The organism is Pantoea sp. UBA6567, assembly GCF_002434165.1.
GTDB classification, from domain to species: Bacteria; Pseudomonadota; Gammaproteobacteria; order Enterobacterales; family Enterobacteriaceae; genus Pantoea; species Pantoea eucrina.
In genome coordinates, this window is record NZ_DJJN01000003.1 from 57,672 (window position 1) to 115,342 (window position 57,671).

Sequence of the window (57,671 nt, forward strand, 5' to 3'; positions counted from 1 at the left end):
TGGCACGGAAAAAAGCCGAATTGATTTCCTTCTGCAGGCAGAGGGCAGATCAAACTGCTATATTGAAGTCAAATCCGTCACCCTTTTACAGAATGGTAAAGGCTACTTTCCGGATGCGGTGACGGTCCGCGGACAGAAGCATCTGCGCGAACTCAGTGCAATCGCGGCAGAAGGTCATCGGGCCGTTTTGTTGTTTGCTGTTCTGCACACGGGGATTGAGGACGTTTCCCCGGCGCGCCATATCGACGCGCACTACGCAGAACTACTGGTACAGGCACAGCGCCGTGGCGTAGAAGTGTTTGCGTATCAGGCCACGCTTTCTCCTGAGCAGATGCAGCTCTCCCGACCGCTGCCGGTGGCAGCCTGCGCTGAGCTGTCATAATAGTGGCGATAAACTGTGTCAGGATGGAGCCGGAGGCGCGCTAAATACGCTTTTACTCACAGGCTTGTCAAGGTGTGTTCAGGAATAATTGCCAACCTTGATTGCTTCTGCTATTTATAGCGGCCTGTTTTTTTCCCTGATGGGAATCGATAAACCCAGAGCAGACAGGCCAGCCGTGCAGCAATCCTGCCGGGCAGTCTGAATCGCAACGGGTAGTGCGTGTTATCCAGGAGAAACAACATGCAAGAAGGGCAAAACCGTAAAACATCGTCCCTGAGTATCCTCGCCATCGCAGGTGTGGAGCCGTATCAGGAGAAACCGGGCGAAGAGTATATGAACGACGCCCAGTTAGGCCACTTCCGTAAGATTCTGGAAGCCTGGCGCAACCAACTCAGGGATGAAGTAGACCGTACTGTGTCACACATGCAGGACGAAGCTGCTAACTTCCCCGATCCGGTTGACCGTGCAGCGCAGGAAGAGGAGTTCAGCCTGGAACTGCGTAACCGCGATCGCGAGCGTAAGCTGATTAAGAAGATCGAGAAGACGCTGAAAAAAGTGGAAGATGACGACTTCGGCTACTGTGAATCCTGCGGTGTTGAAATCGGTATCCGCCGTCTGGAAGCGCGTCCGACTGCCGATCTTTGCATTGACTGCAAAACGCTGGCTGAGATCCGCGAGAAGCAGATGGCTGGCTGATGTCCATCCGCCTGTTCTCACCGCACAGCAGGGAAAATCAATCTTTCCCCGCCGTGCGGTGTATCTTCCAGTGACACCCTCTGCTATGTCCTCCTGTATTGGTCGCTTCGCCCCTTCGCCCTCCGGCGATCTTCATTTTGGTTCCCTGATTGCTGCACTCGGCAGTTATCTCAGCGCGCGTGCGCAGCAGGGCCGCTGGCTGGTGCGTATTGAAGATATCGATCCGCCACGTGAAGTACCGGGTGCTGCCACGCGCATTCTGCAGCAGCTGGAGCATTACGGGCTGGAGTGGGATGGTGAAGTGATGTGGCAGTCACAGCGGCATGATGCGTATCGGGCGGCGCTGGCCTGGTTGCGCACGCATCGCCAGAGCTATTTCTGCACCTGCAGTCGCCGGCGTATTCAGCAGCTGGGTGGGTATTACGATGGTTACTGTCGCGATCGCCGGCTCCCGCCGGATAACGCGGCGCTGCGCCTGCGCCAGCACGCGCCGGTCCGGCATTTTACCGATCGGCTGCGCGGGGAGCTGCTGGCGGATCCTCAGCTGGCGGAAGAGGATTTTATTATCCATCGCCGGGACGGGCTGTTCGCCTATAACCTGGCGGTGGTGGTCGACGATCATGACCAGGGCGTTACCGAAATTGTGCGCGGCGCGGATTTAATCGCCCCGACGGTGCGTCAGATCGCGCTCTATCAGCAGTTTGGCTGGACGCCGCCGGCATACCTGCATCTGCCGCTGGCGATCGCCGCTGACGGCAATAAACTCTCCAAGCAGAATCACGCCCCTGCCCTGCCCGCTGGCGATCCGCGTCCGCTGCTGGTGCAGGCGCTGCGCTTTCTCGGACAGCCGGCAGAAGAAGGCTGGCAGGATAGCCCGCTGGCGTTGCTGCTGAGTCAGGCCATTACGCGCTGGGCGCCGGCGCAGATCCCGTTACATGACGCGCTAAAGCCGGATGAAATGACAACGCCATTCCTAAATGGTTCGCAACAGGCTATGATTAGCCGCTGATTTTATTACCACCCATTTTTTGTCACTGTCGAGGTGTCCCATTTTTACCCGAGTCGCTAATTTTTGCCGGAGAGTCCTCAAGCGTGACGAGGAGGTGCCTGAAGAGGTGGAAGCTGAAAACCAGATGACCATCATTCCCCGGGAAAACCATAACATCTCACGCAAAGATATCAGCGAAAACGCCCTTAAGGTGCTCTATCGCCTGAATAAAGCAGGCTTTGAAGCTTACCTGGTCGGCGGCGGCGTACGCGACCTGCTACTGGGCAAAAAGCCGAAAGATTTCGACGTGACGACCAATGCCACGCCTGAGCAGATGCGCAAACTGTTCCGCAACTGCCGTCTGGTTGGCCGCCGTTTCCGTCTGGCGCACGTGATGTTTGGGCCGGAAGTGATCGAGGTGGCGACTTTCCGCGGCCACCATCAGGAAGAGAGCGAAGACGATCGCAACAGCTCGCAGCGCGGCCAGAACGGCATGCTGCTGCGCGACAATATTTTTGGCAGCATCGAAGATGATGCGCAGCGCCGCGATCTCACCATCAACAGCCTCTACTACAGCGTGGCAGACTTCACGGTCCGCGACTATGTGGGTGGCCTGCAGGATCTGCAGGAGGGCGTGGTACGCCTGATTGGCGATCCGGAGACGCGCTACCGTGAAGATCCGGTACGCATGCTGCGCGTGGTGCGCTTTGCCGCCAAACTCAATATGCAGATTGCGCCGGAAACCGCCGAGCCGATCCCGCGCCTGGCGACGCTGCTGAATGACGTTCCGCCCGCCCGCCTGTTTGAAGAGGCGCTGAAGCTGCTGCAGGCTGGCTATGGCTACCGCACCTGGCAGATGCTGTGTGAATATCAGCTCTTCCAGCCGCTGTTCCCGACCCTGGCGCGCCACTTTACCGAGCAAGGCGACAGCATGATGGAACGCATGCTGGCGCAGGTGCTGAAAAACACCGATACCCGGCTGCACAACGATTTGCGTGTCAATCCGGCGTTTCTGTTTGCCGCAATGTTCTGGTATCCGCAGCTGGAATCCGCTGAGCGTATCGCTCAGGAGAGCGGCCTGACCTACTATGACGCGTTTGCACTCTCCATGAATGATACGCTGGACGAGGCGTGCCGCGCGCTGGCGATCCCGAAACGCATTACCACCCTGGTCCGCGATATCTGGCAGCTGCAGCTGCGTATGTCGCGTCGCCACGGCAAACGCGCATGGAAGCTGATGGAGCATCCGAAATTCCGCGCCGCTTACGACCTGCTGGCGCTGCGTGCTGAAGTAGAAAAGAATCCGGAACTGCAGCGTCTCAGCCAGTGGTGGGGTGAATTCCAGGCCGCCGTTCCGGTCCAGCAGAAAACCATGCTGAACACGCTGGGGGACGATCCGCAGCCGCGCCGTAAACCGCGCCGTCCGCGCCGCCGCTCCACCGGTCCGCGTCGCGAACAGGGCAGCAGCAGCAACGCATCATGAATCGCGTCTATCTCGCCCTGGGCAGTAATCTTGCCGATCCGCTGCATCAGATTGATGCAGCGCTTGCGGCGCTCGATACGCTGCCGGAGACCTCCCGCGTGGCGACCTCATCGTTCTATCGCACGCCGCCCTATGGTCCGGCGGATCAGCCCGACTACCTGAACGCGGTAGTGGCGCTTGATACAGCGCTGCTGCCCGAGACGCTGCTGGATCACACCCAGCATATTGAGCTGGAACATGGCCGCGTGCGCAAAGCTGAGCGCTGGGGGCCGCGTACGCTCGATATCGATATCATGCTGTTTGGCAATCAGGTGATCCATACGCCGCGTTTAACCGTACCGCACTATGATATGCACAACCGGGCATTTATGCTGCTGCCGCTGCTGGAGATTGCGCCGGGTCTGCGCCTGCCCGATGGCCGTCCGCTGAGCGGCGTGCTCGCCACGCTGGACTGCAGCGAAATCACCCTCTGGTCCGTCTGACACGCGATAATTTCCTGCCGGTCATATCCCCCCTGCAAGCAATCCAGTACACTGCGCGCATCAGAAACGCCGGAGATTGCGATGAAACCAACCACTATCTCTCATCTGCGCCAGCTGAAAGCCAGCGGGCGCCGCTTTGCCACTCTTACCGCTTATGATTTCAGCTTTGCCCGCCTGTTTGCCGATGAAGGCATTCAGGTGATGCTGATTGGCGATTCGCTGGGTATGACGGTGCAGGGGCATGATTCCACGCTGCCGGTGACGGTGGCTGATATCGCCTATCATACCGCCGCCGTGCGCCGTGGCGCGCCGCAGGCACTGATCATGGCTGACCTGCCCTTTATGAGCTATGCCACTCCGGAGCAGACTTTCGCCTCTGCCGCGCAGCTGATGCGCGCCGGTGCCAACATGGTCAAACTGGAAGGGGGTGCGTGGCTGGCGGAGAGCGTACGCATGCTGACCGAGCGCGCCGTACCGGTCTGTGGCCATCTGGGCCTGACGCCGCAGTCGGTAAATATTTTTGGCGGCTACAAAGTGCAGGGCCGTGATGAGGCGGACGCTGAACGCCTGCTGGCCGATGCCCTGGCGCTGGAAGCCGCTGGCGCACAGCTGATGGTACTGGAGTGCGTGCCGGTCGCGCTGGCGGCGCGCATCACCCAGGCGCTGACCATTCCGGTGATCGGCATCGGCGCAGGTAACGTCACCGATGGCCAGATTCTGGTGATGCATGACGCCTTTGGCATCACCGGTGGCCACATTCCAAAATTTGCCAAAAATTTCCTCGCCGAAACCGGCGACATTCGCGCGGCAATTCGCCAGTATATTGCCGACGTTGAGGCTGGCACCTATCCTGCCGCCGAACACAGCTTCTTCTGAATCCGGAGATTTATCGTGTTGATCATTGAAACGCTGCCGATGCTACGCCGCGAGATCCGTCGCTGGCGCCAGGCGGGCAAACGTATCGCCCTGGTGCCCACAATGGGCAATCTGCATGATGGCCACCTGACGCTGGTTGATGAAGCGCGCCAGCGGGCTGATGTGGTTGTGGTCTCGGTGTTTGTTAATCCGATGCAGTTTGACCGCGCGGATGACCTTGCACGCTATCCGCGCACGCTGCAGGACGATTGCGAAAAGCTTAACCGTCACGGTGTGGATCTGGTATTTGCACCAGCACCGCAGGCGATCTATCCGCAGGGTACAGAGAACCAGACGTTTGTTGAGGTGCCGGTGCTCTCCGCACTGCTGGAGGGTGCCAGCCGGCCGGGCCACTTCCGTGGGGTCGCTACGATCGTCAGCAAACTGTTCAACCTGGTGCAGCCTGACGTCGCCTGTTTTGGCGAAAAGGACTTTCAGCAGCTGGCGATCATACGCAAACTGGTTGCGGATATGGGCTTTGATATCGACATCGTTGGCGTGCCCACCGTGCGGGCGAAAGATGGGCTGGCGCTGAGTTCGCGCAATGGCTATCTTACTGCCGATGAACGCAGGCTGGCACCGGGTCTGAGCCAGGTCATGCAGAGTATGGCGGAGCGCCTCAGCAACGGCGAACGCCACATTGATGAGATTATTGAACAGGCGAATGCCGCGCTGCAGGAAAAGGGGTTTCGTCCTGACGGGCTGGCGATCTGCGATGCCAGCACGCTGCAGCCGCTGACGGTGGAGAGCCAGCGCGCGGTGATCCTGATGGCCGCCTGGCTGGGCAACGCGCGTCTGATTGATAATCAGCAAGTGGATCTGATGGCGTAAGCCGTCGTTTAAACAGCACCTTAAGGGTATACCGCGATGATTCGTACTGTTCTGCAGGGCAAACTGCACCGCGTCAAAGTCACGCAGGCCGATCTGCACTATGAAGGCTCCTGCGCGATCGATCAGGATTTCCTGGATGCTGCCGGCATTCTGCAATATGAAGCGATCGATATTTACAACGTGACCAACGGCCAGCGTTTTTCCACCTACGCCATCGCCGCCGAGCGGGGATCAAAAATTATCTCCGTAAACGGTGCTGCCGCGCGCTGCGCCTGTGCCGGAGACATCATGATTATCTGCTCTTACGTGCAGGTAGAGGATGAAGTGGCGCGCAGCTGGCAGCCAAAGGTGGCCTATTTTGAGGGCGATAATGAGATGAAACGTCTTGCCCGGGCGCTGCCGGTTCAGGTTGCGTAGCGTTCAGCCATATTACGCTGAGCTGCCGGAAACATCAGGGGCGCCTTTCCGGCGCCCCTGTTTATTATCCCGCTCAATAACATTCAGGTGCGTAAGCCGCGACCGCGCTGGATCAGCGTATACACCAGCACATAAAACACCACGATAAACGCTAACAGCACCGACAGCGTAAACACCAGCGGCACATCGTTAATGCCGAGGAAGCCGTACCGGAAGCCGCTGATCATATACACCACCGGATTCAGCTTCGAGACTGCCTGCCAGAACGGCGGCAGCAGCGCCAGCGAATAGAAGACGCCGCCCAGATAAGTCAGCGGCGTCAGCACAAAGGTCGGGATCAGGCTGATATCATCAAACGTGCGGGCGAACACCGCGTTGAGCAGACCCGCCAGCGAAAAGAGCACCGCGGTCAGCAGCAGAGTGATGGCAACCATTGGCCAGGAGAAAACGTGGAACGGCACAAAGAAGAGCGAGACCGCCGTCACCAGGATCCCCACGCAGACGCCACGCGCCACGCCGCCGCCGACATAGCCGGCAATGATGATGTGGGTCGGCACCGGTGCCACCAGCAGCTCTTCAATATTGCGCTGGAATTTTGCGCTGAAAAAAGAGGAGGCGACGTTAGCATAGGCGTTGGTGATCACCGACATCATAATCAGGCCCGGCACGATAAACTGCATATAGCTGAAGCCGTGCATGTCGCCAATGCGTGAACCAATCAGGTTACCGAAAATAATAAAGTAGAGCGTCATGGTGATCACCGGCGGGACCAGCGTCTGGATCCAGATGCGGGCAAACCGGTTAATCTCTTTGCTCCAGATACTCTTTAACGCGACCCAATAAAGATGCGTCATGATCTGCCTCCTGCTTTACCCTGTGTCAGTCCCACAAACAGCTCTTCCAGCCGGTTTGCCTTGTTACGCATGCTCAGCACCTGTACGCCCTGCGCGCTCAGCTGACTGAATACGCTGTTAAGCCCCTGCTCACGCATCACTTCCACTTCCAGCGTCGAGGTATCCACCAGGCGATACTGAAAGCCCTCCAGCTGCGGCAGCGCGCTGCGCGGGGCGAGATCGAGAATAAAGGTTTCCGATTTCAGTTTAGAGAGCAGGCCCTTCATGGAGGTATTCTCCACCAGTTCGCCGCTCTGAATAATGCCGATATTGCGACACAGCATCTCTGCCTCTTCCAGATAGTGAGTGGTGAGGATAATCGTGGTGCCTTTCGCATTCAGCTCTTTCAGAAACACCCACATTGAGCGGCGCAGCTCAATATCCACGCCGGCCGTCGGCTCATCCAGAATCAGCAGCTTGGGCTCATGCATCAGCGCACGCGCAATCATGAGGCGGCGCTTCATACCGCCTGAAAGCATGCGGGCGCGCTCATTGCGTTTGCCCCACAGATCGAGCTGGTTAAGATACTTCTCCGCACGTTTGTTCGCCTCTGCCCGCTCCACGCCGTAATAGCCTGCCTGGTTTACGACGATCTGCATCACGGTTTCAAACGGGTTAAAGTTGAACTCCTGTGGCACCAGCCCGAGCTGGCGCTTGGCATTGACCACATCTTTTTGCAGGTCGTAACCAAATACCCGAACGCTGCCGCCAGATTTATTAACCAGCGAGCTGATAATCCCAATGGTGGTCGATTTACCGGCCCCGTTTGGTCCCAGCAGAGCGTAAAAGTCGCCCGCCTCTACGTTCAGATCGAGACCTTTCAGCGCCTGTACGCCGCCGGGATAGGTCTTGGTCAGCCCGGAAAGTTCCAGTGCATAAGTCATTGCGAGTCCATATCCTGTTGTTGTGACATCAAAGCCTGATGAAAATGATAGTGCGCCCGCGCCAGACGTGCGGCGAATTCAGCAGAATTTGTGTTGAAATCAGACGTGGTGCGCCTGCGGGGAGCGCATGACGCGCTGTATCGTGCAGAAAAGTGCATCAGGCCCGCAAGTCAGTCACTTACGGGCGGCTGATTCTATCCCGGAACGGCCAAAATGACCCAGGTAGATTGTGCGGTTATGCGTCCAGCATGGTGACTTTGCCGATATAGGGCAGATGACGATAGCGCTGCGCGTAGTCAATGCCAAAGCCCACGACAAACTCATCGGGAATGGTAAAGCCCACATATTCGACCGGCACCTCAACTTCACGACGCTCGGGTTTATCCAGCAGCGTGCAGATGGCCAGCGATTTTGGCTCACGCAGGCGCAGGATCTCACGCACTTTGCTCAGCGTGTTGCCGGAGTCGATGATATCTTCCACGATCAGCACATCTTTACCGCGAATATCTTCATCGAGATCTTTCAGGATTTTGACGTCGCGTGACGACGACATGCCGCTGCCGTAGCTGGAGGCGGTCATAAAGTCGACCTCATGCGGGACGTCAATTTCCCGGCACAGATCGGCCATAAACATAAAGGAGCCGCGCAGCAGACCAACCAGCACCATCTCGCTGCCGCTGTCGCGGTAGGCTTCACTGATCTGTTTGCCCAGCTCGGCAATACGGGTTGCAATCTCCTCCCGGGAGATCATCACATCAACGGTGTGTTTCATTGCGTTCGCCTGGTTAAGGTTTTCAGAAAGCTCCGCAGTCTATCACAATGCGCCTGATGGCTAACCGCGCACACAAAACGCAAACGATTACGTAGCAAAATTTTCCGCGATGGCATTAACTCTATAGCAGGGTTTACGCGCTTTATCCTGATTCAGCCGGAGCTGCTATGGCAAACTCATCCAGCAATAAAGAACCTTCCGATCGGCGCACGCTGCATCCGGAAACGCAGATGCTTAATTACGGTTACGATCCGCGGCTGTCAGAAGGCGCGGTAAAACCGCCGGTGTTTCTTACCTCAACCTTTGTTTTCAACAGTGCCGAAGAGGGCAAAGATTTTTTTGATTATGTATCGGGTCGCCGTCAGCCGCCTGCTGGCCAGAGTGGCGGACTGGTCTATTCACGCTTTAACCATCCCAACAGCGAAATCGTTGAAGATCGCCTGGCTATCTATGAGGGCGCTGAGAGCGCGGTGCTCTTCTCTTCCGGTATGTCAGCCATTGCCACTACGCTGCTTGCGTTTGCGCGGCCGGGCGAGGTGATCCTGCATTCACAGCCGCTGTATGGCGGCACAGAAACTCTGCTGAGCAAGACGCTGCACGATCTGGAAATTAAAGCCGTAGGGTTCAGCGAGGGTACGGATGAAGATAAGGTTTATGAGGCGGCGAAGCTGGCGTGGCAGCGTGGCCGGGTCGCCCTGATCCTGATCGAGACGCCGGCCAACCCCACCAACAGCCTGGTGGATATCCGGCTTATTGCGCAGGTGGCGGATGTCATTGCACAGCAGCAGGGTTCGCGTCCGGTTATCGCCTGCGATAATACGCTGCTGGGGCCGCTGTTTCAGCATCCGCTGCAGCATGGCGCAGATATCTCGCTCTATTCGCTGACCAAATATGTGGGCGGCCACTCCGACCTTATCGCCGGCGCCGCGCTGGGCAGCCGGACGCTGATGAAATCTGTGCGCGCGCTGCGCAGCGCGATCGGCACGCAGCTCGACCCGCACTCAAGCTGGATGATTGGCCGTTCGCTGGAGACGCTGGCGCTGCGCATGGAGAAAGCCGCCGCAAATGCGGAACGGGTCGCCGCCTTCCTGCGCGACCGGCCTCAGGTCGCGGCGCTGTTCTGGCTGCCCTATCTTGACGCACAGAGTGCGGCCGGAGAAACGTACCGGCGTCAGTGCAGCGGCGCCGGCTCGACCTTCTCCTTTGATATTCAGGGCGGTGAACCTGCGGCTTTCCGCTTTCTCAACGCGCTGACGCTGTTTAAGCTGGCGGTAAGCCTGGGCGGCACCGAGTCGCTCGCCAGCCATCCGGCCAGCACCACCCACTCTGGCGTGCCGCTGGCGGTACGTCAGCGCATTGGCATCAGCGACGCGACGGTGCGCCTGTCGATCGGGATTGAGCATCCGGACGACCTGATTGCGGATATCAGCCAGGCGCTGGAGGCGGCAGACGGCGGCTGACGCCGAGCGGCTCAGATGCCGCCCTTGCGGTCGTCTGGCCCCGCTACGCGACCGTGAAGCCGAGCATCATGCCGGTATCTTCGTGCTCCAGCAGATGGCAGTGTGCCATATAGGCATGCTCCGCGCTGGCAGCATAGTCGAACCTTACTAAGACTTCACTGCGCCAGCCGTTGACGTTAACCATATCTTTCCAGCCGGCACGATGCGCGGTGGGCGGCTTGCCGTTTTCTGACAGGATACGGAACTGTGCACCGTGAATATGGAACGGATGCAGCATCGCATCGCCCTCGCCTGAAATCGTCCACTTCTCGGTTTTACCCAGCGGCACGGCAAACATCGGCTTCTGCATGTTAAACGCTTCACCGTTGATCTTATTGCCGTGGTGAAAATCGTATGCGGCAGCGTCGTGCGCACCGTGATCCATCGGCATCGCGCCATGTTCGCTCTGTTCCATTGGCATGGCATCGTGTCCGCTGTGCGTCTCTGCCGCGCCGTGGTCTGCCGCGCCCCCCATCGCCTGATGGCCATAACGATCCATCAGCGCCTGCATCCCCTGCTTATCCAGCTGCGGATCCATCATCAGCTGCAGCCAGCGGTTCTGTACGCCGTCACTGGCAGGCAGCGGCGGCAGATCCACCAGGGTGTCCGGCAGCGTCCCGCTCGCCATAATGCGCAGCGGCAGGATCTGCACCAGCGGCAGTGGCCGATCAAACGGCGGCAGCGTCATCCCCATCTGCGTCACCGGCAGCGTGACGATATCAAAAGGCTGCCCGTCAGAGGTATCGATCAGCACCTCAAAGCGCTCGCCCGGCAGCAGTGACAGCGACGTCACCTGTACCGGTTCAGCGAGCAGTCCGCCATCGCTGCCCACCACATAGACTGGTCGTTTATCGCTGGTGGCGATCTCCAGCGAGCGGGCGTTACAGCCGTTAAGCAGCCGCAGCCGCAGCCAGCCGCGCGGCACGGCGTGCTGCGGATACTGCACGCCGTTGGTCAGCATCATATCGCCAAACCAGCCTACCGCCGCGCGCATCACATCCAGCTGATAATCGATATGCGTGCCGGCGCTGTTAAGCTGTTTATCCTGGAAAATCAGCGGTACGTCATCGGCTCCCCACTGCATCGGCAGACGCAGCTTGCCGGACGCTTCATCCTCCAGCAGCACCAGCCCGGCTAATCCCTGCGCCACCTGATGACCGGTTTTGCCGTGCAGATGCGGATGAAACCAGCAGGTCGCCGCCGGCTGATCGGGGGTAAAGCTCACCTGCCGCGTGGCACCGGGCGCGATAATCGCCTGCGGGCCTCCATCCACGTCACCCGGAATCGCCAGGCCGTGCCAGTGTACGGTGGTCGCTTCCGGCAGCCGGTTATGAATATTGACCGTGACGCGCTTCTCGCGCTGCAGGCGCAGAACCGGCCCGAGCAGGCTGCCGTTATAGCCCCATGTCGGCACCGCTTTACCCTGCCACTGCGTGCTGCCCGTCATGGCGGTAAGGCTGTAGTGACCGCGCGCATCTGGCTCAAGCAGCGCAGGGATCGGCAGCAGCGGCCGCGTAGCCGCCATCAGTGAGCGGCTCCATAGCGGCAGTGCGCCTGCCGCGCTGAGCGCCGCGGTCAGTTTGAGAAAAGTGCGACGTTGCATACGCATATCCTTGTGATAATGAGGCACCCAGCCTAAACCCTGCCCCTGCGGGAGGGTCAAGTGCCGGGCAGCAAAATAGTAGCCTGCCCGTCGCCGGGGTAAAAGAAGCGGAATCCGGACGGTAACTGTGCTAACGTCAATGGATTGTCCTTTGCTGAGAACCATTATGACAAAAAGCATTAAGATCCTGCTGCTGGCGGGACTCTTTGGCTTCTCCACCAGCAGTTTTGCGCTGAGCGAGTCTGAAGCGGAAGATCTGGCTGACCTGACGGCGGTCTTTGTCTATCTGAAAAACGACTGCGGCTACCAGGCGCTGCCGGATGCACAAATCCGCAAAGCGCTGGTGTTTTTTGCCCAGCAGAACCGCTGGGATTTGAGCAACTACAGCAGCTACAACATGAAAGCGCTGGGCGAAGAGAGCTATAAAGATCTGAGTGGCATTGCAATCAATAACGATAAGAAGTGCAAATCGCTGGCGCGTGATTCACTGAGCCTGCTGGCCTACGTTAAGTAACGGTGCGGCATAGGGCTGTGCGGGTTATCTGCCCGCTATAAACTGCCGGTAAGCCGCGATCACCGCCAGAAAGTCATCCACGCCGCAGAATGAGAGACTCTCTTCATCGTAGTAGGCCATGCCCTCTTCCAGCCCCTCATCCTCAAGTGCCAGCTGGTTAGCGCGGATCATCACCTCTTCTTCATCCAGCCACAGCGTGTACTCATGTCCGATACGCTGCCACTGCTGATGGGTGCCTTTTACCGCACGCGCCGCCGCTTCCACTTCATCCAGCAGCCCGGCGTTGTCGCGGACCTCTTCGTTAAACCAGTGGCCTACCGCTTCGTGATCCATCGACATGCGCACCCTGACCTGGCCGGTGATATCGCGTAAAAATTCATACTCCATTGGGTTACCTCATACCAGTAGCGCGCCGGACTGCACGTTTATGTGCATTCTGAGCGCAGCGCGCGTAATAAAGTGGGATCGCGCTCGCATTATGCCGGGAGTGCCGCCGGTAAAAAAGGCATAAAAAAGGGGGATGATTTGCATCATCCCCCCCGATTTACCCGTCGCGTTATACGGCGGTCTGGAAAATCACGCTGTCCGCTTTCTCGGTATATTGACCCAGCTGGTCAAAGTTGAGATAGCGATAGGTGTCGTCGGCCGTTTTATCCACCTGCACCATAAACTGCTGATACTCGTCCGGCGTTGGCAGTTTGCCAAGCAGCGAAGCGACGGCAGCCAGCTCGGCTGATGCCAGGAAGACGTTGGCGCCGTTACCCAGACGGTTCGGGAAGTTACGGGTCGACGTGGAGACCACCGTCGCACCGTCCTGCACGCGTGCCTGGTTACCCATGCAGAGCGAACAGCCCGGGATCTCAATACGCGCACCGCTTTTACCAAAGACGCTGTAGTAGCCCTCTTCGGTAAGCTGCGCCGCATCCATCTTGGTTGGCGGAGCCACCCAGAGACGCGTCGGCAGCTGGCCCTTATGCGCGTCCAGCAGCTTACCGGCCGCGCGGAAGTGACCGATATTGGTCATGCAGGAGCCGATAAACACTTCGTCAATCTTCTCGCCCTGCACGTCAGAGAGCCAGCGCGCATCATCCGGATCGTTTGGTGCACACAGAATCGGCTCTTTGATATCCGCCAGATCGATCTCGATCACCGCAGCGTATTCTGCATCTGCATCGCCTTCCAGCAGCTGCGGATCGGCCAGCCATTTCTCCATGCCCTCAACGCGGCGCTCCAGCGTACGGCGATCGCCGTAGCCTTCCGAGATCATCCACTTCAGCAGGACGATGTTGGAGTTCAGGTACTCGATGATCGGCGCTTTATCCAGCTTGATGGTACAACCGGCAGCAGAACGCTCAGCGGAGGCATCAGACAGCTCAAAAGCCTGCTCAACTTTCAGATCCGGCAGACCTTCGATCTCCAGAATACGGCCGGAGAAGATGTTTTTCTTGCCCTTCTTCTCTACCGTCAGCAGGCCCTGCTTAATCGCGTACAGCGGGATAGCGTGTACCAGATCGCGCAGCGTAATGCCCGGCTGCATGGTGCCCTTAAAGCGCACCAGCACCGATTCCGGCATATCGAGCGGCATCACGCCAGTCGCAGCGGCAAACGCCACCAGGCCGGAACCCGCCGGGAAAGAGATGCCAATCGGGAAGCGGGTGTGTGAGTCACCGCCGGTGCCAACGGTATCCGGCAGCAGCATACGGTTCAGCCAGCTGTGAATAATACCATCGCCCGGACGCAGCGAGACGCCACCGCGGTTCATGATGAAATCCGGCAGCGTATGGTGCGTGGTCACATCAACCGGCTTCGGATAGGCCGCGGTGTGGCAGAAGGATTGCATCACCAGATCGGCGGAGAAGCCGAGGCACGCCAGGTCTTTCAGCTCATCGCGCGTCATCGGACCGGTGGTATCCTGTGAACCCACAGAGGTCATCTTCGGCTCGCAGTACGCGCCCGGACGAATACCCTCAACGCCACAGGCGCGGCCCACCATCTTCTGCGCCAGCGAGTAGCCGCGCGTGCTGGTGGCGATATCTTTCGCCTGCACAAAGACGTCGCTTGCCGACAGGCCGAGTGACTCGCGTGCTTTCGTCGTCAGGCCGCGACCGATAATCAGCGGAATACGGCCGCCGGCGCGGACTTCATCCAGCAGCACATCGGTTTTCAGTTCAAAGGTTGCCAGCAGTTCATTGGTTTCGTGACTGCGGACTTCGCCTTTATACGGGTAAACGTCAATCACATCGCCCATGTTCAGGCGCTCAACATCCAGTTCGATCGGCAGCGCGCCGGCATCTTCCATGGTGTTGAAGAAAATCGGGGCAATTTTACCGCCGAGGCAGAGACCGCCGCCCTTTTTGTTCGGCACGTACGGGATATCTTCACCCATAAACCACAGCACCGAGTTGGTGGCGGATTTACGTGATGAGCCGGTACCTACGACGTCGCCGACATACGTCAGCGGGAAGCCTTTCTGCTGCAGCGCCTGAATCTGTTTAATCGGGCCAATGTTGCCCGCCTCGTCTGGCTCAATACCATCACGCGGGTTTTTCAGCATCGCCAGCGCATGCAGTGGAATATCCGGGCGCGACCACGCATCCGGCGCCGGAGAGAGGTCGTCGGTGTTGGTTTCGCCGGTCACTTTGAACACGGTGGTGGTGATTTTTTCAGCCAGCTTAGGACGCTTCAGGAACCACTCGGCATCAGCCCAGGATTGCAGGATTTTTTTTGCGTGGGCGTTACCCGCTTTGGCTTTCTCTTCCACATCGTAGAAGTTGTCGAACATCAGCAGCGTATGGGACAGCGCTTCAGCGGCAATCGGTGCCAGCGCTTCGTCGTCGAGTGCTTCAATCAGCGCGTGGATGTTATAGCCACCCTGCATGGTGCCCAGCAGTTCAACAGCTTTCTCGCGCGTAACCAGAGGAGAGTGGGCTTCGCCCGTTGCGACAGCAGCCAGGAAACCGGCTTTAACATAGGCGGCTTCATCAACGCCTGGCGGGACGCGGTTAACCAGCAGGTCAACCAGAAATTCTTCTTCACCCGCAGGCGGGCTTTTCAGCAGTTCAACCAGCGCGGCCATCTGGGAAGCATCTAACGGCTTAGGTACGATTCCCTGGGCAGCACGCTCGGCAACGTGCTTACGGTATTCTTCTAGCACGACGTTCTCCTCGCTCTCATTGTATAGCTTTCCGGTACACCTTGATGCTGTTAAACAGTAGGGTGAGGTGCCCGGTTCTGCGTCGGCCAGCATAGCAGGATTTCGCCTGATTGTTAATCTGTTTACAAAAAAGCAACATCCAGCCAATTTCCGGCATAACTGTCCGGGTATTCCCCTGCAGACGGAAAAAAAAGCGGCAGATATGCGGCAGGCGGTTTTCAGATCATAACTTTCAGCGTGGCAGAAAATGATCTGGCTAACCTTTAGTTATGCCTGCGGCTGTAACAGCAAAAAAAAACGGCCCCCGCAGGAGCCGTTGATCGCAGAAGTGAAACTTATTTCTTCTTCGCTTTCGCGTTTGGCAGATCGGTGATGCTGCCCTCAAAGATTTCAGCGGCAAGGCCAACTGATTCATGCAGCGTCGGGTGCGCATGGATGGTGAGCGCGATATCTTCGGCATCACAACCCATTTCGATCGCCAGACCGATTTCACCCAGCAGCTCGCCGCCGTTGGTGCCGACTACAGCACCGCCGATAACGCGATGCGTCTCTTTGTCAAAGATCAGCTTGGTCATGCCGTCAGCGCAGTCAGAAGCGATAGCACGGCCTGAGGCCGCCCATGGGAAGGTGGAGACTTCGTAGCTGATGCCCTTCTCTTTGGCTTCTTTCTCAGTCAGACCTACCCATGCAACTTCCGGCTCGGTGTAGGCGATGGATGGGATCACTTTCGGATCGAAGTAGTGCTTCAGACCAGAGATGACCTCAGCGGCAACGTGGCCTTCGTGCACGCCTTTGTGCGCCAGCATAGGCTGACCCACGATATCACCGATAGCGTAGATGTGCGGCACATTGGTACGCATCTGCTTATCGACACGGATAAAGCCGCGCTCGTCCACTTCCACGCCCGCTTTACCGGCGTCGAGGCCTTTACCGTTTGGCACGCGGCCAATGGCGACCAGCACCGCGTCATAGCGCTGCGCCTCAGCAGGCGCTTTTTTACCTTCCATCGACACATAGATACCGTCATCTTTCGCGTCAACCGCGGTGACTTTGGTTTCCAGCATCAGATTGAATTTCTTACTGATACGCTTGGTAAAGACTTTAACCACGTCTTTATCCGCTGCCGGGATCACCTGGTCAAACATCTCAACCACGTCAATCTCTGAACCCAGCGCATGGTAAACTGTCGCCATCTCCAGACCGATGATGCCGCCGCCCATGACCAGCAGACGCTTCGGCACTTCACGCAGCTCCAGCGCTGACGTAGAGTCCCAGACGCGCGGATCGTGATGCGGGATAAACGGCAGCTCGATAGGGCGTGAGCCTGCGGCGATGATTGCGTTATCGAAGTTGATGGTGGTTGCGCCACCCTCACCTTCAACCACCAGGGTGTTGGCACCGGTGAATTTACCCAGACCGTTTACGACTTTGACCTTACGGCCTTTCGCCATTCCGGCCAGACCGCCGGTCAGCTGGTTGATCACCTTCTCTTTCCAGGTGCGGATCTTGTTAATGTCTGTCTGCGGCTGACCAAACACGATGCCGTGCTCTTCCAGCGCTTTCGCTTCTTCAATCACTTTCGCGACGTGCAGCAGCGCTTTTGACGGGATACAGCCTACGTTCAGACAAACACCACCGAGGGTGTTGTAGCGCTCAACCAGAACGGTCTCCAGACCTAAGTCAGCGCAACGGAAGGCTGCAGAGTAACCTGCAGGACCTGCCCCAAGTACCACGACTTGAGTTTTAATCTCTGTACTCATCATGACCTCTTGTTAGATTGCCGGCGGTCAGAGCGACCTTTCCCAGGCTCATGCTACCCTGTCGCCACCGGGACATTTCACCGCGAGAGTTTACAGAATTGTTAATAAACTGCCAACCGCGGTAACAACTGAATGCTTACAACAAGGCCGGCATTTGCCGGCCTTGATTAACTTCACATCACCAGACGGCGAATATCAGACAGCATATTGTTGATGATGGTGATGAAACGCGCACCATCAGCACCGTCGATCACGCGGTGGTCAAACGAGAGCGAGATCGGCATCATCAGACGCGGTGCAAACTCTTTACCGTTCCAGACCGGCTCCATGGCCGATTTGGAGACGCCAAGGATCGCCACTTCCGGCGCGTTGACGATAGGCGCGAAGTGCGTCGTGCCAAGGCCGCCAAGGCTGGAGATGGTGAAACAGCCGCCCTGCATATCGCTGGCGGTCAGTTTGCCATCGCGCGCTTTCTTCGAGGTTGCCATCAGCTCACGCGAGAGTTCAGTGATGCCTTTCTTATTAACATCCTTGAACACCGGAACCACCAGACCATTTGGCGTATCAACCGCCACGCCGATGTTGATGTATTTCTTCAGCGTCAGTTTCTGACCATCTTCAGACAGCGAGCTGTTGAAACGCGGCATCTGCTCCAGGGCCGCCGCAACCGCTTTCATGATGAACACCACCGGGGTGAACTTCACATCCAGCTTGCGTTTCTCGGCTTCCGCGTTCTGCTGCTTGCGGAACGCTTCCAGATCGGTGATATCGGTTTTATCGAAGTGCGTAACGTGCGGGATCATGACCCAGTTACGGCTCAGGTTAGCACCAGAGATTTTCTGGATACGGCCCAGCTCCACTTCTTCCACTTCACCAAACTTGCTGAAGTCTACCTTCGGCCATGGCAGCATGCCTGGCAGACCGCCGCCTGCAGCAGCAGCTGGCGCAGCCTCAGCGCGTTTCACCGCCTCTTTCACGTAAGTCTGCACATCCTCTTTCAGGATGCGGCCCTTACGCCCGGTGCCTTTCACCTTCGCCAGGTTAACGCCAAACTCGCGCGCCAGACGACGGATCACCGGCGTGGCGTGCACATAGGCGTCATTCTCAGCGAACTCACTTTTCGCTTCCGCTTTAGCCGGCGCAGGTGCTGCAGCGGGTTTAGCCTCCGCTTTCGCCGGCGCGGCGGCCGCTTCCGGTTTGGCTGCCGGTGCTGGCGATGGTGCGCCGCCTTCCACTTCAAAGATCATGATCAGTGAGCCGGTACTGACTTTGTCACCGGTGGCCACTTTCAGCTCTTTTACCGTACCGGCAAACGGCGCCGGCACTTCCATAGAGGCTTTATCGCCTTCAACCACAATCAGCGACTGCTCAGCGGTGACTTTATCGCCCGCTTTCACCAGTACCTCGGTCACTTCAACTTCATCACCGCCGATATCCGGTACGTTTACCTCTTTCGCGCCTGCAGCTGCAGCCGGGGCGGAGGTCGCCTCTTCTTTCATCTGTGGTTTCGCGTCGGCAGCCGGTGCGTCGCCTTCTGCGTCAAAGATCATAATCAGTGAACCGGTGTTCACTTTATCGCCGGTAGCGATTTTGATCTCTTTCACTACGCCAGCAAACGGCGCAGGCACTTCCATTGAAGCTTTGTCGCCTTCAACGGTGATCAGCGACTGCTCAGCTTCAACCTTGTCGCCCACTTTAACCAGGATCTCTGTGACTTCGACTTCATCACCACCGATATCCGGTACGTTAACCTCTTTGCTGGCGGTTGCCGTTGCAGCAGCAGGAGCCGGCGCGGCTTCTGCTTTTTTCTCTTCGGCAGCCGGTGCAGCTTCTGCCGCACCTTCAGCGTCAAACACCATAATCAGCGAGCCGGTATTCACTTTGTCACCGACGGCGATTTTGATCTCTTTAACCACGCCCGCCTGCGGCGAAGGCACTTCCATCGAGGCTTTATCGCCTTCCACAGAGATCAGCGACTGCTCAGCTTCAACGCTGTCGCCCACCTTCACCAAAATTTCGGTGACTTCAACTTCGTCTGACCCGATATCCGGTACGTTAATTTCGATAGCCATTACTCTTTACCTCTTAAGCCAGACGCGGGTTAACTTTATCAGCGTCGATATCGAATTTAGCGATAGCGTCCGCTACCACCTGCTTCTCGATTTCACCGCGTTTAGCCAGCTCACCCAGCGCAGCCACTACCACATATGACGCATCCACTTCGAAGTGATGACGCAGATTTTCACGGCTGTCAGAACGACCGAAGCCATCGGTACCCAGCACGCGGTAGTCGCTGGCTGGCACGTAGCTGCGGACCTGTTCTGCGAACAGCTTCATGTAGTCGGTTGACGCTACGGCCGGCGCATCGTTCATCACCTGAGCGATGTAAGGCACGCGTGGCGTTTCAGTCGGATGCAGCATGTTCCAGCGTTCGCAATCCTGACCATCTCGCGCCAGCTCGGTGAACGAGGTTACGCTGTAGACATCAGAGCCGATACCGTACTCTTTCGCCAGAATCTGTGCCGCTTCGCGCACGTGGCGCAGAATAGAGCCTGAGCCCAGCAGCTGCACTTTGCCTTTCTTGCCTTCGACTTCTTCCAGCTTGTAGATACCCTTACGGATACCCTCTTCCGCACCCTGCGGCATCGCCGGCATATGGTAGTTTTCGTTCAGCGTGGTGATGTAGTAATAGATGTTTTCCTGCGCTTCACCATACATACGCACCAGGCCATCCTGCATGATCACTGCCACTTCATACGCGTAGGAAGGATCGTAGGAGATGCAGTTAGGGATGGTCAGCGACTGAATATGGCTGTGGCCATCTTCATGCTGCAGACCTTCGCCGTTCAGCGTCGTACGGCCCGACGTACCGCCAACCAGGAAGCCACGCGCCTGCTGATCGCCCGCCAGCCACATCAGATCGCCAATGCGCTGGAAGCCAAACATGGAGTAGTAGATGTAGAACGGGATCATCGGCAGGTTGTTGGTGCTGTAAGAGGTCGCCGCTGCCAGCCAGGATGAACCTGCGCCCAGCTCGTTGATCCCTTCCTGCAGAATCTGGCCTTTCTCATCTTCTTTATAGTAAGCAACCTGCTCGCGGTCCTGCGGCGTATACTGCTGGCCGTTCGGGCTGTAGATACCGATCTGACGGAACAGGCCTTCCATACCAAAAGTACGTGCTTCATCCGCGAGGATTGGCACCAGACGATCTTTGATCGACTTGTTCTTCAGCATCACGTTCAGCGCGCGCACGAAAGCGATCGTGGTAGAGATCTCTTTGCTCTGCTCTTCCAGCAGAGGTTTGAACTCTTCCAGCGTCGGCATTTCCAGCTTCTCAGTGAACTCCGCCTGACGGGTTGGCAGATAGCCACCCAGCTTCTCACGCTGGCCGTGCAGGTAGTTGTACTCTTCTGAGCCTTTTTCAAAGGTGACGTAAGGCAGCTCTTCGATTTTCTCATCAGCCACTGGCACATTGAAGCGATCGCGGATGTAGCGTACGCCATCCATGTTCATCTTCTTGACCTGGTGGGCGATATTTTTGCCTTCCGCGGTATCACCCATACCATAACCTTTAATGGTATGAGCCAGAATCAGCGTTGGCTGACCTTTGGTCTCCTGCGCCTTTTTCAGGGCAGCATAGATTTTCTTCGGATCGTGGCCGCCGCGGTTCAGTGCGAAAATCTCTTCGTCGGACCAGTCTTTCACCAGCGCAGCGGTCTCCGGGTATTTACCGAAGAAGTGCTCGCGCACATAGGCGCCGTCGCGTGATTTAAAGGTCTGATAGTCGCCGTCAACAGTTTCGTTCATCAGCTGAATCAGTTTGCCGCTGGTGTCTTTCTTCAGCAGCTCATCCCAGCGTCCGCCCCAGATCACTTTGATCACGTTCCAGCCAGCACCGGCAAAAATGCCTTCCAGCTCGTTGATGATCTTACCGTTACCGGTGACCGGGCCATCCAGACGCTGCAGGTTACAGTTGATGATGAAGACCAGGTTGTCCAGCTTCTCACGGGTCGCAATGGTGATAGCACCTTTGGATTCCGGTTCATCCATCTCGCCATCGCCAAGGAAAGCGTACACCGTCTGACCAGACGTATCTTTCAGGCCGCGATGCTCCAGGTACTTCAGGAACTTCGCCTGATAGATAGCGTTCAGCGGACCCAGACCCATTGAAACGGTCGGGAACTGCCAGAAGTCCGGCATCAGTTTTGGATGCGGATAGGATGACAGGCCGTTGCCGTGCACTTCCTGACGGAAGTTATTCATCTGCTCTTCAGTCAGACGTCCTTCAAGGAACGCACGTGAGTAGATGCCTGGAGAAATGTGACCCTGGAAGTAGACCAGATCGCCGCCATCTTTTTCGCTGCGTGCGCGGAAGAAGTGGTTGAAGCACACTTCATAGATTGTGGCAGAGCTCTGGAAAGAAGAGAGGTGTCCCCCCAGCTCCAGATCTTTCTTCGACGCACGCAGAACTGAAACAATGGCGTTCCAGCGAATTGCGGAACGGATACGACGTTCGAGAGAGGTGTTGCCCGGATAGTCCGGCTCATCTTCTGTCGCAATGGTGTTGATATAGTTGCTGATCGCTGCAGCAGCACCGCCACCGCCAGCTACTTTTACACCACCTTTGCGGGCAGCGCTCAGGACCTGATCAATCAGATACTGCGCACGCTCAACACCTTCTTCACGGATGACCGATTCGATCGCCTGTAGCCAGTCACGAGTTTCGATCGGATCCACGTCATTCTGTAAACGTTCTGACATGGGGGGTATTCCTTATCTGTGTCTAATACGTTGAATTATCAGGAGCCTGTCTGCTTGTGTTGTGCTTCAGGTTCACAGCACAAGAAGACAGGCCCGTCGTTTATGTCGCACGTTCGTTGCCGTACGTTATTCCTTGCGTTGCTGTAAACGACGCAGGGAGCGTTCACGACGGCTCTGCTCCCGACTTCTGTCCAGCAAGATTTCCTCTATAAACGCCAGATGACGATGCGAGGCTTCGCGGGCCTGTTCCGGCTCGCGCGCCACAATCGCCGCAAAAATACTGGCGCGATGCTCGCTCACTTTCGCCAGCATTTCGCGGCGAGCGTAGAGCAATTCGAAATTCTGACGTACGTTTTGTTCCAGCATCGGGCTCATGGAGCGCAGCAGGTGCAGCAGCACCACATTATGCGCCGCTTCCGTGACCGCAATCTGATACTTCATGACGGCGTCCGCTTCGGCGTCGAGATCGCCGCTCTCCTGCGCCTGCTGAATCTGAAGATGGCAGTCGCGAATACGCTGCAGATCTTCATCGGTACCGCGTAGCGCTGCGTAGTAGGCAGCCACGCCTTCCAGCGCATGACGGGTTTCCAGCAGATCGAACTGAGATTCCGGATGCTGGGCCAGCAGCCCGACCAGGGGGTCGCTTAAGCTCTGCCAGAGGTTCTGCTGCACAAATGTGCCGCCACCCTGGCGACGCAGCAGTAAACCTTTGGCTTCCAGACTCTGAATCGCTTCGCGTAGCGATGGACGTGAGACATCAAACTGTTTGGCCAGTTCGCGCTCGGGGAGCAGTTTCTCACCCGGCTGAAGGGTCCCTTCCATAATCAGGGATTCCAGCTGCTGCTCTATCGCATCGGAGAGCTTGGGCTGGCGAATTTTACTATAAGCCATCTTCCCTTCTTATAAGCCAAACGTCTGGAGTAAATTGGTAATACCAATTGAAAAATGGTGCCCGTAAAGTAACAAAGTATTCACCTTGTGTCTATATGGCCACTCTCCTACTTCCAGCCCGATATAGCCCTGAACCCAGGCATCACGCCTTAAGCCGCCGTAGTAACAGGAAAAAGAAACAACTGCGCGAAGTTGTTAACAGATTTCACTTTTACCAAACCTTACACTGCAAAAGCGGTCGTTTCTCTTATACGCCATAAGCGAAAGCTATTCGTGTTTAAGCATTATTCATGGCAGAAATAGCGCAAGGGAAACCACAGAGTAAATCGCTGCTTTTTCCATCACTCCTTAGCACAAAAAGCAAAAGCAGGTGCAAAGCCGCGCGCTTATCACTATTCTGGTCGCCTGAATAGCGTCTCGCTACAGAGAGCCAGTCTGAATTCGTAAAGAAAAGATTACACGCAGTATCACAGCCTTAAGTGCGGGCACTGCAGGCGCACAATAACAATACAAAGAGGTTTGTATGGAACAACAGCATGGCGAAGCGCTGCATCGCGGCCTGAAGAATCGCCATATCCAGCTGATCGCGCTGGGCGGTGCCGTCGGCACCGGCCTGTTTCTGGGTAGCGCATCGGTTATTAAATCTGCCGGCCCGGCCGTGATTCTGGGTTATGCCATTGCCGGATTTATCGCCTTTTTAATTATGCGCCAGCTGGGCGAAATGGTGGTTGAGGAGCCGGTTGCCGGCAGCTTCAGCCATTTTGCCTACAAATACTGGGGCAATTTTGCCGGCTTCGCCTCTGGCTGGAACTACTGGGTGCTCTATGTGCTGGTTGCAATGGCCGAACTCAGCGCCGTCGGCAAATATATTCAGTTCTGGTATCCCGATTTTCCTGCCTGGGCCAGCGCCGCTATTTTCTTTGTCGTCATCAATGCCATTAACCTGACCAACGTCAAAGTGTTTGGTGAGATGGAGTTCTGGTTCGCCATTATCAAAGTCGTGGCCGTTATCGGCATGATCCTGTTTGGCGGCTGGCTGCTGTTCAGCGGCAACGCCGGTCCGCAGGCATCCGTCAGCAACCTGTGGGCTCAGGGCGGCTTTCTGCCGCACGGCATGACCGGTCTGGTTATGATGATGGCGATTATTATGTTCTCCTTTGGCGGCCTGGAGCTGGTAGGCATTACCGCTGCAGAAGCGGACAACCCGGAAGAGAGCATTCCTAAAGCCACTAATCAGGTGCTGTGGCGCATTCTGATTTTTTACATTGGCTCACTGGCAGTGCTGCTGTCGCTGCTGCCCTGGACGCGCGTCACCGCTGACACCAGTCCGTTTGTCCTGATCTTCCATGAGCTGGGTGATGCGCTGGTCGCGAATGCGCTGAACGTCGTGATCCTGACGGCGGCGCTCTCGGTCTATAACAGCTGTGTTTACTGCAACAGTCGTATGCTGTTCGGCCTGGCCCAGCAGGGCAATGCGCCAAAAGCGCTGCTCAGGGTTGATCGTCGTGGCGTACCGGTTGCCACCATTATGGTCTCAGCGGTTGCTACCGCGCTGTGCGTGTTGATTAACTATCTTATGCCGGGAGAAGCCTTTGGCATCCTGATGTCTCTGGTGGTGTCGGCCCTGGTTATCAACTGGGCGATGATTAGCCTGGCACATATGAAATTCCGCCGTAAGAAAGATCAGCAGGGTGTCACTACGCGCTTCCGCGCGGTGCTCTACCCGGCCGGTAACTGGCTCTGCCTGCTGTTTATGGCCGCCGTGCTGGTGATCATGGCGATGACGCCTGGAATGGCGATCTCGGTATGGCTGATTCCGGTCTGGCTGGTTATTCTGGCGGTGGGTTACGCCATTAAAAACAAAACGCAGAAAGCCTGATAGTCCCGCGTGCCCGGTTCATCTGACCGGGCACCTCTGCCGATCGTCCTCACACTTTTTTCCCTGCACCCGTTTTGTCCATCTACGCGACTCATTGTTGATCACCCCTGCCTGCCGTTTGCGCTGATACTTTTCGCTCCACTTGTCGCAGGAGACGACGATGAAAAGTGCTGCACTCTCATTCAGAGAAAAACTGGGATATGGCATGGGCGATGCCGGCTGTAACATGATTGGTGGCGCGATCATGCTGTTTCTGAACTACTTCTACACCGATGTTTTTGGCCTGGCACCGGCGCTGGTCGGCGTACTGCTGCTTTCAGTACGCGTGCTGGATGCGGTAACAGACCCCATCATGGGCGCGATAGCGGATCGTACCCAGAGCCGATGGGGCCGCTTCCGTCCCTGGCTGCTCTGGGTCTCAGTGCCATATGTTCTGTTCAGCGTACTGATGTTTACCACGCCGGACTGGAGCTATGAAAACAAAGTTATCTGGGCCTTTGTCACCTATTTCCTGATGTCGCTGACCTATACCGCCATCAATATTCCCTACTGTTCACTGGGCGGCGTTATCACCAGCGATCCGGGCGAGCGCGTTTCCTGTCAGTCTTATCGCTTCGTGATGGTGGGTGTCGCCACGCTGATCCTCTCACTCTCACTGCTGCCTATGGCGGAGTGGTTTGGCGGTGACAACAAGGCGCGCGGCTATCAGCTGGCGATGAGCGTGCTGGCGCTGATTGGCCTGGCGATGTTTCTGTTCTGTTTTGCTAACGTCCGCGAACGAATCCGGCCTGCGGTGCCAACGCATGACGATCTGAAGAAAGACCTGCGCGATATCTGGAAAAACGATCAGTGGGTGCGCATTCTGCTGCTGACCTTCTGCAACGTCTGTCCAGGCTTTATCCGCATGGCGGCCACCATGTATTACGTGACCTGGGTCATGGGCCAGTCGACGCATTTTGCCACGCTGTTTATCAGCCTTGGCGTGATCGGCATGATGGGTGGCAGCACGCTGGCAAAATATCTCACCGACCGCTGGTGCAAGCTGAAGGTCTTTTTCTGGACCAATATCGCCCTGGCGCTCTTCTCCTGCGGGTTTTACTGGATCGATCCACACGCTACCGTCACGGTGGTGGTGGCCTATTTCCTGCTGAATATTCTGCATCAGATCCCCTCGCCGCTGCACTGGTCGCTGATGGCCGATGTGGATGACTATGGCGAGTGGAAAACCGGCAAGCGTATTACCGGTATGAGCTTTTCCGGCAATCTCTTTTTTCTCAAGGTCGGGCTGGCGGTTGCTGGTGCCATGGTCGGCTTTTTGCTGTCGGTTTACGGCTATGACGCGGGTGCAAAACAGCAGTCCGCCAGCGCCGTCAACGGCATTATGCTGCTCTTTACCGTAATACCCGGTGTCGGCTACCTGATCACCGCAGGCGTAGTGCGCCTGATGAAAGTGGATCGCAAGCTGATGCGCACGATTCAGGATGACCTGGCGCTGCGCCGCGCTAACTTTCGCGATTTGTCCGCTCCATCCCCGGCCGCAACCACTCAACCCGGAGAGATCAAATGACCTGGCCTAACCCTTTTATTACGCAGCGCGCCGATCCCTTTATTCTGCGGCACGGTGCTGGCTACTACTTTATCGCCTCAGTACCGGAATACGATCGGCTGGAGCTGCGCCACGCCAGCACGCTTGCGGGACTGCGTGAGGCACCCGCCGTTACCGTCTGGCGCAAGCCGGATCAGGGTGAATACAGTGAGCTGATCTGGGCGCCCGAGCTGCACCACATTAATGGTCAGTGGGTCATCTACTTTGCGGCAGCGCCGAGCCGGGAAATTAAAGAGGGGCTGTTTCAGCATCGCATGTATGCGCTGGTCTGCGATGATGCCGATCCGCTGACCGGCTACTGGCAGCCCTGTCGCCGGGTCGAAACGCAGTTCGATAGCTTTGCGCTGGACGCCACCCATTTCGTCCATCAGGGTAAAAACTGGTATCTCTGGGCACAAAAAGATCCCGCTATTCCCGGTAATTCCAATCTTTATCTGGCCGAGCTGCTTAACCCCTGGACGCTTAAAGGCACGCCGGTGATGCTGAGCCGGCCTGAATATGAGTGGGAGTGTGCCGGCTTCAGCGTTAACGAAGGTCCGGCGGCGATCCGTCACGGCAACCGGCTGTTTGTGACCTACTCCGCCAGCGCGACCGATGAAAACTACTGTCTGGGTATGCTGAGTATTGACGTGCAGGCCGATCCGCGCGATCGCATCGCCTGGCAGAAGTCAGCGCGGCCGGTGTTTACCACCAGCTGGGAAAATCAGCAGTACGGGCCGGGACACAACAGTTTTACGACGGATGAAGCGGGACGCGACGTGCTGGTTTATCACGCCCGCAACTACACGGAAATTGAGGGCGATCCGCTGTGGGATCCCAATCGCCATACGCGCCTGAAATATTTCAGCTGGCGCGAGGATGGCACGCCCGATTTTGGCGTGCCTCCGGCGGATCACACCAGCGTGCCGTAGATAGTCAGGAGCGCCACCACCACCACCAGCACCAGCGAAGTGCGTTTTGCCAGCGCCACCGCCACGCGTGGGGTGGCGACTTTATCCGTGTGCGGATCGCGCGCCAGCGAGAACTGCGCCAGGCTGGTCAGCACCTGATACTGAGCGCGATGGAGGTCGCTCAGAGAAGCAAACCAGGCGGGCAGCGCGCGCTCGCCGTGACCCAGCAGCGCATAAGCGACGCCCGCCAGCCGTACCGGGATCCAGTCCAGCACGTGCAGCAGCGCATCAACACCTGAGGCAGCGCGTGCCTGATCTGATGCGTGTCGTGCCAGCCAGCTCTGCCAGGCGCGCAGAAAAGCGTACCCCACCAGCAGCACCGGCCCTCCGACCACGAACCAGAACAGCGGAGCGAGATAGAAACGGAAGTTGATCCAGATAAGCGCATTCTGCAGCTCGCGCAGGAACTCACGCTCGCTGCAGTTTGCCGGCACGCCATGAATGAGCGTCAGCTCTGCAGCCATCGCCTGGTGCGCCGCCTCATCATCACGGCTGGCAGCCTGCAGATAGTTATGATAATGCTGTCGCGCAGAACCGGCGCCGATACAGAGCAGTCCGGTCACAATCCAGAACAGCAGCTGCAGCAGCCCGAACAGCAGGCCATGCAGACTCCAGACCACCAGCCACACCAGCAGCATGGCTGCTGCGGTCATCAGAAGCGTGCGCGGCAGCGAAAAGCGCTGCCGGCCACGGAACAGCGGCTCCAGCCGGTGATCCAGCTGCCAGTGTTCGCCCATTTTAAACAGGCGTTCCCATCCCAGAACAAGTAACAAACTAAACAACGTCATAATGGCTCCTGCAGTGTCAGGTATTCTCCTGAGTAGTACCCTGTTTATAGCGTGACCAGTCAAACGCCGGGCCCGGATCGGTTTTACGCCCGGGTGCAATATCGCTATGGCCGGTAATACGATCGGCGGCCAGCGGATAGTGCTGCTGCAGCAGCGCGGTGACCTGCTGCAGCATGGCGTACTGGGCGTCGGTGTAAGGCAGCGTGTCGGTGCCTTCCAGCTCAATACCAATAGAAAAGTCGTTGCAGTTTTCCCGCCCGCTGAAAGCCGAAACGCCCGCGTGCCAGGCGCGCTCGTTTAGTGAGACGTACTGTACCAGCTCACCGTCGCGGCGGATCAGGCAGTGCGCTGCCACGCGCAGCTGCGCGATATCAGCAAAATAGGGGTGTGCATCGGCAGGCAGCGAGCCGGTAAACAGACGATCGATCCACGGCCCGCCAAATTCGCCCGGCGGCAAACTGATGTTGTGGATCACCAGCAGCGACGGCGCTTCATTGTCGGGGCGTGCATTAAAGTGGGGCGAGGGCACCTTACGGGCGCTGCTGATCCAGCCCTGTTCCAGTTTCATCTCTCTCATCCTTAGCAAAATCAGGCCGAGAATATCACGATTCAGAGCAGGGTTTAGCGTCTTCGTGCGATAGCGCGCTTTCTCATCCTCCGGTCATTGCCGCTGCCGCTGCAAAAACAGGCCAGCGTCATAACGCTTCCGGTGGCCCTGTTCTGCCCGGCGTTGTGAGCCCGCCCGGTACTGCAACTGTCGTTTGCTGCAACCGCTAAAAATGGCTGCGCGGCACGCTCCGCTTTTCAGGCGATACGCTTTCATCACCCGCGGGTGCTGCTTATCGTAGCGCTGCAGAACAAAGGAGCCCTGCTATGGAAAGACAACGCGGTTTTACCCTGATTGAACTGATGATCGTCATCGGCATCGTCGCTATTCTCAGCGCAATTGGCCTGCCTGCTTATCAAAATTACCTGCAGCGCGCAGCGCTGACTGACATGCTGCAAACCATGTTGCCCTATAAAACGGCGGTGGAACTCTGCGCCATTGAGCGCGGCGGTCCGGCACAGTGTCAGGCTGGTGAACACGGCATTCCGGCGGCCAGAGGCTCGCGCTATGTCGCCTCGCTCACCGTTACCGGTGGCGTGATTGCGCTTACCGGCCAGGAGAACCTCAGCGGGCTGAGCGTGGAGATGCAGCCCGTCTGGAACACGGCTGAAGGCATGCTTAACTGGCAGCGCAGCTGTACCAGCAGCAGCAGCAGCCTGCGCGATAACTGTCTGAACCAGTTCCGGTTTGCAGATAAGGATGAGACCAATGGCTGAGCATGATCCGACACTGCTGGCGCTGTGCGCCCGCTATCAGGCGCGGCTGCTGCAGCATGATGACACCCGGCTGCGCGTAGCCGTTACCGACTCTCCCCACCCGCAGCTGCTGGAGGCGCTGCAGTTCGCCTGCCAGCGTCAGGTAGAGATTGAGTGCTGGCCGGCTGCCCGCATGGAGCAGGCGCTGCACCCGTCACTATCCGATGAGCGGCTGCCTGAGCAGCGCAGCGCAGCCTCAGCAACCGAGGCGGTAAACCAGATTTTGCATCAGGCCGTACAGCGACGCGCTTCAGATGTGCATATTGAGCCTCAGTCGCAGGGATTGCGTATCCGGCTGCGCATCGACGGCGTGCTACATAATCTGCCGCGCTTGCCGGAGGTGCAGCCGGCAGCCGTGCTGGCGCGGCTGAAGGTGCTCGCCGGGCTTGATATTGCAGAGCGGCGTCTGCCGCAGGATGGGCAGTTTACCCAGGAGATAAACGGCAGCGATGCCGCCTTTCGCCTCGCCACGCTGCCGGTCAGCCACGGCGAAAAAGCCGTTGTACGCTTGCTGCAGGGTGAAAGCAGTGCGATTGCGCTGGATAAACTCGGTATGCCGCTGGCCCAGCTGCGTCTGCTGAAACAGGCTCTGGTTAAACCGCAGGGATTGATTCTGGTGACCGGCCCGACCGGCAGCGGCAAAACCTTTACGCTCTACAGCAGCCTCAGCGCACTGAACGTGCCGGAAAAAAATATCTGCAGCGTTGAAGACCCGATAGAGATCCCGCTGACCGGCATCAATCAGACTCAGGTGCGCCCCCGCAGCGGTCTCGACTTTAATCGCGTACTGCGTGCCCTGCTGCGTCAGGATCCGGATGTGATCATGGTCGGTGAAATCCGCGACAGTGAAACGGCCAGTATTGCGGTAAAAGCGGCACAAACCGGCCACCTGGTTCTCTCCACGCTGCATACAAACTCTACCGCTGAAACGCTGACGCGCCTCAGACAGATGGAGATCCCGGGCTATCTGCTGGGGCCAGCGCTGCAGCTGGTGATTGCACAGCGTCTGGTTCGTCGTCTCTGCCTGCACTGTCGCCAGCCAGCACAGGCTATCGCTCATCTGCCTGCCACGCTCTGGCCCGGCACCCTGCAGACCTGGCGAGCGCCGGGCTGTGACCACTGTTTTTCCGGCTACTATGGGCGCCTTGCGCTGTTTGAAATCCTGCCGGTTAACAGCAGGCTGCAGAACGCCATCTCTTCAGATATGCCGCTGGAACATGTGCTGACGCTCGCCAGCGAGCAGGGAATGAAAACCCTGCTCAGCGCCGGTCTTGAAGCGGTAAGCCGCGGGGAGACATCGTTTGAAGAGATGCAGCGCGTGGTAGGGCTGGACAATGGCTAAACTCTATCACTACCGCTGGCAGGCGCTGGACACCATGGGCGAGCTGCAGGCAGGAGAGTCGCTGCTGCGCGATCGGGCCGCGCTGCTGAATCAGCTCGCCGATCGCGGCATGCTGATCGTGAGCTGGCAACGCGGCCGCTGCTGGCGCAGACGCGACTGGAAATGGCAGCAAAAAATTGAGCTGATGCACCAGCTGGCTACGCTGCTAAAAGCGGGGTTACCGCTGGCTGAAAGCCTGATGCTGCTGGCACAGGGGCATCCGCATGCCGGCTGGCGCGTAGTGCTCGCGGGTCTGCAGCAGCAGGTGCTGGCCGGAGAGGCATTTTCGCAGGCGCTGCGCACGTGGCCCGATCTCTTTCCGCCCCTCTTTTCTGCGCTGATGCAGGTCGGCGAAACCACCGGACAGCTCGACAGCTGCTGCCTGCGGCTGGCGCAGCAGCAGGCAAAGCAGCGCCTGCTGCGCCAGAAGGTTGGCAAAGCGCTGCGCTATCCGCTCTTTATCCTGCTGGTGGCGCTGGCGGTCAGTGCCGGTATGCTATTGTTTGTGCTGCCGGAGTTTACTGCCGTCTATGCCAGCTTTGATGCACCACTGCCCGCCTTTACCGCAGGCGTTGTCGCGCTGTCAGAAGGCATGCGGCAGACCGCGCTGCCGCTGCTGCTGATCGCTGCCGGCTGTGCCATCGCAGCGCGCCAGATTGTACGCCGCTCCGCGCGCTGGCAGCGGTGCCTGCAGCATTTTATCCTGCGCCTGCCGCTGATCGCCCCGCTCTGGCGCGGTGCGCAGCTCAGCCAGATTTATGCCATTTTGCAGCTGACGCAGCAGGCAGGGCTTACGCTGCTGCACAGCCTGCAGACAGTGGAGATGACGCTGACGGCGCGTCTGTGGCGCGAAGCGATAGTACAGCTGCAGGCGCATATTGCTGCCGGTGCCCCGCTGCACCAGGCCCTGCAGCAGCATACGCTGTTTACGCCGCTCTGTGCCCAGCTGACAGGGGCCGGCGAAGAGGCTGGCGCGCTTGATATTATGCTGTCCCGGCTGGCAGAGTGGCATGAAACGGAAACCTCAAACCGGGCGGAGGCGCTGGCTGCTGCGCTTGAACCGGCGATGATGCTGGTGATCGGAGCGATCGTAGGCACGCTGGTTATCGCCATGTATCTGCCGGTATTTGGTCTGGGAGAGGTAATACGTTAACGGGCGCCTGCTGCGCCCGTCCGGAAGGTTTATCGGTTAAAAACGCGATTCTCCTGCTCTGCCACGCGAATAAACGTTGTACGCTTGGTCAGCTCTTTCAGACGTTCGGCGCCAACATAGGTACAGGCTGAACGCAGGCCGCCCAGAATATCTTTGACGGTCTCGGCAACCGGTCCGCGCAGCGGCAGCCGTACGGTCTTGCCCTCCGCCGCACGGTATTGCGCTACGCCGCCCACGTGGCGTTTCATCGCCGATTCAGAGCTCATGCCATAAAACAGCATAAACTGCTCGCCCTGCTCTTCCACAAGCGTGCCTTCACACTCATCGTGTGCCGCCAGCATACCGCCCAGCATGACGAAATCAGCGCCGCCACCAAACGCTTTGGCGATATCGCCCGGCACGGAACAGCCGCCGTCGCTGACAATCTGTCCGCCCAGACCGTGCGCGGCATCGGCGCACTCAATCACCGCCGACAGCTGCGGATAACCGACGCCGGTTTTGACACGCGTTGTGCAGACCGATCCCGGGCCGATCCCCACTTTGACAATATCCGCACCGGACAGGATCAGCTCTTCCACCATCTCTCCCGTCACGACGTTACCGGCGCAGATGGTCTTATCCGGAAAGCGTTCACGCGCACGCTGCAGAAACGCAACAAAGTGCTCTGAATAGCCGTTTGCCACGTCGATGCAGATAAACTGAAGCTCCGACGAGAGAGCAAGAATCGCATTCAGTTTGGTGAAATCCGCTTCTGACGTCCCGGTTGAAACCATGACGTACTTCAGCACGGAAGCGGGCACGCGCTGGATAAACGCCTGCCATGCATCAATACTATAGTGTTTATGAACTGCAGTAAGCACCTCAAAACCAGCCAGCGCTTCTGCCATGGTGAACGTGCCAACGGTATCCATATTTGCCGCGATAACCGGCACCCCGCACCACTTCAGAGCGGAGTGCTTAAAGGTAAAGGTACGTGCCAGTTCAACATCAGAACGGCTTTTGAGCGTTGAGCGTTTCGGGCGGATTAACACATCTTTAAAGCCCAGTTTGATATCTTCTTCAATACGCATAGCAGAGGGTCCTGGTTAGTGAAAACGAACCGCAGTTCGGGTAGCGCTCACGGCTCCAGTGTCGTTATCATACGCGCCATAACGGCGGTGGCAAGGGTGCGAATTTCACTTTACTTACGCTACAATCCGGTAAATTTAGCCGATCGCTAAGTATGTGATCGTCTTCTCACTTTTGTGACACTGCCGCCCTCTGATGCGCTGCATACCGGGAGAAAAATATGCTGTTTACCGTTGCGCTTACCGGCGGCATTGGTAGTGGTAAAAGCACCGTCGCTAACGCCTTTGCCGCTCTGGGCGTGGAGATCATTGATGCTGATGTGATCGCCCGCGAGGTGGTAGAGCCGGGCACGCCAGCGCTACAGGCGATTGTAAAACGCCATGGCGAATCCATTCTGACGGCAGAAGGCACGCTCTATCGCGCTCGTCTGCGGGAGATTATTTTCCAGCAGCCGCAGGAGAAAAACTGGCTTAATCAGCTGCTGCATCCGCTGATTAATGCCCGTACTCAACAGCTCAGGGCGCAGGCGTCATCCTCTTATGTTCTATGGGTGGTTCCCCTGCTGATTGAAAACAACCTGCAGCGCCAGGCCGATCGCGTGCTGGTGGTCGATGTAGATGAAGCGGTTCAGCTGCAGCGTACGCGTCAGCGCGACGGCGTGTCGCTGAGCCAGGCACAACGTATTCTTGCTGCGCAGGTGAGCCGCGAACAGCGCCTCGCCTGCGCCGATGATATTATTGATAATAGCGGCACACCCGAACAGGTGCTGCCGCGGGTTGCTGAACTTCACCAGCGTTATTTGCGCCTGGCAGCAACCGGACGGGATTAAGATAATGAGTACAGTTGTTCTGTTTGAGCATCCGCTGAATGAGAAGATGCGCACCTGGCTGCGCGTCGAGTTTTTACTCAATCAGCTGCATGAAACGGTACCGGTGAATCATTCCGTTGCCGCACTGGGCGTGTTTCGCATTCTTGCCGACCTGCTGGATATTTTTGAGCGCGGCGATATGCGGACCGAGCTGCTTAAAGAGCTGGAGCGTCAGCAGCAGAAACTGCGCGCCTGGCTGGATGTGCCCGGTGTTGATGAGCAGACGGTAAGCCAGCTCAGCAACCGCCTTAAACAGCTCTCCGCTGAGCTGCTGAGCGCACCGCGTATGGGCCAGCATCTGCGTGACGATCGGCTGATATCGCTGGTACGTCAGCGTCTCAGCATTCCCGGCGGCTGCTGCAGTTTTGATTTACCTGGCCTGCACATCTGGCTGCACCAGGAGCAGACGCTGCGCGATACGCAGGTAGCTGGCTGGCTGGCATCGCTTGAGCCGCTGCGTAACAGCCTGATGATGATCCTCGATCTTATCCGCCAGTCTGGCGTATTTCGTCATCAGACCAGCCTGAATGGATTTTATCAGGACAATGCTGAAGGAGCAGACCTGCTGCGGCTGCGGCTGACGCTGGAAGATGCGCTCTATCCGCAGATTTCAGGTCATAAAAGCCGTTACGCTATTCGTTTTTTGCCGCTGGATAGCGAACAGGGCGCGGTGCCTGCCCGCCTGAATTTTGAACTGGCCTGCTGTTAGAGGATATTATGCCGGAAGAGATGATTACCGTACCCTGCCCGAACTGCGGCAGAGATGTGATGTGGGATGAACTGAGCCCGTGGCGTCCGTTCTGCAGCAAACGCTGTCAGCTGATTGATCTTGGCGAATGGGCCGCAGAGGAAAAACGCATTCCCAGCAGTGGCGACCAGACCGACAGCGATGAGTGGAGTGAAGAGCAGCAATAAAACAGCAGGGGCATCGCGCCCCTGTTTCAGAGTTCGTCCGCCACCAGACGGGCAATCAGCGCATGGTTTGCAGCCGGAAACTCCTCTGCAATAAGATCGCGCTGCGCTACCCAGCGCTGCGGCTGCCCCTCGCGTCCCCATGGCTCACCCTGCCACGCTTCCACCAGAAAGAAATGCAGCGTGACGCGCAGGTCATCATAGGCGTGGTCAGCCTGGCCGATTGCGGTCGCACGGGTCACCTCAATACCGGTTTCCTCCATAAGCTCACGCTTCAGCGCCTGCTCCGCACTTTCATTCTGTTCAATTTTTCCGCCGGGGAACTCCCATTTGTTTGCCATATAAGAGCTGGCTGCGCGCTGCGCAAGGAAAATCTGGCGGCTGGCATTACGGATAATGCCGACTGCGACCTGCAGGTGCTTCATAGAGTTGATCCCGCTTTATTATCAAAGTGCGCAAAGTGTAAAACAGCGCGGCGCGGATGTTAATAACCCGTCCTGAACGGCGTCATAACCGTAAAAAAAAGGAGCCCGCAGGCTCCTTTTCAGGGTCAGGCCAGACGGCCGTGACACTGCTTATACTTTTTGCCCGAGCCACACGGGCAGGGATCGTTACGCCCGGTTTTACGTTCACCACCCTGGGCGGCAAGCGCCTCGGCGGCGGCGGTTTCATCATCCACGTGACTCAGCTGCTGCTGCTGTGCCAGACGTTCAGCTTCTTCGCGACGCTGCTGCTCCATCGCTTCAACTTCTTCCGGCATCCGCACCTGAACCTTGCTCAGCGTGCTGATCACTTCATACTTCAGTGACTCCAGCATTGCCGCAAACATGGCAAAGGATTCGCGCTTATATTCCTGCTTGGGATCTTTCTGGGCATAGCCGCGCAGATGGATCCCCTGACGCAGATAGTCCATCGCCGCCAGATGCTCTTTCCACAGTGAATCCAGCGTCTGCAGCATCACGCCTTTTTCGAAGTTGCGCATCATTTCGGTGCCGACAACCTCTTCTTTCGCCGCATAGCTTTCGCGCGCGCGGGTCATGATCCGTTCACGCAGCGTCTCTTCATGCAGATCCGGCTCTTTATCCAGCCACTCAGCAACCGGCAGATCGAGATCAAAATCGGTGCGCAGACGCTCTTCCAGGCCCGGCACGTCCCACATCTCTTCCAGCGACTGCGGCGGAATATAGGTGTCGATCGTCGCCTTAAACACATCCTCACGAATGCTGTTGATGGTGTCAGACACATCAGAGACATCCAGCAGTTCATTACGCTGGCTGTAGATAGCACGACGCTGGTCGTTTGCGACGTCATCATACTCCAGCAGCTGCTTACGAATATCGAAGTTGCGGCTCTCAACCTTGCGCTGCGCGTTTGCGATCGCTTTGGTCACCCACGGATGCTCAATCGCCTCACCTGGCTTCATGCCGAGTTTGCGCATCATGTTCGAAACGCGATCGGAGGCGAAGATACGCATCAGTGCATCTTCCATAGAGAGGTAGAAGCGAGAAGAGCCGGCATCGCCCTGACGACCGGCACGGCCGCGCAACTGGTTATCGATACGACGTGATTCATGACGCTCAGTACCGATGATATGCAGACCGCCTGAGGCCAGTACGGCATCGTGACGCAGTTTCCACGCCTCTTTAATCGCCTGCACCTGCTCTTCAGACGGCGCTTCCAGCGCGGCCACTTCAGCCTGCCAGCTGCCACCCAGCACGATGTCGGTACCACGACCCGCCATGTTGGTCGCGATAGTCACCGCTCCCGGCTGGCCTGCCTGCGCCACAATATCGGCTTCGCTGGCGTGGAATTTGGCGTTCAGCACGCTGTGTTTAATACCGGCGCGCGTCAGTTCATTAGAGACCACTTCTGATTTCTCAATCGAAATAGTCCCCACCAGCACCGGCTGGCCTTTTGCCGTACAGGTACGAATATCTTCAATGATGGCATCGATCTTCTCTTTCTCGGTCATGTAGACCAGATCGGCCATGTCTTTACGCACCATCGGACGGTTAGTTGGCACCACGATAGTGTCGAGCTTGTAAATCGAGCTGAATTCAAACGCTTCGGTGTCCGCCGTACCGGTCATACCGGCCAGCTTCTCATACAGACGGAAGTAGTTCTGGAAGGTGATGGACGCCAGCGTCTGGTTCTCATTCTGGATATCCGCTCCCTCTTTGGCTTCAATAGCCTGATGCAGACCATCAGACCAGCGGCGCCCCTGCATGGTACGGCCGGTGTGCTCATCAACAATGATGACCTCACCCTCTTTAACGATATAGTCGACGTCCCGCGTGAAGAGCGCGTGCGCCCGCAGCGCAGCGGTGACGTGATGCATCAGCATAATATTGGTTGGCGAGTAGAGCGACTCGCCCTCTTCCATAATGCCCTGGCTGACCAGCAGCTCTTCAACCTTGACCAGGCCGCGTTCAGTCATGTGCGCCTGACGCGCTTTCTCATCGACCCAGAAGTCGCCTTCTCCCTGGAAGTTGTCAGAATCTTCTTTTTCCTGACGAACCAGGTGCGGGATGATTTTATTAACTTTGATATAGAGATCGGAGCTATCTTCCGCCGGACCAGAGATGATCAGCGGCGTACGCGCCTCATCAATCAGAATGGAGTCGACTTCATCCACCAGCGCATAGTGCAGCTTACGCTGAACGCGCTCTTCCGGGCTGAATGCCATGTTGTCGCGCAGGTAGTCAAAGCCATATTCGTTATTGGTGCCGTAGGTGATATCAGCCGCGTAAGCTTCACGCTTGGCAACCGCAGGCATGCCTGGCAGGTTGATACCGATACTCAGGCCCAGAAACTCAAACAGCGCGCGGTTGTTCTCTGCATCACGTTGTGCCAGATAGTCGTTGACGGTAACTACGTGCACGCCTTTGCCGCTCAGCGCGTTCAGGTAAGCGGGCAGCGTGGCGGTCAGCGTTTTACCTTCACCGGTACGCATCTCCGCAATGCACCGCTCATTCAGCACCATACCGCCAATCAGCTGCACATCGAAGTGGCGCATGCCAAATACGCGCTTACTCGCTTCGCGTACGGTGGCGAACGCTTCCGGGATCAGGCTCTCCAGCGCTTCGCCCTTTTCCAGACGCGCGCGGAATTCATTGGTTTTTGCTTTCAGTTCATCATCTGACAGTTTGACGAACTCAGGTTCCATCTTATTGATGACATCTACAGCTTTGCGCATGCGGCGCAGCGTACGATCGTTGCTGCTGCCAAACACTTTCGTTAACAGTTTGATTAACATGTTCAATTTTTCTCTTATCAGCCGGGATATCGCGGCCGGTTAACTCTTAAAAAGGGGAAAAGGGGGCGTAATCAGGCAACGAAAGGTCCGGCGCGGATACCATCGCTGGTAGCCTGCCAGTCAGCAACGGCATGAGCTATCGGAGAGTGATAGCAGGCGTACGGCAGTGTCAGATGCGCGGGCTGCGGCTGCACAGGCGATGTCAGCAGCGCCTGCAGCGAATCAATCAGCGCCAGCTTCTGTACGGCAAGCGGCAGCGCGATTTCAGCTTCAGCTTCGGTGGCCGGTGACAGACTGAATGAGAGGTGGCGGATCACCGTGCGGATAGCGTGCTGATGCCAGTAATCGACATTAGCGCCAGGCCGGCGGGCGCTCTCCTGCAGCCGGATCAGGTGATCAAAGTGAACCACATTGCCGGTGAACAGGCTGCTGACCGGGGAGTCGCTGGCGGAAGGCTCGGCGTTTTGCGCGCAGGCAGGCAGGCCCAGACTGGCCGCCACCATCCCCAGCAGGAGATGTGGCCAGAAATAGCGCCTGCCTAATTGTCGCCAGCGTGAAAAGAGTCCGATCACAATCCGTCCGCAACGTTAATAACACATCCATGCGGCTGACATGCTGTCAGCCCGCTTATATGAGCGCCAGATAATAGCACTTATGTACGGCTTCCACAGCAGAGATCGGGCGGCTTACGGCGGATTTCACGCTTTTCGTACAGCATTTCACCAGACAGGCGGGCATTTTGCGGGCGGGCTTCCACGCCATCAGAGAGGCGAAAAAAAACGGCGGATACCGCTGACCGGAGAGAGTGTCAGGGTATCCGCCGTTCTTATGACCGGCTGTTAAGCCAGGACTAAATTAGGTGCTTTAAACGCCAGCGGCAGCTCAGCTTCATCTTCGAAGGTGGCCCACTCCCAGGCTTCCTGTTTCGCCAGGACAGCCTGCAGCAGCTTGTTGTTTAACGCATGGCCTGATTTAAACGCCGAAAAGGCACCAATCACGTTGTGACCACACATAAACAGATCGCCGATAGCATCCAGCATTTTGTGTCGTACAAACTCATCTTCAAAGCGCAGGCCATCTTCATTCAGCACGCGGAAATCATCAAGGCCAATCGCACAATCTAAACTACCGCCCAGGCACAGGCCTTTAGACTGCAGATATTCAATTTCACGCATAAAGCCAAAGGTGCGCGCACGGCTGATCTGGCGGACAAATGCCTCAGCCGAGAAGTTGAGCTGGTAACGCTGCGAGCTTGAATCGATAGCCGGATGTTTGAAATCGATAGTGAAATCGAGCGAGAAACCGTTATACGGTTTGATCTCAGCCCACTTATCACCATCTTCTACCCGTACCGCCTGCTTAACGCGTACAAATTTTTTCGCGCTGTTAAGCTCTTCCACACCTGCATCCATCAGCAGGTAGACGAAAGGTGCTGCGCTGCCATCCATAATTGGAATTTCTGGTGCATCGACTTCCACAATAATGTTATCGATACCCAGACCCGCCAGCGCGGCGTTCAGGTGTTCTACCGTTGAAATACGTACGCCTTCATCGTTCACCAGGCAGGTACTCAGCATGGTGTCGCGCACGTATTTTGCATCAGCCGGGAAATCAACCGGTGGATTCAAGTCGGTGCGACGATAGATGACCCCGGTGTTAGCCGACGCAGGGCGTAAAGTCAGCGTGACTTTTTTGCCGGTATGTAAACCGACGCCAGTCGCCTGAACAATACGTTTTAGTGTCCTTTGTTTGATCATCGCATTATCTCGCAATATTACCATCCGACCGCCAGTATAAATTACCGGCGGGCGAAGACTTTAGCACAAAGAGCGGGAAATCCCAATTATCAGCTTATTCTTAATCTGCCTGTTTACGCAGGAACGCTGGAATATCGAGATAGTCAGGCTCTTTACCGGAAGCGGCCGGCTGTTCGTTAACAACTTTCGCCGCAGGTTTCTGCTCCTGCGGCAGCGGCGCCATGCCGTGCTGCTGATAGCGGTGATCCATAACCGGTTGCGAAGCAGGTTTATTGGTCACCAGAGTGATTTCCGGACGCTTATCCATACCGATGCCGGTGGCCACGACGGTGACACGCAGCTCATCATTCATCTCTGGATCCAGTGAGGTACCGATAACCACGGTCGCATTGTCAGAAGCGAATGCGCGGATAGTATTACCGACGGTTTCAAACTCATCCAGACGCAGATCGAAGCCGGCAGTGATGTTGACCAGCACGCCACGTGCGCCAGAGAGGTCGATATCTTCCAGCAGCGGACTGGAAATTGCCATTTCAGCAGCTTCTTCAGCACGATCTTCACCGCACGCCACGCCAGAGCCCATCATGGCATAACCCATTTCTGACATCACGGTACGCACGTCTGCAAAGTCGACGTTCATCAGACCCGGACGGGTAATCAGTTCAGCAATACCCTGAACCGCACCTTTCAGTACATCGTTTGCTGCGCCAAAAGCGTCCAGCAGCGAGATACCGCGGCCCAGCACTTTGAGCAGTTTGTCATTCGGGATGGTGATCAGGGAGTCAACGTGCTTGGAGAGCTCAGCAATACCCTGCTCAGCAAACGCCATACGTTTTTTGCCTTCAAAGTTGAACGGCTTGGTCACGACAGCAACGGTCAGAATCCCGAGATCTTTAGCCACTTCAGCGACAACAGGCGCAGCACCGGTACCGGTACCGCCGCCCATACCGGCTGCGATAAACACCATGTCTGCCCCATCCAGCGCAGAACGCAGTGCTTCGCGATCTTCTTCCGCTGAGGTACGACCGACTTCCGGGTTAGCCCCTGCGCCAAGACCTTTGGTGATATTGGTCCCGATCTGGATCGTCTGGCCGACCGCTGTTTTACGTAACGCCTGAGCGTCCGTGTTTACAGCAAAGAATTCCACACCTTCGATACGCTCGCGCACCATGTGCTCTACGGCGTTGCCACCGCCACCGCCGACGCCGATGACTTTAATCACCGCGTCATTGGTTAATTCCATAGGTTCAAACATGATTTCTCTCCGTTATGTGCCTGTTCGCCTGGAGATCATAAACATTGCCAGCATGATCTCCTTTTATCAAAATTAAAACTCTTTCTTCAGCCAGCTGTTGATTCGTTTAAACCAATTGCCAACTGAAGCACGTTTTTCTGTTTCTGCGTCACCGTTCAGGTGTGACTCTTTACCATAGTGCAGCAGGCCCACCGCCGTGGAGTAGTAAGACTCCTGAGCGTAGTCGGTCAGGCCCGTAATATTCAGCGGCTGGCCGATACGCACCTGCGTATGAAACACGCGTTGTGCGCAGGCTGCCAGACCTTCAATTTGCGCCGCGCCACCGGTTAATACAATACCGGCAGCAAGATGATGCTTCACACCCTGCTGGCGCAGCTGCTCCTGCAGTTGCAGAATCTCGTCGTTCACCAGATTCAGCAGCTCGGTGTAGCGCGGCTCAATGACTTCAGCCAGCGTCTGACGCTGCAGACTGCGCGGCGGACGTCCGCCTACGCTTGGCACTTCTACATTCTCATCTTTGCCGACAATCGATCCCAGCGCGCAGCCGTGGCGTACTTTGATCGCCTCAGCGTCAGTAGGCGGTGTACCAAATGCATAGGCGATATCGCTGGTCACAACGTTCCCGGCATAGGGGATCACCTTGGTATGACGCAGCGCGCCGCCGGTATACACCGCGATATCCATTGTACCGCCACCGATGTCGACAACACAGACGCCCAGCTCACGTTCATCTTCTGTCAGGACAGAAAAGCTGGAAGCCAGTCCGGCAAAAATCAATTGGTCAACTTTAAGTCCGCAACGTTCAACTGCTTTTACGATATTTTTCGCCATATCGTTGTGACAGGTGATTAAATGTACTTTGGCCTGCATACGGACGCCGGATAAGCCCACCGGATTCTTGATGCCTTCCTGGTAGTCAATGGCATACTCCTGCGGAATGACATGCAGAATGCGATGCTCATCACGTACGCGCACTGATTTAGCCGTATGGACAACGTTTTCCACATCATCCTGAGTCACTTCCTCTTCGGAAATCGGAACCATCCCGATTTCGTTCTGACAGCTGATGTGTTTGCCCGATAAAGCAAGGTAGACCGACGAAATCTGGCAATCCGCCATCAGTTCCGCCTGATCGATGGCGCGCTGTACGCACTTCACCACCGATTCCAGATCGTTTACCCCGCCTTTGTCCATACCCCGCGACGGGCAGCTGCCCACCCCGATAATATTGACCATACCATCAGGCAGAATTTCTCCAACCAGGGCGGCAACCTTCGCGGTGCCAATTTCAAGTCCTACTACCAGTTTTCTGTCCGTTGCCTTGATCATTATGGTTTAGCCTGTGCCTGTGCCTGGTTCTGTTGCTGATTACTGTCCTGTGGCTCAATCGGTGCCGGAACCCAGCCTACTGCGGCGCCAGAGTCATAGCGTAGATCAACATAATCAACACGCTTGCTTTCATTCTGGCCCTGCAGCTGCAGCTCCGGATAGAGCTCAATAAAACGGTTCAGACGCTTCATGGTATCGCTCCGTCCCAGTTCGATGCGGATATCGTCCCCGGTGACCAGCTGCCATGAGCGACGCGCCGTCATCGACGCAACCTTCAGGGTAAACTTGCTGGCCTGGAGCACATCCCGCAGGGAGTGATAACCCGCCAGCACCTCTTTTTCACTGCCTTCCGGTCCATAGAGCATCGGCAGATTCTCTTTGCCGACATGACTGGCCGGAACGCTGAAGGAGACGCCATCGGCATCTACCATGTGCGAGTCGTTCCAGCGTGCAACCGGAACATACTCCACCAGATTTATCTTCAGCTCATCAGGCCACTGCTTGCGCACGCTGACCTGTTTAATCCAGGGTAATCGTTCAATCTGTTGCTGAATGATATCCACATTCTGCGACATAAAGGTCCCCGGGGCGCCCAGTGACAGAATCGCCTGGCGAATATCATCATGCGTGGTGTAGTGGGTTTGCCCCGTTACGACCAGCTTTGATAGCGGCAGACGTGAAGCGTCATTCATCCACTTCAGGACCACCAGGCCACCGGCTATCATGGTGCCCAGCACCAGCAGCAGAAACACAATGCCAAACAGCCGTGCGCCGTTGCTGCGCCCGGTGCGGGCTCGCTCCTGAGGTTCGCGGTTGCGTACGCGTAGCGCTGCCTGAGACATATCAGTCAGCCAGCGCCAGGATACGCGTTACCAGCTGCGGAAAGCTGTAACCCGCCTGCCGTGCCGCCATCGGAACCAGACTATGGCTGGTCATGCCCGGCGACGTATTGACCTCCAGCAGCTGAAAACGGCCTTCGCTATCGGTCATGACATCCACGCGTCCCCAGCCACTGCAGCCCAGCGACTGCCAGGCAGCCAGCACCAGCTTTTGCAGTTCAGCTTCTTTTTCTGCACTCAGACCGCTGGGACAGAAGTACTGAGTATCGTCAGAAATGTATTTTGCTTCATAGTCATAGAAAGCGCTGGCTGTTTTAATTTTAATGGATGGCAGGATTTCTTCCCCGACAATTGCCACGGTATACTCATCACCGCTTAAAAAAGCTTCAATCAGTACATCGTTGTCGTGGCGAAACGCTTCATCCAGTGCCGCTGGCAGATCGTCAGCGCGCTCAACCCGGCTGATGCCTACGCTGGAGCCTTCACAGCTCGGCTTAACAAACAGCGGTAAACTCAGCGCGTCAATAGCGGTAGCGGTCTGCGCATCGATTCCCTGCTGATACTGCTCCCGGGTCAGCCAGATAAACTTGCCTGACGGCAGTCCCCTGCCCTGCCACAGTAGCTTGCTGCGCAATTTATCCATGGTGATAGCAGAGGCCATCACGCCGCTGCCCGTGTAGGGTAGCTGCATAAAGTCCAGCACGCCCTGCAGCGTACCATCCTCACCACCGCGCCCGTGCAGCGCAATAAAGACTTTGTTAAACCCCTGCTCTTTGAGCGTCAGCACCGATACATCACGAGTATCCACACCGTGCGCATCAACGCCCATTTCCTGCAGGCCAGCCAGCACTGCGCTGCCTGAATTCAGTGACACCTCGCGCTCTGCTGAGGTGCCGCCCATTAATACGGCGACTTTATCAGCCATGACGCGCCTCCTGGTTCGGTGCAGCCTGCAGCTGGCTTTCAGCCAGCCGGCGCGCGATTTTGCCGATGTTGCCTGCGCCCTGCACAATCACTAAATCGTCACCTGACAGCAGGGGAGCCAGCGCATCCGGCAGGGCGTCATGCTCAGTCACCAGAATCGGATCGACTTTGCCGCGACTGCGAATTGCCCGGCAGAGCGAACGGCTGTCGGCACCTGGAATCGGTGCCTCTCCGGCCGGATAGACCTCCAGCATCAGCAGTACATCCACCTGGGAGAGCACGCTGGCGAAATCGTCAAACAGATCGCGGGTGCGGGTATAGCGATGCGGCTGGAACACCATCATCAGCTTTTTATCCGGCCAGCCGGCGCGCGCTGCCTTGATCGTGACATCCACTTCGGTCGGATGATGACCATAGTCGTCAACCAGCATCGCGCTGCCCGGCTTGCCGTTTACGGCAGCAGTATCAAACTCACCCAGCACGTCAAAGCGGCGACCAGTGCCCTGGAAACTCTCCAGCGCCGCGAGAATGGCCGCATCCTCAATGCCTTCCTCACTGGCGACCGCTACGGCTGCCGCCGCGTTAAGGGCGTTATGGCGGCCTGGTGCATTCAGAGTAACCTGCAGCAGCGGTTTATCATGCCGGCGCAGGGTAAAATGCCCCTGCGCACCGCGCTGCTCATAGTTCTCTACCCGTACGTCCGCATCGTCGCTAAAGCCGTAGGTGGTAATCTGGCGACCCACGCGCGGGATCAGGTCGCGGATCACGACATCATCCACACAGAGCACCGCGCGACCGTAGAACGGCAGATTGTGCAGGAAATTGATAAAGGTCTGTTTCAGGTTCTCAAAATCGCCCTGATAGGTATCCATGTGATCCGCTTCGATGTTGGTCACAATGGCGACCATCGGCTGCAGATGCAGGAAAGAGGCGTCGCTCTCATCCGCCTCAGCAATCAGGTAGCGGCTGGTACCCAGCCGCGCATGCGTGCCTGCTGCTTTTACCAGGCCGCCGTTCACAAAGGTCGGATCCAGGCCACCTTCCGCGTAGATACTGGTGACCATGGCGGTGGTGGTGGTTTTACCGTGCGTACCGGCAATGGCGATGCCGTGGCGGAAACGCATCAGCTCGGCCAGCATCTCTGCGCGGCGGATCACCGGAATACGCTGCTCGCGCGCCGCCACCAGCTCGGGATTATCCTGCGCCACCGCGGTTGACACCACGACCACGCTCGCGTCGGTGACGTTCTCCGGACGATGGTTAAAATAGATAGTCGCCCCCAGCGAAGCAAGATGCTGGGTCACCGCGTTGGGCGCCAGATCGGATCCGCTGATGTGATATCCTTCATTCGCCAACACTTCGGCAATACCGCCCATGCCGGCACCGCCGATGCCAACAAAGTGGATGTGCCGGACGCGTCGCATCTCGGGCACAATTGAACGCAGTTTTGCCAGTTGTTGTGTATTCATCGCTCTCTGTTACCTGTTTTCCTGTTCGCACCCGCATACGGATGCAGGCCTATTCATCAGGCCCGAAAATTTACTTTGCAGCGCGCGCCACTTCACGGGCAACGCGTTCGGTGGCATCCGGGATCGCAACCTGACGGGCCTGTTCAGCCATGGTCAGCAGCGTCGCGCGGTCCCACTGGCGCAGCGTCTCCGCCACCCCTTCCGCAGTAAACTGCGGCTGCTCAAAAATTCTGGCCGCGCCCGCGTTTTCCAGCGGCAGCGCATTCCAGTATTGCTGGCGATCTTTATGCTGAAACGGCACGAAAATAGCCGGCAGACCTGCCGCAGCAATTTCGCTCACCGTCAGCGCACCTGAGCGACATACCACTACGTCCGCCCAGGCGTAGGCAGCGGCCATATCGTCAATAAATTCTGTGACCTTATGCTGCGGCTGACCTGCAGCCTGGTACGCCTGCTGCACTATCGCCTGGCCGCCTCTGCCGGTCTGATGCCAGAGGGTAATGGCGTCGCCCAGTTCGGCGGCGACCTGAGGCAGCGTCTGGTTCAGGATCCGGGCGCCCTGACTGCCGCCAACGACCAGCACCCGCAGCGGACCGCTGCGATCGCGCAGGCGTTCAGCCGGCGACGGCAGCGCCAGCACATCGGTGCGCACCGGGTTGCCGACAATATCGGCTGCAGGGAACGCCCCGGGAAACGCCTGCATCACTTTGGTGGCAATTTTTGCCAGCCACTTATTGGTGAGTCCGGCGATACCGTTCTGTTCGTGGAGCACGACCGGGATACCGCAGCTCCATGCCGCCAGACCACCCGGCCCGGAGACATAGCCGCCCATGCCCAGTACCACGTCGGGCTGCCACTGTTTCATGATGCGGCGCGCCTGACGCCAGGCGTTGAAAATACGTACCGGGGCCAGCAGCAGCGCTTTGATCCCTTTGCCGCGCAGTCCGCTGATGCGGATGAAGTCGATCTCAATACCGTGTTTCGGCACCAGATCCGCTTCCATCCGGTCAGCCGTTCCCAGCCAGCGTACCTGCCAGCCCTGCTCCATCAGATGATGTGCCACTGCCAGACCGGGAAACACATGTCCGCCGGTTCCGCCAGCCATGACCATCAGCCGTTTGCTACTCATCGGGCACCTCGGGTAAACGCCTGCGCTTTCGCCAGGCGCGTTTCATAATCGATACGCAGTAAAAATACGATGGCGGTCGACATAATAATCAGACTCGATCCCCCGTAGCTGATCAGCGGCAGCGTCAGGCCTTTTGTCGGCAGCATACCGGCTGCCGCGCCGACGTTAACCAGTGCCTGGAAGCTAAACCAGACGCCAATTGAGCAGGCGAGAAAGCCGGAAAAACGCTGGTCCAGCTCAAGGGCGCGACGGCCAATCGACATCGCGCGAAAAGCGACGAAGAATACCATTAACAGGGCTAAAACCACACCGACATAACCGAGCTCCTCACCGATTATCGAGAAGATAAAATCGGTGTGCGCCTCCGGCAGATACTCCAGCTTTTGCACTGAGTTACCCAGCCCCTGCCCCCAGAATTCACCGCGGCCAAACGCCATCAGCGACTGCGTCAGCTGATAGCCGCTGCCAAACGGATCTTCCCACGGATTCCAGAACGAGGTGACGCGGCGCATACGATAGGGTTCGGCGATAATCAGCAGCACCACGGCAAAGATACCGGAGCCGATGATCGCAAGGAATTGCCACAGTTTGGCCCCCGCGAGAAACAGCATCGCCAGCGTGGTCACAAACAGCACAACCACCGTCCCGAGGTCCGGCTGCGCCAGCAGCAGTACGGCGAGGATCACCATAACGCCCATCGGCTTACAGAATCCCCAGAAGTTGTTACGCACCTCTTCCACTTTGCGCACCAGATAGCTGGCGAGATAGCAGAACAGCGAGAGCTTTGAGAGTTCCGCCGGCTGGATACGCAGCGGCCCCAGCGCAATCCAGCGCGATGCCCCGTTCACTGAGCTGCCCACGACCAGCACAATCAGCAGCATCAGCACGGACGCCACCAGCATGGCGTTGCTGTAGCGCTGCCAGAAATCCATCGGAATACGCAGGGTGACCAGCGCCATACCGAGAGCCAGCAGGATGTAAAACGCGTCGCGCTTGGCAAAATAGAAGGGATCGTCGTTCAGACGCTGTCCTACCGGCATGGAGGCGGACGTCACCATCACAAACCCGATAATAGCCAGACCAAACGTCAGCCATAAGAGCGTGCGATCGTAAAGCACCACCGGTGCGTCGTCGCCATCGCGTGCGCCCATAACCCAGTCGCGCAGACGCACGGACAGGAAACTGGCAATAGCGGTTCCGGGTATACGCATCAGCCAGACTCCTTCGCCAGTTGCGCGAAGAGATCGCCGCGCTGCTCAAAATTACGAAACTGATCGAGACTGGCACAGGCGGGAGAAAGCAGCACCATGTCACCAGACTGAGCCGCCGTTGCAATCTGTGCGACCGCCTGCTGCAGCGTTTCGGTACGTGTCGCGACCTCTGGCCGCAGCGCGGCCAGCGCATCGCCATCGCGGCCATAACAGAACAGGCGAATATTATCGCCCTGCAGATAACGCGCCAGCGGTGAGAAATCCGCGCCTTTGCCGTCGCCGCCGAGCAGCAGCCAGAGCGTGCCCGCTACCTGTAATCCCTGCAGCGCCGCTTCGGTACTGCCAACGTTGGTGGCTTTGGAATCGTTGACCCAGCGCACTCCGCGCGCTTCATGTACTAGCTGGAAGCGGTGCGGCAGACCGCTATAGGTCGTCAGCGCTTTCAGGCTCGACGCGCGCGGGATAGCCACTGCATCTGCCAGCGCCAGCGCAGCCAGCGCGTTAGTGTAATTGTGCTGCCCCACCAGCTTCATCTCAGCGGTGTTCAGGATCTTTTCACCCTGGGCGCGCAGCCAGGTACTGCCCTGCTGCCGGGTCAGATGATAATCACCCAGGTCGACACCAAAGCTGATACAGCGCCGATCGGCGCCGCGCACTGGCATAGTCATGCCATCATCGGCATTAACGACACAAATCGCCGCGTTTTCATAAATACGTAACTTGGCGGCGCGATACTGCTGCATGCCCAGCGGATAGCGATCCATATGATCTTCCGTCACGTTGAGGATCGTGGCAGCTGCTGCTTTCAGACTGTGTGTGGTTTCCAGCTGAAAGCTGGAAAGCTCCAGTACATAGAGCTGAGCAGGCGATTTCAGCAGCGTCAGCGCCGGCAAGCCGATGTTGCCGCCCACGCCCACCGCCCAGCCTGCTGCGCGGGCCATTTCTCCCACCAGCGTAGTGACCGTGCTTTTACCGTTGGAGCCGGTGATGGCCACAACCGGCGCCTGCGCTTCGCGGCAGAAAAGCTCAATATCCCCCACGATCTCAATACCAGCGTCCGCTGCTTCGCTCAGCGCCGGGTGCGCCAGCGCAATGCCGGGGCTGGCGACAATCAGATCGGCGGCCAGTAGCCAGTCGCTGTTGATACTGCCGGTATGACACGCTACCTGCTCCGGCAGCTTATCCAGGCCTGGCGGTGAGAGACGGGTATCCATGACGCGTGGCGTAACGCCCTGCCCCAGGAAGAAATCGACACAGGAGAGGCCGGTAATACCCAGCCCGATAATGACAACGTTTCTGCCCCGATAGTCAGCCATGATTAACGCACCTTCAGCGTAGCCAGGCCAATCAGCACCAGCATCAGCGAAATAATCCAGAAGCGCACGATAACGCGCGGTTCCGGCCAGCCCTTGAGTTCATAGTGGTGATGAATAGGCGCCATGCGGAAAATACGCTGGCCGCGCAGTTTAAAGGAGCCGACCTGCAGGATCACCGACAGCGTTTCAACCACAAATACGCCACCCATAATCACCAGCAGAAACTCCTGACGCAGCAGCACCGCCAGCGTGCCCAGCGCGCCGCCCAGCGCCAGTGACCCGACGTCACCCATGAAAACCTGTGCCGGATAGGTGTTAAACCACAGGAACCCGAGCCCGGCCCCGACAATCGCGGTGCAGACAATAACCAGCTCACCCGCGTGACGCAGATAGGGGATATGCAGATATTCAGCAAACTTCACGTTGCCGGTTGCCCAGGCGACCAGCGCAAAACCGGCAGCGACAAACACCGTTGGCATAATTGCCAGGCCATCAAGACCATCGGTAAGGTTCACGGCGTTGCCGGTGCCCACAATGACAAAGTAGGCCAGCACCACATAAAACAGACCCAGCTGCGGCATCACATCTTTAAAGAAGGGCACCACCAGCTGCGTGGCAGGCGTATCTTTGCCAGCCACAAACAGCGCAAATGCCACGCCGAGTGAGATCACCGACATCCAGAAATATTTCCAGCGCGCGATAAGCCCTTTGGTATCTTTGCGCACCACTTTACGGTAATCGTCAACAAAGCCAATGGCGCCAAAGCCGAGCAGTACCACCAGTACACACCAGACATAGGGATTGGAAGGGTAAGCCCACATCAGTACGGAGATGGTGATTGATGTCAGGATCATGATGCCGCCCATGGTCGGCGTGCCGCGTTTGCTAAAGTGCGACTCCGGGCCATCATTACGTACCACCTGGCCAATCTGCAGCTTCTGCAGCCAGGCGATCAGGCGCGGTCCCATCCATAATGAGATAAACAGAGCGGTCAGCAGGCTGACAATGGCGCGAAACGTCAGATAGGAAAAGACGTTAAAACCGGAATAAAATGCGACCAGATGTTCGGCCAGCCAGACTAGCATGTTCCTTTCTCCTTCAGTCCCTGTACTACCTGCTCCATGGCGGCACTACGTGAACCTTTAACTAAAATAGTGATCTCAGGATGCTGCGCGAGCAGCGCCTGCAGATGGGCGATCAGCGCGGCTTTGCTGGCAAAATGCTGGCCTCTGCCGCTGCTGTCGCTGATAAAGTGGCTGAGCTGACCGGTGCTGAGCACGGCATCCACGCCGGCAGCCTGTGCTGCGGCGCCCACCTGACGGTGGCACGCTTCCGCTTCCTCGCCCAGCTCGCCCATATCGCCTACCACCATAACGCGGAAGCCGGGCATCTCACCCAGCACCTGCGCGGCGGCCGTCATCGAACCCACGTTTGCGTTATAACTGTCATCCAGCAGCAACTGTGTCGCCGAGAGACGCACCGGGAAGAGGCGTCCCGGCACCGGCTGCAGCATTTTCAGGCCAGACTGGATGGCGGTCAGCGGTGCGTCGACCGACAGGGCCAGTGCTGCGGCGGCCAGCGCGTTGGCAATATTATGGCGGCCCGGCAGCGGCAGTTCGATAGCGATATCTCCGCGCGGCGTGTGCAGCGTAAAGCAGGTCACGTCAGGCCGCAGTACGATATCGCTGGCGCGAAACTCCGCATCAGTCAGCGGCTGCGGCGAAAAGTGCCACAGCGTTCTGCCGGCAAAATAGGGCTGCCAGTTAGCGAGATCGTGACTGTCGGCGTTTACAATCGCCGTGCCGTGCAGCGGTAAACCGGCAAAGATTTCGCCTTTGGCTTTCGCCACGCCTGCCAGTGATCCAAAACCTTCGAGATGCGCCGCTGCAAGATTGTTGACCAGCGCGGTCTCCGGCTGTACCAGCGCCGTGGTGTAGGCTATTTCGCCCTGGTGATTAGCACCAAGCTCAATCACCGCGTACTGATGTGCCGCGGTCAGACGCAGCAGCGTCATCGGCACGCCGTAGTCGTTATTCAGGTTACCGGCGGTGTAGAGCGTTTCGCCACACTGGCGTAAAATTGCCGCCGTCATCTCTTTCACTGAGGTTTTACCCGATGAGCCGGTCAGCGCCACGACGCGCGCGGTCGACTGCTGACGTACCCAGGCACCAAGCTGGCCGAACGCAATGCGCGTATCAGCCACCACCACCTGCGGCAGCGCAACCGGTAACTGCCGGCTCACCAGCAGCGCCTGCGCCCCGCTGTTCATCGCCTGCTCAGCAAAGTCGTGCGCGTCAAAACGCTCACCCACCAGCGCCACAAACAGGCAGCCTGCGGTGACTTTACGGGTATCGGTCGTGACTTCATGCAGGGTCGCATCGCTGCCGTGCAGCGTACCGCCGCTGATGTCAGCCAGCGTTTGCAGCGTAATCGGGATCATGCCATTACTCCCAGCAGTCGGGCGACGGTGTCGCGGTCCGAGTAATCGAGACGACGATTGCCGATAATCTGATAATCTTCATGTCCCTTGCCGGCGACCAGCACGATATCTTCAGCTTTTGCCTGCATCACGGCGCTGGTCACCGCCTGCGCCCGGCCAGGCACGACGCGTGCGCGACCCGGATCGAGCAGTCCGGTCAGAATATCGTCCACAATCGCGGCGGGATCTTCGCTGCGCGGATTGTCATCGGTGATCACCACCACGTCAGCAAACTGTTCAGCAATCGCCCCCATCAGCGGACGTTTGCCTTTGTCGCGGTCGCCGCCGCAGCCGAATACGCACCAGAGCTGGCCCTTACAGTGAAGGCGCGCCGCTTCCAGCGCTTTCTCCAGCGCATCCGGGGTGTGCGCGTAATCCACCACAACGGTGGCTTTGCCCGCTGCACTGAAGACTTCCATGCGTCCGCATACCGGCTGCAGGTCTGCAGCGGTTGCCACTAAACTCTCCAGCGGATAGTCCATCGTCAGCAGCGTAGCCAGCGCCAGCAGCAGATTGCTGACGTTAAAGGCGCCCATCAGGCGGCTGTCAAAAGAGCCATCTCCCCAGCTGGAGCTGAAGCGCACGCGTGCGCCACCGTCGTGATACGCGACTTCAGTGGCATGGAGCCAGCGCCCGTGCCAGCCGGATGGCAGGTTGTTTGCCATGGTTACCGCGACCGCATCGGGCAGCTGCTGCAGCCAGCGATAGCCGGTCTCATCATCAGCGTTGATGATTGCGTCACCGATCTGATGTTCAGAAAAGAGCAGCCACTTGGCTGACTCATAGCTTTGCATGTCACCGTGGTAGTCGAGATGGTCGCGGCTCAGATTGGTAAATACCGCCGCCGCAAACGGCAATGCCGCCACGCGGTGCTGTACCAGGCCATGCGACGAGACCTCCATCGCGGCCAGGGTGGCGCCCTGCCCCACTAAGTCGTGCAGGATATGCTGAACCTCAACGGCCGAGCCGGTGGTGTTCTCTGCTGGCAGCAGCTGGCCATACAGGCCGTTACCCACGGTACCCATCACCGCGCCCGTCTCACCCAGCAGGTTAGCCCACTGTGCAATCAGCTGGGTGGTGGTGGTCTTGCCATTCGTCCCGGTAACGCCAGCCAGCTTCAGCTTGCTGCCCGGCTGCTGATAAAAGCGTCCCGCCAGCGCGGAGAGGCGCTGCGGCAGCTGCGCCAGATAGATCACCGGCACGCCGTGCAGTTCACGGATATCGCCGTCACTGGCCTCGCCTTCCGCTTCTGCAATCACGGCGGCAACGCCCTGCGCAATGGCCTGCGGGATAAAGCGCCGGCCATCAGCATGATGGCCCGCTACGGCGATAAACAGATCGCCGGCCGCCGCCGCGCGGCTGTCCAGCGTCATGTCACGAAGGGGACGCGCCGGCGCGCCGGCCACCCAGGGGGCCAGTAAATCGCGCAGGTTACGATCTGTCACTTGATGCCTCACTTCTGTTCTTCACTAATTCGTTTTTATCCACGACAGGCAGTGCGTCCGGCTCAATATTCATGGTGCGCAATACGCCGCCCATGATGGCGCCAAACACCGGCGCAGAGACTGCACCGCCATAATATTTACCGGCCTGCGGATCGTTAATCACCACGACCAGCGCAAAACGCGGCTGGCTGGCTGGTGCCACACCGGCGGTGTAGGCGATATACTTATTGACGTAGCGGCCATCGGGACCGACCTTTTTCGCGGTGCCGGTTTTAATCGCAATGCGATATCCTTTGATAGCGGCTTTTACCCCACCGCCGCCAGGCAGTGCCACGCTCTCCATCATATGCATTACCGTTCTGACCAGGTTCTCCGGAAAGACGCGCTCACCTGCAACCGGCGGATCCACTTTGGTAATGGAGAGAGGACGATTGATACCGTAGCTGCCAATCGTTGCGTAGACTCGCGCTAACTGTAACGGCGTTACCATTAGCCCGTAGCCGAAAGAGAAGGTGGCCCTCTCTATGTCAGACCACCGTTGTTTTTGAGGGTATAAGCCACTGCTTTCCCCGACCAGCCCCAAATTGGTCGGTTTACCCAGTCCAAAGCGCGCGTAAGTATCTACCAGCGCTGAGGAGGGCATCGCTAACGCCAGACGTGAAACCCCGACGTTACTCGACTTCTGTAAGACCCCGGTCAGGGTCAGTTCGTTATAGCGCGCCACATCTTTGATCTCATGACCGTTTACGCGGTATGGCACGGTGTTCAGTACGCTGTTCTCTTTCACCACCCCACGCTGCAGCGCAGTCATCACCACCATGGGCTTCACCGTTGAGCCCGGCTCAAAAATGTCGGTGATGGCGCGGTTACGCATGACATCTTTTGGCGTATTGCTGAGGTTATTCGGGTTGTAGGCGGGGCTGTTTGCCATTGCTAGCACTTCACCCGTGCTGACATCAACCAGCACCGCCGTGCCCGACTCTGCTTTGTTAAAGGCGACTGCATTGTTGAGTTCGCGATAGACCAGCGCCTGCAGCCGCTCATCAATACTCAGCGTCAGATTGTGTGCAGCACGGCTGTCGACCGACGAGATATCTTCAATGACGCGCCCGAAGCGATCTTTACGCACCGTACGCTCGCCTGGCGCGCCCGTCAGCCATTTGTCGAAGCTTTTCTCAATCCCTTCGATGCCCTGTCCGTCAATGTTGGTGAAACCAATCAGATGCGCGGTGACCTGACCGGCCGGATAGTAGCGGCGCGACTCCTGGCGCAGATAAATACCCGGCAGCTTCAGTTTTTTCACATAGTCGCCAATGGCCGGATTAACCTGACGCGCCAGATAGATAAAGCGTCCTTTGGGGTTGGCGTTGATGCGCGCGGCCAGCTGATCCAGCGGGATCGACAGCGCATCTGAGAGCGCTTTCCAGCGGCTATCAAGGGTGACGCCGCCGTGACCAATCAGCTCTTTGGGATCGGCCCAGATAGCATTAACCGGTACGCTGACCGCCAGCGGACGCCCGGCGCGGTCGCTGATCATGCCGCGTGCCGTCGGCACCTCCTGCACGCGCAACGAGCGCAGATCGCCCTCTTTAACCAGCCGATCGGGCTTGATCACCTGCAGCCAGGCGACGCGCGACAGCAGCCCGCCCAGCGCGAGTAAAATACAGCCGCACAGCAAAGCAAAACGCCAGCTTACAAAGCTGGCCTTATCTTCCTGTTTTTTTAACTTCAGCGTTTTGCCTGCGCCGCTCATTGAGGTCTGCGATTCCTTATTTCTGCACCACAATATTTTCCTGAGAAGGATCAACGTGCCGCAGCTGCAGCTTATCGGTTGCGATCCGCTCTACCCGGCTGTGATCGCCAAGCGCGTTCTCTTCCAGAATCAGGTTGCGCCATTCGATATCCAGCGCATCGCGCTCCAGCACCAGCTGTTCACGCTGCGCCGTTAGCAGGCGCGTTTTGTGCGTTGTGGTCACGACCAGTACCGAAGAGACCAGTACGGCAATCAGCAACAACACCGGGATCTTGCCAAAGCGCAGCAGGTCTCCGCCGATGACGCCGGGGAGACTGTGCCGCTCATTGCCAATCATGGCGCGGTCCTTTCAGCAATACGCAGCACCGAGCTGCGCGCGCGCGGGTTTTCCCGCACCTCTGCTTCGCCCGGAATGAGCTTGCCCAGCGTTTTCAGCTCGCGTCCGCCCAGCGCTTTCAGCTGGCTTTCCGTCATCGGAATTCCCGCCGGAACCTGCGGACCACGGCTTTGATCGCGCATAAAACGCTTCACCAGGCGATCTTCAAGAGAGTGGAAGCTGATGATGGATAAACGGCCACCCGGAGCCAGAACAGAAAGCGCGCCTTTGAGTGCGGTATCAATCTCTTCCAGCTCACTGTTGATCCAGATACGAATAGCCTGAAAGCTGCGCGTCGCCGGGTGCTTAAATTTATCTTTTACCGGCGTCGCGGCGGCAATGACTTCAGCCAGCTCTTTTGTGCGCGTCATCGGCTGCTCCCGATTGCGCTCTGTAATGGCGCGTGCAATGCGCTTCGCGAAACGCTCTTCGCCGTATGTTTTCAGCACAAAGGCGATATCAGCTTCTTCTGCCTGCAGCAGCCATTCAGCGGCAGAGTGACCCCGCGTGGGATCCATGCGCATGTCCAGCGGCCCGTCGCGCATAAACGAAAAGCCGCGCTCGGCGTCGTCCAGCTGCGGTGAGGAGACGCCCAGATCCAGCAGGACGCCACTGATTTTCCCGGTCAGCCCGCGCGCGTCGACATAGTCTGCCAGCGCTGAGAAAGGACCGTGCACAATAGAAAAGCGCGGATCGTTAATCTCAGCGGCGGCCGCAATTGCCTGCGGATCGCGATCGATGGCCAGCAGCTGTCCATTTTCGCCAAGCTGCGAAAGGATCAGGCGTGAGTGGCCACCGCGACCAAAGGTGCCGTCAATGTAAATGCCGTCTTCCCTGATATTAAGGCCGTTTACCGCCTCATCCAGCAGCACCGTGGTATGTTTAAAATTTTCCTGCATAGCTATAGCGATAAGTCCTGCAACCGCTCAGATAGAGGTTCCTGAGCTGAATGTTCTGCGTCAATATCATCCCTGACTTGTTGATACCAGGTCTGTTCATCCCACAATTCAAACTTGTTGAACTGCCCAACCAGCATCACTTCTTTTTTCAGTCCCGCATGCTGCCTTAAGGTATTTGCCAGCAGCAGCCGGCCTGCACTATCCATCTGGCATTCGCTGGCATGTCCGAGCAGCAGACGCTGTACGCGTCGCTCTGCCGGATTCATACTGGATAAGCGAGCCAGTTTTTTCTCAATAATTTCCCATTCGGGCAGGGTATAAAGCAGCAGGCAGGGCTGATGCAGGTCGATAGTAGAGACCATCTGACCCTGAGACTCTGCGAGCAGCAATTCGCGATAGCGCACCGGAACCGCTAACCGCCCTTTACTGTCGAGATTGACTAACGTTGCCCCGCGGAACATGCCAGCCTGACTCCTCAGCTACCGTTTTCACCACTTTATCCCACTTTTTACCACGAAACGAGTTTACGGAGCCGATGAAAACATTGTCAAGCCGCAACGGCAGGTGAATATCACTCTTTACATCCCGGAAAAATAAGCGGAAAGCGAAATAAAAAAGCGTGCGGAATGGCAAAGCAAAATTAAACCGATGAATAACAGTATAAAAATATCTGCTTACTTCAGACATGATTAAATTTGATTCAGATTTGGCTTAAGTACAGCAGCGCAGGGTTATGCGACAGCGGCGGCATTTTAGGGGATTTCTGAACGGAAGCCCAGCGCAAGCGCCTGCTGGCAGGGATTAAAAATGACTAACTTTTATCCAGCAGGATTAAATTGCTCGCTGTTTTGTGAAAATTAATGGCTGTTATTTACGCTTTTTTACGTCAGATAATTAATTGCCCGCCAGATAGTGAATAAATGGCGGGCATCATCGCGTCCGCTAACTCATTTTGTCAGGCGGCTTAACTGGCCACGATGAAATAAGTTACGGCGAATGCGCGTTAATCCGGGTTTGGGTTTGCGCGGCTCATCAAGAGACGCCAGCACCAGTTCCAGAACCCGCTCTGCAACGTCGCGATGACGCTGTCCCACCGCCAGTACCGGACAATCAAGGAAATCGAGTAATTCGTGATCGCCAAACGTGGCGATCGCCAGATCTTTTGGCAGCCGCCCTTCTCGTTTCAGCGTGACATCCATTACGCCCTGCAGCAGACCAAATGATGTGGTAAAAAGCGCATCAGGCATGGGATTTTCGTCCAGATAACGCTCAAACAGGGCAGCGGCGGCCGCGCGATCAAAACTGTTGCAGTAGAGGTAACTGACTGAACGCTCATCATCCT

At 57.4% G+C, this 57,671-nt stretch carries 52 protein-coding genes (2 of these 52 cut by a window edge); 19 read left to right on the forward strand and 33 right to left on the reverse strand.

The features are described from left to right. The 8 genes from sfsA to panD all read left to right on the forward strand — a co-directional run. Positions 1-382, forward strand: partial view of a DNA/RNA nuclease SfsA gene (sfsA, locus tag B4M48_RS01630; RefSeq protein ID WP_039382667.1) — the 3' portion only. 338 nt of this gene lie to the left of the window's left edge; 382 of the gene's 720 nt are visible here — the last part of the coding sequence; its start codon lies off the left edge, out of view; it ends in the stop codon at positions 380-382. 240 nt (positions 383-622) lie between these two features. Next, entirely contained in the window at positions 623-1,078 is a 456-nt protein-coding gene (gene dksA, locus B4M48_RS01635; protein ID WP_039382663.1) for an RNA polymerase-binding protein DksA, read from the forward strand. A gap of 85 nt (positions 1,079-1,163) precedes the next feature. Then, positions 1,164-2,087, forward strand: coding sequence for a tRNA glutamyl-Q(34) synthetase GluQRS (gene gluQRS / locus B4M48_RS01640; protein WP_039382659.1), 924 nt, complete (start codon positions 1,164-1,166; stop codon positions 2,085-2,087). A 40-nt stretch (positions 2,088-2,127) separates the two neighbouring features. Next, the gene (pcnB, locus tag B4M48_RS01645) at positions 2,128-3,549 is read left to right on the forward strand and encodes a polynucleotide adenylyltransferase PcnB (protein WP_211279566.1); all 1,422 of its coding nucleotides are present in this window, start codon (positions 2,128-2,130) and stop codon (positions 3,547-3,549) included. Next, positions 3,546-4,031 (forward strand): 2-amino-4-hydroxy-6-hydroxymethyldihydropteridine diphosphokinase, encoded by a 486-nt coding sequence (gene folK, locus B4M48_RS01650; RefSeq protein WP_039382657.1) that lies wholly within the window; start codon positions 3,546-3,548, stop codon positions 4,029-4,031. The genes pcnB and folK overlap by 4 nt, the downstream gene beginning before the upstream one ends. Positions 4,032-4,112: 81 nt before the next feature. Continuing rightward, positions 4,113-4,907, forward strand: coding sequence for a 3-methyl-2-oxobutanoate hydroxymethyltransferase (panB, locus tag B4M48_RS01655; protein ID WP_108569997.1), 795 nt, complete (start codon positions 4,113-4,115; stop codon positions 4,905-4,907). A 15-nt stretch (positions 4,908-4,922) separates the two neighbouring features. Then, the gene (gene panC / locus B4M48_RS01660; RefSeq protein WP_039382651.1) at positions 4,923-5,777 is read left to right on the forward strand and encodes a pantoate--beta-alanine ligase; all 855 of its coding nucleotides are present in this window, start codon (positions 4,923-4,925) and stop codon (positions 5,775-5,777) included. Positions 5,778-5,813: 36 nt separating this feature from the next. Further along, positions 5,814-6,194 (forward strand): aspartate 1-decarboxylase, encoded by a 381-nt coding sequence (gene panD, locus B4M48_RS01665; protein ID WP_039382649.1) that lies wholly within the window; start codon positions 5,814-5,816, stop codon positions 6,192-6,194. Positions 6,195-6,277: 83 nt separating this feature from the next. Here panD and B4M48_RS01670 read toward each other — a convergent pair whose 3' ends face one another. The 3 genes from B4M48_RS01670 to hpt all read right to left on the reverse strand — a co-directional run bounded on the left by B4M48_RS01670 (position 6,278) and on the right by hpt (position 8,743). Continuing rightward, positions 6,278-7,048, reverse strand: coding sequence for an ABC transporter permease (locus B4M48_RS01670; protein ID WP_039382646.1), 771 nt, complete (start codon positions 7,046-7,048; stop codon positions 6,278-6,280). Beyond that, positions 7,045-7,971: an ABC transporter ATP-binding protein gene (locus B4M48_RS01675; protein WP_288655805.1), complete on the reverse strand. Its 927-nt coding sequence runs from the start codon at positions 7,969-7,971 to the stop codon at positions 7,045-7,047. The genes B4M48_RS01670 and B4M48_RS01675 overlap by 4 nt, the downstream gene beginning before the upstream one ends. A gap of 235 nt (positions 7,972-8,206) precedes the next feature. Beyond that, positions 8,207-8,743: a hypoxanthine phosphoribosyltransferase gene (gene hpt, locus B4M48_RS01680; protein WP_039382640.1), complete on the reverse strand. Its 537-nt coding sequence runs from the start codon at positions 8,741-8,743 to the stop codon at positions 8,207-8,209. Between the two features lie 167 nt (positions 8,744-8,910). Here hpt and B4M48_RS01685 point away from each other — a divergent pair, with 167 nt between their 5' ends. Next, a complete protein-coding gene (locus B4M48_RS01685; protein ID WP_071669064.1) occupies positions 8,911-10,203 on the forward strand; it encodes a cystathionine gamma-synthase family protein in 1,293 nt (430 codons plus the stop codon). 43 nt (positions 10,204-10,246) lie between these two features. Here B4M48_RS01685 and cueO read toward each other — a convergent pair whose 3' ends face one another. Beyond that, positions 10,247-11,845 (reverse strand): multicopper oxidase CueO, encoded by a 1,599-nt coding sequence (cueO, locus tag B4M48_RS01690; RefSeq protein ID WP_039382636.1) that lies wholly within the window; start codon positions 11,843-11,845, stop codon positions 10,247-10,249. A gap of 166 nt (positions 11,846-12,011) precedes the next feature. Here cueO and B4M48_RS01695 point away from each other — a divergent pair, with 166 nt between their 5' ends. Further along, entirely contained in the window at positions 12,012-12,359 is a 348-nt protein-coding gene (locus B4M48_RS01695) for a YacC family pilotin-like protein (protein ID WP_039382635.1), read from the forward strand. 24 nt (positions 12,360-12,383) lie between these two features. Here B4M48_RS01695 and yacL read toward each other — a convergent pair whose 3' ends face one another. From yacL to pdhR, 6 genes are all read right to left on the reverse strand, one after another. Continuing rightward, the gene (gene yacL, locus B4M48_RS01700) at positions 12,384-12,746 is read right to left on the reverse strand and encodes a protein YacL (protein ID WP_039382633.1); all 363 of its coding nucleotides are present in this window, start codon (positions 12,744-12,746) and stop codon (positions 12,384-12,386) included. A gap of 169 nt (positions 12,747-12,915) precedes the next feature. Further along, positions 12,916-15,513, reverse strand: coding sequence for a bifunctional aconitate hydratase 2/2-methylisocitrate dehydratase (gene acnB / locus B4M48_RS01705; protein WP_071669066.1), 2,598 nt, complete (start codon positions 15,511-15,513; stop codon positions 12,916-12,918). A 335-nt stretch (positions 15,514-15,848) separates the two neighbouring features. Beyond that, positions 15,849-17,273, reverse strand: coding sequence for a dihydrolipoyl dehydrogenase (gene lpdA / locus B4M48_RS01710; protein WP_039385712.1), 1,425 nt, complete (start codon positions 17,271-17,273; stop codon positions 15,849-15,851). A 173-nt stretch (positions 17,274-17,446) separates the two neighbouring features. Beyond that, a complete protein-coding gene (gene aceF / locus B4M48_RS01715; RefSeq protein ID WP_071669067.1) occupies positions 17,447-19,345 on the reverse strand; it encodes a pyruvate dehydrogenase complex dihydrolipoyllysine-residue acetyltransferase in 1,899 nt (632 codons plus the stop codon). A 13-nt stretch (positions 19,346-19,358) separates the two neighbouring features. Further along, positions 19,359-22,034 carry a pyruvate dehydrogenase (acetyl-transferring), homodimeric type gene (gene aceE, locus B4M48_RS01720; protein WP_039382627.1) on the reverse strand — a complete coding sequence of 892 codons (2,676 nt, stop codon included), beginning with the start codon at positions 22,032-22,034 and terminating at the stop codon, positions 19,359-19,361. Positions 22,035-22,160: 126 nt separating this feature from the next. Continuing rightward, the gene (pdhR, locus tag B4M48_RS01725; protein ID WP_039382625.1) at positions 22,161-22,925 is read right to left on the reverse strand and encodes a pyruvate dehydrogenase complex transcriptional repressor PdhR; all 765 of its coding nucleotides are present in this window, start codon (positions 22,923-22,925) and stop codon (positions 22,161-22,163) included. 523 nt (positions 22,926-23,448) lie between these two features. On the opposite strand from pdhR, the gene aroP reads away from it, so the two are divergent. From aroP to B4M48_RS01740, 3 genes are all read left to right on the forward strand, one after another. Then, positions 23,449-24,804, forward strand: a complete 1,356-nt coding sequence (gene aroP / locus B4M48_RS01730; RefSeq protein WP_039382624.1) for an aromatic amino acid transporter AroP — start codon at positions 23,449-23,451, stop codon at positions 24,802-24,804. Positions 24,805-24,964: 160 nt separating this feature from the next. Beyond that, positions 24,965-26,371 (forward strand): glycoside-pentoside-hexuronide (GPH):cation symporter, encoded by a 1,407-nt coding sequence (locus B4M48_RS01735; RefSeq protein ID WP_039382621.1) that lies wholly within the window; start codon positions 24,965-24,967, stop codon positions 26,369-26,371. After that, complete coding sequence (locus B4M48_RS01740) at positions 26,368-27,321, forward strand: family 43 glycosylhydrolase (protein WP_039382619.1); 954 nt, start codon at positions 26,368-26,370, stop codon at positions 27,319-27,321. The genes B4M48_RS01735 and B4M48_RS01740 overlap by 4 nt, the downstream gene beginning before the upstream one ends. On the opposite strand, the gene ampE is transcribed toward B4M48_RS01740, so the two are convergent. Next, on the reverse strand, positions 27,303-28,148 hold the full coding sequence (ampE, locus tag B4M48_RS01745) for a beta-lactamase regulator AmpE (protein ID WP_039382616.1): 846 nt from the start codon (positions 28,146-28,148) through the stop codon (positions 27,303-27,305). The genes B4M48_RS01740 and ampE overlap by 19 nt on opposite strands. Before the next feature lie 16 nt (positions 28,149-28,164). Further along, positions 28,165-28,716 carry a 1,6-anhydro-N-acetylmuramyl-L-alanine amidase AmpD gene (gene ampD / locus B4M48_RS01750; protein ID WP_039382614.1) on the reverse strand — a complete coding sequence of 184 codons (552 nt, stop codon included), beginning with the start codon at positions 28,714-28,716 and terminating at the stop codon, positions 28,165-28,167. A gap of 305 nt (positions 28,717-29,021) precedes the next feature. Between ampD and ppdD the strand changes: the two genes are divergently transcribed. From ppdD to hofC, 3 genes are read left to right on the forward strand one after another with little or no spacing between them, the layout of a single operon-like run. After that, positions 29,022-29,471, forward strand: coding sequence for a prepilin peptidase-dependent pilin (gene ppdD / locus B4M48_RS01755; RefSeq protein WP_039382612.1), 450 nt, complete (start codon positions 29,022-29,024; stop codon positions 29,469-29,471). Further along, a complete protein-coding gene (gspE, locus tag B4M48_RS01760) occupies positions 29,464-30,852 on the forward strand; it encodes a type II secretion system protein GspE (protein WP_288655808.1) in 1,389 nt (462 codons plus the stop codon). Before ppdD ends, gspE begins: the two co-directional genes overlap by 8 nt. Then, positions 30,845-32,044: a protein transport protein HofC gene (hofC, locus tag B4M48_RS01765; protein ID WP_071669071.1), complete on the forward strand. Its 1,200-nt coding sequence runs from the start codon at positions 30,845-30,847 to the stop codon at positions 32,042-32,044. Before gspE ends, hofC begins: the two co-directional genes overlap by 8 nt. Before the next feature lie 29 nt (positions 32,045-32,073). On the opposite strand, the gene B4M48_RS01770 is transcribed toward hofC, so the two are convergent. Beyond that, on the reverse strand, positions 32,074-33,114 hold the full coding sequence (locus B4M48_RS01770) for a GMP reductase (protein WP_071669072.1): 1,041 nt from the start codon (positions 33,112-33,114) through the stop codon (positions 32,074-32,076). A gap of 218 nt (positions 33,115-33,332) precedes the next feature. Between B4M48_RS01770 and coaE the strand changes: the two genes are divergently transcribed. From coaE to yacG, 3 genes are read left to right on the forward strand one after another with little or no spacing between them, the layout of a single operon-like run. Next, positions 33,333-33,941 carry a dephospho-CoA kinase gene (gene coaE, locus B4M48_RS01775; RefSeq protein WP_039382604.1) on the forward strand — a complete coding sequence of 203 codons (609 nt, stop codon included), beginning with the start codon at positions 33,333-33,335 and terminating at the stop codon, positions 33,939-33,941. Positions 33,942-33,945: 4 nt separating this feature from the next. Beyond that, positions 33,946-34,689, forward strand: coding sequence for a cell division protein ZapD (gene zapD / locus B4M48_RS01780; protein ID WP_039382603.1), 744 nt, complete (start codon positions 33,946-33,948; stop codon positions 34,687-34,689). Between the two features lie 8 nt (positions 34,690-34,697). After that, complete coding sequence (gene yacG / locus B4M48_RS01785; RefSeq protein ID WP_039382601.1) at positions 34,698-34,895, forward strand: DNA gyrase inhibitor YacG; 198 nt, start codon at positions 34,698-34,700, stop codon at positions 34,893-34,895. Between the two features lie 26 nt (positions 34,896-34,921). On the opposite strand, the gene mutT is transcribed toward yacG, so the two are convergent. The 20 genes from mutT to cra form a co-directional block, all read right to left on the reverse strand. Further along, a complete protein-coding gene (gene mutT / locus B4M48_RS01790; protein ID WP_039382599.1) occupies positions 34,922-35,317 on the reverse strand; it encodes an 8-oxo-dGTP diphosphatase MutT in 396 nt (131 codons plus the stop codon). A gap of 125 nt (positions 35,318-35,442) precedes the next feature. Further along, complete coding sequence (gene secA / locus B4M48_RS01795; RefSeq protein ID WP_071669073.1) at positions 35,443-38,148, reverse strand: preprotein translocase subunit SecA; 2,706 nt, start codon at positions 38,146-38,148, stop codon at positions 35,443-35,445. Between the two features lie 71 nt (positions 38,149-38,219). Further along, positions 38,220-38,720, reverse strand: a complete 501-nt coding sequence (gene secM / locus B4M48_RS01800) for a secA translation cis-regulator SecM (protein ID WP_039382596.1) — start codon at positions 38,718-38,720, stop codon at positions 38,220-38,222. Between the two features lie 267 nt (positions 38,721-38,987). Then, complete coding sequence (gene lpxC / locus B4M48_RS01805; RefSeq protein WP_039382593.1) at positions 38,988-39,905, reverse strand: UDP-3-O-acyl-N-acetylglucosamine deacetylase; 918 nt, start codon at positions 39,903-39,905, stop codon at positions 38,988-38,990. Between the two features lie 100 nt (positions 39,906-40,005). Continuing rightward, the gene (gene ftsZ, locus B4M48_RS01810; RefSeq protein WP_039382590.1) at positions 40,006-41,160 is read right to left on the reverse strand and encodes a cell division protein FtsZ; all 1,155 of its coding nucleotides are present in this window, start codon (positions 41,158-41,160) and stop codon (positions 40,006-40,008) included. 72 nt (positions 41,161-41,232) lie between these two features. Further along, the gene (gene ftsA / locus B4M48_RS01815) at positions 41,233-42,489 is read right to left on the reverse strand and encodes a cell division protein FtsA (protein ID WP_039382588.1); all 1,257 of its coding nucleotides are present in this window, start codon (positions 42,487-42,489) and stop codon (positions 41,233-41,235) included. Next, positions 42,489-43,331: a cell division protein FtsQ gene (ftsQ, locus tag B4M48_RS01820; RefSeq protein WP_283340887.1), complete on the reverse strand. Its 843-nt coding sequence runs from the start codon at positions 43,329-43,331 to the stop codon at positions 42,489-42,491. Before ftsQ ends, ftsA begins: the two co-directional genes overlap by 1 nt. A 1-nt stretch (position 43,332) precedes the next feature. After that, entirely contained in the window at positions 43,333-44,253 is a 921-nt protein-coding gene (locus tag B4M48_RS01825; protein ID WP_039382584.1) for a D-alanine--D-alanine ligase, read from the reverse strand. Continuing rightward, the gene (gene murC, locus B4M48_RS01830) at positions 44,246-45,721 is read right to left on the reverse strand and encodes a UDP-N-acetylmuramate--L-alanine ligase (RefSeq protein ID WP_039382582.1); all 1,476 of its coding nucleotides are present in this window, start codon (positions 45,719-45,721) and stop codon (positions 44,246-44,248) included. Before murC ends, B4M48_RS01825 begins: the two co-directional genes overlap by 8 nt. Before the next feature lie 70 nt (positions 45,722-45,791). Next, complete coding sequence (murG, locus tag B4M48_RS01835; protein WP_039382580.1) at positions 45,792-46,850, reverse strand: undecaprenyldiphospho-muramoylpentapeptide beta-N-acetylglucosaminyltransferase; 1,059 nt, start codon at positions 46,848-46,850, stop codon at positions 45,792-45,794. Then, positions 46,847-48,061 carry a cell division protein FtsW gene (gene ftsW / locus B4M48_RS01840; RefSeq protein WP_039382578.1) on the reverse strand — a complete coding sequence of 405 codons (1,215 nt, stop codon included), beginning with the start codon at positions 48,059-48,061 and terminating at the stop codon, positions 46,847-46,849. The genes murG and ftsW overlap by 4 nt, the downstream gene beginning before the upstream one ends. Next, entirely contained in the window at positions 48,061-49,377 is a 1,317-nt protein-coding gene (murD, locus tag B4M48_RS01845; protein ID WP_071669075.1) for a UDP-N-acetylmuramoyl-L-alanine--D-glutamate ligase, read from the reverse strand. The genes ftsW and murD overlap by 1 nt, the downstream gene beginning before the upstream one ends. Before the next feature lie 2 nt (positions 49,378-49,379). Beyond that, positions 49,380-50,462, reverse strand: coding sequence for a phospho-N-acetylmuramoyl-pentapeptide-transferase (gene mraY, locus B4M48_RS01850; protein WP_039382574.1), 1,083 nt, complete (start codon positions 50,460-50,462; stop codon positions 49,380-49,382). Continuing rightward, positions 50,456-51,817: a UDP-N-acetylmuramoyl-tripeptide--D-alanyl-D-alanine ligase gene (gene murF, locus B4M48_RS01855; protein ID WP_039382572.1), complete on the reverse strand. Its 1,362-nt coding sequence runs from the start codon at positions 51,815-51,817 to the stop codon at positions 50,456-50,458. The genes mraY and murF overlap by 7 nt, the downstream gene beginning before the upstream one ends. Further along, positions 51,814-53,301, reverse strand: coding sequence for a UDP-N-acetylmuramoyl-L-alanyl-D-glutamate--2,6-diaminopimelate ligase (murE, locus tag B4M48_RS01860; RefSeq protein WP_039382570.1), 1,488 nt, complete (start codon positions 53,299-53,301; stop codon positions 51,814-51,816). Before murE ends, murF begins: the two co-directional genes overlap by 4 nt. Continuing rightward, positions 53,288-55,054 carry a peptidoglycan glycosyltransferase FtsI gene (locus B4M48_RS01865; RefSeq protein ID WP_039382568.1) on the reverse strand — a complete coding sequence of 589 codons (1,767 nt, stop codon included), beginning with the start codon at positions 55,052-55,054 and terminating at the stop codon, positions 53,288-53,290. Before B4M48_RS01865 ends, murE begins: the two co-directional genes overlap by 14 nt. Positions 55,055-55,070: 16 nt before the next feature. After that, the gene (ftsL, locus tag B4M48_RS01870; protein WP_039382567.1) at positions 55,071-55,391 is read right to left on the reverse strand and encodes a cell division protein FtsL; all 321 of its coding nucleotides are present in this window, start codon (positions 55,389-55,391) and stop codon (positions 55,071-55,073) included. Continuing rightward, positions 55,388-56,329 carry a 16S rRNA (cytosine(1402)-N(4))-methyltransferase RsmH gene (gene rsmH / locus B4M48_RS01875; protein WP_039382565.1) on the reverse strand — a complete coding sequence of 314 codons (942 nt, stop codon included), beginning with the start codon at positions 56,327-56,329 and terminating at the stop codon, positions 55,388-55,390. Before rsmH ends, ftsL begins: the two co-directional genes overlap by 4 nt. A 2-nt stretch (positions 56,330-56,331) precedes the next feature. After that, entirely contained in the window at positions 56,332-56,790 is a 459-nt protein-coding gene (mraZ, locus tag B4M48_RS01880) for a division/cell wall cluster transcriptional repressor MraZ (RefSeq protein WP_039382563.1), read from the reverse strand. 486 nt (positions 56,791-57,276) lie between these two features. Beyond that, on the reverse strand, positions 57,277-57,671 hold the end of the coding sequence (gene cra, locus B4M48_RS01885) for a catabolite repressor/activator (RefSeq protein ID WP_039382560.1). Its footprint extends 616 nt past the window's final position; the window shows 395 of its 1,011 coding nt (coding positions 617-1,011); its start codon lies beyond the right edge, outside the window; the stop codon is at positions 57,277-57,279.

What these genes read in the sequence shown, in the direction of transcription:
- gluQRS (WP_039382659.1), top strand. Translation starts at nt 1,164, where the DNA reads ATGTCCTCCTGTATTGGTCGCTTCGCCCCTTCGCCCTCCGGCGATCTT.
- B4M48_RS01865 (WP_039382568.1), bottom strand. Translation starts at nt 55,054, where the DNA reads ATGAGCGGCGCAGGCAAAACGCTGAAGTTAAAAAAACAGGAAGATAAG.
- folK (WP_039382657.1), top strand. Translation starts at nt 3,546, where the DNA reads ATGAATCGCGTCTATCTCGCCCTGGGCAGTAATCTTGCCGATCCGCTG.
- dksA (WP_039382663.1), top strand. Translation starts at nt 623, where the DNA reads ATGCAAGAAGGGCAAAACCGTAAAACATCGTCCCTGAGTATCCTCGCC.
- mraY (WP_039382574.1), bottom strand. Translation starts at nt 50,462, where the DNA reads ATGCTAGTCTGGCTGGCCGAACATCTGGTCGCATTTTATTCCGGTTTT.
- secA (WP_071669073.1), bottom strand. Translation starts at nt 38,148, where the DNA reads ATGTTAATCAAACTGTTAACGAAAGTGTTTGGCAGCAGCAACGATCGT.
- pdhR (WP_039382625.1), bottom strand. Translation starts at nt 22,925, where the DNA reads ATGGCTTATAGTAAAATTCGCCAGCCCAAGCTCTCCGATGCGATAGAG.
- B4M48_RS01670 (WP_039382646.1), bottom strand. Translation starts at nt 7,048, where the DNA reads ATGACGCATCTTTATTGGGTCGCGTTAAAGAGTATCTGGAGCAAAGAG.
- panD (WP_039382649.1), top strand. Translation starts at nt 5,814, where the DNA reads ATGATTCGTACTGTTCTGCAGGGCAAACTGCACCGCGTCAAAGTCACG.
- murD (WP_071669075.1), bottom strand. Translation starts at nt 49,377, where the DNA reads ATGGCTGACTATCGGGGCAGAAACGTTGTCATTATCGGGCTGGGTATT.
- hpt (WP_039382640.1), bottom strand. Translation starts at nt 8,743, where the DNA reads ATGAAACACACCGTTGATGTGATGATCTCCCGGGAGGAGATTGCAACC.
- ftsQ (WP_283340887.1), bottom strand. Translation starts at nt 43,331, where the DNA reads ATGTCTCAGGCAGCGCTACGCGTACGCAACCGCGAACCTCAGGAGCGA.
- lpdA (WP_039385712.1), bottom strand. Translation starts at nt 17,273, where the DNA reads ATGAGTACAGAGATTAAAACTCAAGTCGTGGTACTTGGGGCAGGTCCT.
- yacL (WP_039382633.1), bottom strand. Translation starts at nt 12,746, where the DNA reads ATGGAGTATGAATTTTTACGCGATATCACCGGCCAGGTCAGGGTGCGC.
- lpxC (WP_039382593.1), bottom strand. Translation starts at nt 39,905, where the DNA reads ATGATCAAACAAAGGACACTAAAACGTATTGTTCAGGCGACTGGCGTC.
- ppdD (WP_039382612.1), top strand. Translation starts at nt 29,022, where the DNA reads ATGGAAAGACAACGCGGTTTTACCCTGATTGAACTGATGATCGTCATC.
- murG (WP_039382580.1), bottom strand. Translation starts at nt 46,850, where the DNA reads ATGAGTAGCAAACGGCTGATGGTCATGGCTGGCGGAACCGGCGGACAT.
- aceE (WP_039382627.1), bottom strand. Translation starts at nt 22,034, where the DNA reads ATGTCAGAACGTTTACAGAATGACGTGGATCCGATCGAAACTCGTGAC.
- B4M48_RS01770 (WP_071669072.1), bottom strand. Translation starts at nt 33,114, where the DNA reads ATGCGTATTGAAGAAGATATCAAACTGGGCTTTAAAGATGTGTTAATC.
- coaE (WP_039382604.1), top strand. Translation starts at nt 33,333, where the DNA reads ATGCTGTTTACCGTTGCGCTTACCGGCGGCATTGGTAGTGGTAAAAGC.
- mutT (WP_039382599.1), bottom strand. Translation starts at nt 35,317, where the DNA reads ATGAAGCACCTGCAGGTCGCAGTCGGCATTATCCGTAATGCCAGCCGC.
- ftsL (WP_039382567.1), bottom strand. Translation starts at nt 55,391, where the DNA reads ATGATTGGCAATGAGCGGCACAGTCTCCCCGGCGTCATCGGCGGAGAC.
- B4M48_RS01825 (WP_039382584.1), bottom strand. Translation starts at nt 44,253, where the DNA reads ATGGCTGATAAAGTCGCCGTATTAATGGGCGGCACCTCAGCAGAGCGC.
- murF (WP_039382572.1), bottom strand. Translation starts at nt 51,817, where the DNA reads ATGATCCCGATTACGCTGCAAACGCTGGCTGACATCAGCGGCGGTACG.
- panB (WP_108569997.1), top strand. Translation starts at nt 4,113, where the DNA reads ATGAAACCAACCACTATCTCTCATCTGCGCCAGCTGAAAGCCAGCGGG.
- gspE (WP_288655808.1), top strand. Translation starts at nt 29,464, where the DNA reads ATGGCTGAGCATGATCCGACACTGCTGGCGCTGTGCGCCCGCTATCAG.
- mraZ (WP_039382563.1), bottom strand. Translation starts at nt 56,790, where the DNA reads ATGTTCCGCGGGGCAACGTTAGTCAATCTCGACAGTAAAGGGCGGTTA.
- aroP (WP_039382624.1), top strand. Translation starts at nt 23,449, where the DNA reads ATGGAACAACAGCATGGCGAAGCGCTGCATCGCGGCCTGAAGAATCGC.
- ampE (WP_039382616.1), bottom strand. Translation starts at nt 28,148, where the DNA reads ATGACGTTGTTTAGTTTGTTACTTGTTCTGGGATGGGAACGCCTGTTT.
- ftsZ (WP_039382590.1), bottom strand. Translation starts at nt 41,160, where the DNA reads ATGTTTGAACCTATGGAATTAACCAATGACGCGGTGATTAAAGTCATC.
- yacG (WP_039382601.1), top strand. Translation starts at nt 34,698, where the DNA reads ATGCCGGAAGAGATGATTACCGTACCCTGCCCGAACTGCGGCAGAGAT.
- zapD (WP_039382603.1), top strand. Translation starts at nt 33,946, where the DNA reads ATGAGTACAGTTGTTCTGTTTGAGCATCCGCTGAATGAGAAGATGCGC.
- murC (WP_039382582.1), bottom strand. Translation starts at nt 45,721, where the DNA reads ATGAATACACAACAACTGGCAAAACTGCGTTCAATTGTGCCCGAGATG.
- ftsA (WP_039382588.1), bottom strand. Translation starts at nt 42,489, where the DNA reads ATGATCAAGGCAACGGACAGAAAACTGGTAGTAGGACTTGAAATTGGC.
- B4M48_RS01685 (WP_071669064.1), top strand. Translation starts at nt 8,911, where the DNA reads ATGGCAAACTCATCCAGCAATAAAGAACCTTCCGATCGGCGCACGCTG.
- rsmH (WP_039382565.1), bottom strand. Translation starts at nt 56,329, where the DNA reads ATGCAGGAAAATTTTAAACATACCACGGTGCTGCTGGATGAGGCGGTA.
- cueO (WP_039382636.1), bottom strand. Translation starts at nt 11,845, where the DNA reads ATGCAACGTCGCACTTTTCTCAAACTGACCGCGGCGCTCAGCGCGGCA.
- B4M48_RS01735 (WP_039382621.1), top strand. Translation starts at nt 24,965, where the DNA reads ATGAAAAGTGCTGCACTCTCATTCAGAGAAAAACTGGGATATGGCATG.
- ftsW (WP_039382578.1), bottom strand. Translation starts at nt 48,061, where the DNA reads ATGCGTATACCCGGAACCGCTATTGCCAGTTTCCTGTCCGTGCGTCTG.
- hofC (WP_071669071.1), top strand. Translation starts at nt 30,845, where the DNA reads ATGGCTAAACTCTATCACTACCGCTGGCAGGCGCTGGACACCATGGGC.
- aceF (WP_071669067.1), bottom strand. Translation starts at nt 19,345, where the DNA reads ATGGCTATCGAAATTAACGTACCGGATATCGGGTCAGACGAAGTTGAA.
- B4M48_RS01695 (WP_039382635.1), top strand. Translation starts at nt 12,012, where the DNA reads ATGACAAAAAGCATTAAGATCCTGCTGCTGGCGGGACTCTTTGGCTTC.
- B4M48_RS01740 (WP_039382619.1), top strand. Translation starts at nt 26,368, where the DNA reads ATGACCTGGCCTAACCCTTTTATTACGCAGCGCGCCGATCCCTTTATT.
- ampD (WP_039382614.1), bottom strand. Translation starts at nt 28,716, where the DNA reads ATGAAACTGGAACAGGGCTGGATCAGCAGCGCCCGTAAGGTGCCCTCG.
- B4M48_RS01675 (WP_288655805.1), bottom strand. Translation starts at nt 7,971, where the DNA reads ATGACTTATGCACTGGAACTTTCCGGGCTGACCAAGACCTATCCCGGC.